A 56,489-nucleotide genomic window follows, 5' to 3' on the forward strand; every position below is an offset into this window, starting at 1 on the left:
GCGCTCGATGCACTGCTGTTGCCCGTCAACAAGGCTGTTATAAAGAAGTTCAAGCTCGCCAAGGGCGAACACGGCGTATTGGTGCTCTCGGTCAAGAAGGGCGGCGTCGCCGACAAGCAGGGAATCAAGCCGGGCGATGTGCTGTCGGAAGTTCACGGGCATAAGGTTCACAAACCTGTCGACGTCGACGTCGCCGTCAGCCGCGATCTGAAAGCGGGCAAATCCGATATCGCCTTGGCCGTCCTTCGGGATGGTGCGCCGGTGGCCGTCGCCGCCGTCATCACAGTTGAGGAGTACAACGAGGCCATCTCGGTCACGGAAGTTTCGAGCTGGGAGAGCGACACATCGGAGACGTCCTTCTCCTATTCCGAATATGTGTCCGAGGAAACGCAGACAATCGAGTCCTCCTATGAAAGCGAAGAGACGACCGTCGAGGAAGCGATGACGCAGGAAGAATCTTCCAGCGATGAGGAAACGAGCGACGACAGTTCCGAGGATGACGGCGACGATGGCGATGACGGTGACGATGACGGCGGTGACGACGGCGATTCCGAAGAATAACGATAGCCTACCGGAGATCTGGGGCGTGTGACCCGTCTGCCGCAACGCATCGGCCACCACTTTGTGGCCGATGCATTGATCAAGCGCGAAATCGTCCGGCTGTCGGTGGATCGACTGCTCCGGCGCCAGCCCTTTCGGTCCTAAAAATTTTAGATGCTCGCGCTGATAGACGTTTGCGACCACGCAAGCGTCCATTGTGCCTTCGAGCGTGCCATGAGATGTTCCCAGGAGATGAGCCCTGAGGGACACGCAGTGAACCATGCGCGACTATGTGAAAAGTAAAGACTTTCATCGCCATATGCGTTCGCTGCTGGCCTCGAGATTTCAGGAACTCGGCTGGGGGTCGCAACCTGCGGGCAAATGTAGCTTTGCCCGGGGCGGACGGGTTTGCTGGCTGCAGGTCTCCCAATATTCGAACGCCATTATGGGCGCCAAATTCACGATCAACATGACCGAGGGCGCCAGCCCCGCCGGCGACACAAGAATACTTTTTCGCCTCAACGAGGCGGATCGAGCGGTTGGAAAAACTCTGGAAGAAAGCATCATTGCGCGCCTACCCAGGCCCGATCCCGACCCGGAGATCGAAGTCGTCGGAGACAACGGTCAAACCATATTGGTCCGGCTGGGCGATCTGGCTCGAGCAAATCCACGACAATGGGACGCTCCCTCCGATGTCTGGCTGCCCTATTTCGGCAAGAACGATCTCGACGACTGGGCTGCGTTTCTCTTGCCTCGCCTTGAGCGGCTGACCGCACCGTCCTCATCGGAAAAGATCGCTCCGCAGCTGTGGGCTCAGCGGTTTCGCCGTCTCACCGGCTTGTTCCGCTCAAAGTGAGAGCTACCCGGCGGCGATCGAGCCGCTTGATCGCGTCCCCGCCGGCCGGCTTTTAACCGCCTACCGGCTCCAGTGACGCGTTCACGATGATTTCAGTACTCCTCTATCGCCAATCCGCTACAACCGCCTTTCATTGAAGGAGTTCGAGGATGCCGCGCGAGAGCGTCAACGACCTGATGGCCTTTCTGGCCGTCGCCCGGGAGAAGAACTTCACCAGAGCGGCTGCCAAGCTCAGGGTGTCGCAATCCGCATTGAGCCATATCATTCGGCACCTCGAGACGCGGCTCGACCTTCGTCTTCTCACGCGGACGACGCGGGCGGTCTCCCTGACGGATGCGGGCGAGAAGTTGTTTCGCGGCGTTGGCCCGCTCTTCGATGAGATCGATGCGCAACTCGAAAACCTGACCGCGCTCCGGGACAAACCGGCGGGAAACATTCGTATCACGGCCTCGGATCATGCCATCAAGTGGAAGATCTGGCCCAGGCTGCAGAGCTTCTTTCCGGAGTATCCGGAGGTGAAGGTGGAGCTTATACGCGAGAACGGGTTAACCGACATCGTGACCGAGCGCTTCGATGCCGGCGTCCGGATGGGCGAGCAGGTCGCCAAGGACATGATTTCGGCACGCATCAGCCCCGATTTCCGCTTTGCCGTCGTCGGCGCTCCTGCCTGTTTCGAGAACATAGGAATTCCTGAGCATCCGCAGGATCTCGTCCGGTACAACTGCATCAACGAGCGCCTCGCCACCCTGGGCGGCTTCTGGCCGTGGGAATTCGAAGACGAGGGTAAGGAAATCAAGATCCGGGTCGAAGGACAGCTCGCCTTCAACAACTCCTACCAGGGCGTGGAAGCCGCCCTGCAAGGGCTGGGACTTGCTTACGTTCCCGAGGACGTTGCCCTGCCCTATATAGTGCAAGGTCGCCTTGTGCGGGTGCTCGAGGCCTTCTCGCCTTACTGGGATGGCTACCACCTCTACTATCCCAGCAGGCGACAGTCCTCTCCTGCTTTCTCCGCGCTCGTGGAGTTTCTACGTCACCGGACGTGACGCCCCCGTCAAGCGCAGCAATCGCGCGTTGCCGGACGTGCTCCTGTTAACCGCCCACCGGCTCCAGATCGACCAGCGCCTTGATCGGCAGATGGTCGGAGGCAATGCGCGCCAGCGGCGTATCATGCGCTTCCACCTCTGAGATGATCCCTTTGCGGTTGGCGATGATGCGGTCGAGCGCCAGCAGCGGCAGCCCGGCGGGAAAGCTCGGCACGGCGGGCGGCAGCTCGCCGAAGGCGGATTGGAAGGTGTTGAGCGAGGAGCGGTCGCCGAGCCGCCATTCGTTGAGATCGCCGAGCAGGATGGTCGGCATTTCTCGTCTGTCGTTGATGAGGTCGACCAGCATGCGGGCCTGCTGGGCTCTGTTGTGGCGCAGCAGGCCGAAATGCGCGGCGATGATGCGCAGCACCCCGCCTTGCTCGAGTTCGATTTCGGCGACGAGGGCGCCGCGCGGCTCCAGACCCGGCAGCTTGACCTGGTGCACATCGTGCACCAGCCCTTTCTTGAACAGCACGACATTGCCATGCCAGCCATGCGCCTTGGCCATGCCGGCGACCGGCACCGGGATCAGTCCCGTCTCCCGTTCCAGCCGACCGAGGTCGAGAAGGCCGGTGCGTTCGCCAAAGCGCGTATCGGCCTCCTGCAGCGCAATCACATCGGCGCCGATTTCATGGATCACCCGGCTGGTGCGCTCCGGATCGAAACGACGGTCGGTGCCGACGCATTTGTGCACGTTATAGGAGGCGATCAGCGTGCCGGCACTGCGCGGCCTTGCCTCCGTATAGGCCGGGTCGAGCCGCTTTTTTCTGCTCCTGATCGAGGCGAGAATGCTGGCGGGAAGATTGTGTTTTCTGGCCTGCATCGGAAGGCGCGCTTGTTCCGTTGATCAAAAAAGGTTTCTTCCGGCAGTATAGGCGGCCAAGCCGAACTTGCCACATCGGAGCGCAAATAATCCCTTCAGAGATAGGGTGACCCCAGCCATAACACCTTCTCCAGCAGCCGCACCGGGAAAGGTCGTGCCTGTAAGCCCTCCAGCGTCACCGGCGTTGCCGATTTCAGGGTTTCCTCGATATGCTCGTCGATTTCGCCGGCGAAGCCCTCGTTGAGCACTTCGAGATCGACCTCGAAATTCAGCCGCAGCGAGCGCGGGTCGAGATTGGATGAGCCGACATAGGCCCAGGTGCCGTCGATCGTCAAAAGCTTCGAATGGCTGAAGCTGCCGGTCGAGCGCCAGATGCGGCAGTAATTCTTGAGGATCTGGTCGAATTGCGCCGTCATCGCCCGGTCGACCAGCACGAGATTGTTAACCGCCGGCACGACGATATCGACTTCGACGCCACGCCGCGCCGCCGTCACCAGGGCGCCGATCAGCTCGCGGTCCGGCAGGAAATAGGGCGACATGATGCGGATCGACTGTCGCGCCACGGAAAAGGCGCCCGTCAGCATCTTGTGGTTTGTCTCCAGGCTGCGATCCGGCCCGGAGGCGACGACGCGCATCAGGATCGGATCGCCGGGGTTGCGTTGCGTCGGCTCGATGCGCCAGGCCTCGCCGTTCAACAGTTCCTGCGTGGAGAAGCGCCAGTCTTCGGCGGCAAGATCGAAGAGGTCGGCGACGACAGGGCCGGTGACGCTGAAATGCGTGTCGTGCGCAAAGCTCTCGCCCGTCGCCTCCTCGCTGAAACCCGCTCTTATGTTCATCCCGCCCGTCAGCGCGATCTTGCCGTCGACGATCAGGATCTTGCGGTGGGTACGCAGATTGGCATAGGGCAGCCGCAAGCCCATGATGACATTGCCGTTGAAGACGGCGACGGTGACGCCGCCATCCCGCAGGTGACCGAGAATGCTCGGCACCGAATAACGCGCGCCGACCGCGTCGATCAGCACCCGCACCTCGACACCGCGCCGGACCGCCGCAATCAGCGCATCGGCGATGCGAAGACCGATGACATCGCGGTCGAAAATATAGGTTTCGAGCAGGATGCTGCGCGCCGCCTCGTCGATCGCTGATTTCATCGCCGCATAGGCCTCGTCGCCGGTCTCCAGCACATCGATCGAATTGCCCGAGGTCAGCGGGTTGCGGGTCACCCGGTCGCCGAGCGTCTGCAGCGCCGCAAAGCGGCGTCCGTATTGGCTGATCACCGTCTCGGCCTCGGCATCGAACGTCTCCAACTCGTCGATTTCGGCCGCCGGCAGCAGCGCGTCGCGGCGAATGCTCAGCGATTTCCGGCGGATGCGGTTGATGCCGGCAATCGCATAGAGCACCGCGCCGATGATCGGAGACAGAATGATGACGCCGACCCAGCCGATCGCGGCGCGCACCTCCTCCTTGGTCATGGCGGCATGGATCGCCGCCGCGGCCCCCATGGCGATCGAAACGACAAAGAGGATATGCGGCCAGTAGGTCGACAGGAGATAGAACATCGCTGGCAAATATAGCCGGGAAACGGCGGCGTTCAATCGCGCCGGCTCTCTCTCATGACGCGAATTTTTTCGCTGTGGTCATTTTGCCGGCTCGCTCCGCCGCAGGAACAATCCCGGCACAGAACGATTGGTCCTGAGGAGATGAGGACCGCCATCATGAACATCGCCGCAAATCTCGGTCCGGCCCTGGCGCTCGACATCGCGGATGCGACAAGTATTGCCGGGCTCCGGCATCAGGCCGAAGGCTGCACCCGCTGCGATCTCTACAGGAATGCCACGCAGATCGTCTTCGGCGAGGGGGCTGGGAAAGCCGAGATCGTCCTTGTCGGCGAGCAGCCGGGCGACCAGGAAGATCTGATCGGCAGGCCCTTTGTCGGTCCGGCAGGCCGGCTGCTCGATCAGTGCCTTGAAGAGGCCGGTCTCGACCGCGAGCGCTGCTACGTCACCAATGCCGTCAAGCACTTCAAGTTCACGCAGCGCGGCAAACGGCGGCTGCATGCAAAACCCAATGCCGGCGAGATCCGGCGTTGCGCCTGGTGGCTCGGCGCGGAACTCGGCATCATCAAACCGAAACTCGTCGTCACCCTCGGCGCAAGCGCGCTTTACGCGCTGCTCGGGCCGAAGGTAAAGCTGACGCCGGAGCGTGGCCATATCCTGCATCCGGCAAACCGTCCGCCTGTCCTGGTCACAATCCACCCCTCCTATCTCCTGCGCATTCGCGACGAGGCCGAGCAGCGAAGGCTGCGCCGGAATTTCGTGTCAGATCTGCACAAGGCGGCGGAGTTTCAGCTCCGCTGATTGCCGATTCTAAACCCTGGCATGCTGCAATGCGAAAATATTTGCGGTTGCAGGGCGATTTCTCTTGAAACAGCCCCGCTCCTCTGGAACCATCCGGGGCAGTATCGCGTTCGAACGACGGCATCATGTGACTGGAGATCAGCGATGACAGAAACTCGGGACGAGTGGATCAAAAAACGTGCCTACGCCCTCTGGGAAGAAGAGGGCTATCCGACAGGGCGAGACTCCATCCATTGGGAACAGGCACGACACGAGCGCGAGGCGCTCGACGGCTCCGCTGCTTCTTCCGCCGGCAAGGAAATCAAGCCCAGGGCGAAGCGAAGCGTCGCCGGCAGCAAGACGAACGGCGTCGTCACACCGGCGCCGAAACGGACGGCGAGCCGCAAGACGGCGTCCTGAATACCGCAATACCGAGCAGATCGATTGAATAAAGGGCGTCGTCGCGGCGCCCTTTGATGCTGTTTGTCATATGCCTGAATTAGTTGTGCTTTATGGAATTTCAAAGGTGGGCTTCCTCGGGGGTGAACAGAGGCCGGATGACGCAGCAAGCTTTGAGGCTTCCCAAAAAACTTGAGCCCTCGCCGGAGAAGCGGGAACGACGGCATTCACTGGCTGTTTGTGGCGAAACCGGGGAAGTTGCCATGAACGACGGCCATACCGATATTCTCTTCGCCCCGCTCGCCACAGCCGGCGGCCGCCCGTCGACCGCGACCGTGTGAGGGATGGAGATGTCGCTCCTCGTCATCGCCGCACTGCTCTATGTTGGTCTCGCGCTCGGCTTCATCCTTGTCGTCGACAATCTCGTCGGGTTGGTTTTCCGCGATCCCCGTCAGCCGGTGCAGCCGCCCTCCTTCGACATCGGCCGCGCCTTCGCTGCATCGCAAAAGCTCCACCGAAAATAACAGCCGCGGTCGCGCCTCAGACAGTTTCACGTCGATCATCCCGTCTCCACCGGAAGCTGGCACTGCCGGCATTGTTCCGCATCCCGCCTTTTCCTGCCGATGCGCTCGCCGGAACTTTTGCGGTCGGCGACGGTTCAACCCCTTTGCAAACCAGAGGAGGCTGATATGCCGAGAGGTGACAAGTCCGACTATACCGATAAACAGAAACGCAAGGCCGAGCACATCGAAGAAGGCTACGAGGATCGCGGCGTCTCCGAGAAGGAGGCCGAACGGCGCGCCTGGGCGACGGTCAACAAGGAAAGCGGCGGCGGCAACAAATCCGGCTCCGGCCGCGGCAAGAAGGATACGCATGAATCCTCCGAAAAGGGTGGCCGCGCCGGCGGCGCTGCATCCGCCGCACGCTCGAAAGCCGAACGCTCCGCCTCGGCGAAGAAGGCAGCCGCGACGCGCAAACGCAACGAACACCACAGCCACCACTAACAAGTAAGCCGAGGTTGGTGGTCTGCCGCCACCGGCATCCGGCAAAGGGATCAGTCATGGCCAAATCGAAGAAGAAATGGTCGCAGGACGTCACCGAACACAGCGACGCGATGGACTTGAAGAAAGGAGCGTTCAAATCGGACGATCCGAAGAAGATTGCCCGCTCCATCAAGCACTCCGCCGAGGAAAGCGATCGGCGCAAGTCGAGCCCCTTCCGCGCGGCCATGTCGATGCTGACCTTCTACATCAACCGCGCCGGCGACCAGCTGACGAAAAAGCGGCGCGGCACCCTTGAAAAAGCCAAGGACGAACTGCGAAAAGACTTCGGTCGTCAACCGAAGGGCTAAGCGAATATGCCATACGAGCTTTATTATTGGGACGGCATCCAGGGTCGTGGCGAATTCGTGCGCTTGGCGCTGGAGGAAGCCGGCGCCGACTATATCGACATCACCCGTGAACCCGGGCGCGGCACCGGCGCCATGTTTAAGATCATGGAAAGCGAAAGCGAACCGCACATTCCCTTCGCGCCGCCCTTCCTCAGGGATGGCGACCTCATCATCGCGCATGTCGCCAATATCCTGTTTTATCTTGGCCCGAAGCTCGGTCTTGCGCCCGAGAATGAAGGGCTTCGCCATGTCGCCAACGGCCTGCAGCTGACCATCACCGATTTCGTCGCCGAGGTGCACGATACGCACCACCCGATCGACATATCGCTCTACTACGAAGACCAGAAGCAGGAGGCGAAAGCCCGCTCGGCCGCCTTCATCCACCAACGCATTCCGAAATTCCTCGGTTATTTCGAGCGTGTGCTGGAGCAGAACCCGAACGGCTCTGGCCACATGATCGGCAATGCGCTCACCTATGTCGACCTGTCGATCTTCCAAGTGGTCGAGGGCCTGCGCTATGCCTTTCCGAAAGCCATGGCCAGCCGCAAGGCGGAATACCCCGCTCTGTTCGCATTGCGCGACGCGGTGGCGAAGCGCCCGAACATTGCCCGCTATCTCGCCTCCCCTCGCCGTCTCGCCTTCAACGAGGACGGAATCTTCCGGCATTATCCCGAACTCGATAGCGCCGGATGAGGTCGGAGCCGCTTATTCCAGCGGTGCGGCCGCATCGAAGAAATCGCTCCAGGGGTCCTTCGGCCGGGTCCGCAGTCGCTGCGGCACATTGGCGAGCGTGAAAGCCGCCGGGCCGGTCACCTCGTTCAACTCCTGCCAATCGAGCGGCATCGAAACCGGAGCACCCGGTCGCGCCCGCGTCGAATAGGCCGCGACCGCCGTATTGCCGCGGCCGTTGCGGAGATAGTCGATATAGATATGCCCGCCGCGTTTGGCCTTCGTCGCGGTCGAGAGATATTTGTCCGGCATATCGGCCGACATGCTCTCGGCGAGCGAGTGGGCGAAATCCTTGACCTCGGCCCAGCCGGCCTTCGGCGCCAGCGGGCTCACCACATGCAGCCCCTTGCCGCCGGAGGTCTTGACGAAGGCGGCAATCCCGCGGGCTTCCAGCCGCGCCTTCACGTCGAGTGCGGCCGCAATCACCGCGCTCCAGGCCACGTCTTCGCCGGGATCGAGATCCATGGTGATCATGTCAGGTCTTTCCCAATGATCGATCGTCGTGCCCCAGGGATGGATCTCGAGCACGGCCGACTGCACCAGTGCCGCGACGCCGTTGAAATCCACGATATCAAGCAGCTTTTCGCCGTCGGCATCCTGCGGGTCGGCGACCTCCTCGATATGGGGATTCATGCCCTTCCAGGCGTGTTTCTGGAAAAACCGCTGATGGCCTTTTATTCCGTCCGGCAGACGCAGCAGCGCCAAAGGCCGGTTGACGACATAGGGCGCCATGAAGCGCCATACCGCGGCGTAATAATCGGCGAGCGCCTGTTTGGTCACGCCCTCGTCCGGCCAGTAGAGCCGGTCGGGATGGCTCAACGATACGTCTGATTTCGGCAAATTACCCGGGCTCATTCCTCGATCTCGCGTGTCAGGAAATCAAGTAGCCTGTTTTCCTCGGCCCGCAAGCCCCGCAGCGGTTCGGTGCCGCTGTCGATCAGCGGATGATCGTTGCCGGCGAGCGCGGTGATCGCCGGATGAATATAGCTCGAGCGGGAGATTGCCGGCGTGTTGTGCAAGGTCTCGGCCGCCGCCTCCGACATTTCCTTCACCGTCGGCCGGCCGCCGCGCATGATCGTCTCGCGCGCCGCCCCGAACGCCGCGAGCGACCCTGCCCAGGTGCGGAAGGTCTTCGCCGAAATCGGAATCTGCGATATCTCGGCCAGATAGGCGTTCAGCCGCCCGGAATCGATCGGTTTCAGCGCCCCGCTTTCATCCTTCCAGACGAAGAGCTGGCGGCCGGGCAGGTCGGCGATTTCCTCCAGGATCTTCTGCAGCCTCGGATGTTTGAGGCTGCGCTGGACGCGCTTGCCGCCCTTGGCGCGGAATTTCAGCTCGATCTGTCCGTCGACGATCTTCAGGTGCCGCTTCAGCAGCGTCGTTGCGCCATAGGTGCCGTTCTCCCGGACATAGGCCTGGTTGCCGACCCGCAAATGCGCCTCGTCGAGCAGGGTCGTCAAAGCCGCCAGCACGCCGTTGACATCCTCCGCGCCGGTGTCGAGATGACGCAGCACCGTGCGGCGTATCCTCGGCAATGCCCGGCCGAATTCGATCAGCTGGTGGAATTTTCCAGCGCTGCGGAAGGATTGCCAGTCCTTGTGGTAGCGGTATTGCTTGCGCCCGCGCGCATCATAACCCGTCGCCTGCAGGTGGCCGTTTTCATAGAGGCAGATCCAGACATTCTCATAGGCCGGCGGCAGGCCGAGCGCGCCGATGCGCGCCCGCTGCAATTCATCGGCCAGCGTCGTGCCATCCGGCATCACATAGCTGAAGCCCTTGCCCTTCCTTCGCCTGCGGATGCCCGGTTCGGTATCGCTGACATAGACAAGGCCGAGTTCGGTGATGGCTTCGGCATTCATGCTCTGATTGACCTGCTATTTGCTGCGGCGGCCGAACTGGAACCAGCGGCGGCGCTGGGCCTTGGTCGCGCCCTCCGGCGGCTGGGTCTGCCCTGTCGGCGCAAAAACGGCCGCGCTCTGGGTATAGACGATGACGGGATTGTCCTGGTCGTGCACCTGGAAAGCGCCGGTCTCCGCCCCTGTGTCGAGAACCCGCGACCATTGCGTCAGCCCGTTCACCTCGGGCAGATGGACTTCGCAATCGCCGCCGGCGTTGAGGACGAGGAAGAGATCGTCCATCGTCTCGGTATCCGGCGCCTGCGCGCTTTTCGAAATATAGACGCCGAGCACCTGCAATCCGTCGTCGTTCCAGGCGCCGTCATCCATGAAGCTGCCGTCCGGCTTGTACCAGGCGATCTCGATACGCCCGTCCTCGCTGGTCTCGCCGGTCAGAAACCGCTCCTGCCTGAGGACCGGATGAGCCTTGCGGAAGGCGACGGCCTGCCGGCAGAAATCGAGGAAGGGATCGTCGAGCCCATCCCAACTCGTCCAGCCGATTTCATTGTCCTGGCAATAGGCATTGTTGTTGCCGCCCTGGCTGTTGCCGAGTTCGTCGCCGGCCAGGATCATCGGCACGCCCTGGGACAGCATCAGAGTCGCCATCATGTTGCGCCGGCGCCGGGCGCGGGCCGCATTGATACCGGCATCGTCGGTGGCGCCCTCAGCGCCCATATTGTCGGAATGATTGTCCGAATGGCCGTCCCTGTTATCCTCGCCGTTCGCCTCGTTGTGCTTGCCGTCGAACGAGACCGTATCCGTCAGCGTGAAACCGTCATGGGCCGACAAAAGATTGATCGAGGACGTCGCGCCCCGGTCTGAATGGTTGAACTGCGGCGCCGAGCCGGTGACACGGGCCGCCACTTCCGACACCATGCCGCCATCGCCCTTCCAGAAACGGCGCACGTCGTCACGGAACTTGTCGTTCCATTCGCGGAAGGGGTACGGGAAACCACCGACCTGATAACCGCCCTCGCCGATATCCCAGGGTTCGGCGATCAGCTTGACGCCGGCCAGGATCGGATCCTGGCGGATCGCCCCGAAGAACAGGCCCTGCCGATCGAACTCCAGATCCTGCCGCCCCAGCGTGCTGGCGAGATCGAAGCGGAAGCCGTCGATATGCATGACGCCCACCCAGTAGCGCAGGCTGTCGAGCACCATGCGCATCACCATCGGGTTGGCGACATTCAGCGTATTGCCGGTGCCTGTCGTATCGAAGGTGTGACGGGGATCGTCGGGCGAGAGAATGTAATAACTCGCATTGTCGAGCCCGCGGAAGGAGAGCGTCGGCCCTTTCTCGCTGCCCTCGGCCGTGTGGTTATAGACCACGTCCATGAAGACCTCGATGCCGGCGGCATGGAACTTCCGCACCATGGTCTTGATCTCGGTGATCTTGTCGCTCGACATGTAGCGCGATTGCGGCGCGAAGAAACCAAGCGTCTGGTAGCCCCAATAGTTCCTCAGGTTCTTTTCCAGAAGATAACGATCGTCGAGGAAATACTGGATCGGCAGGAGCTCGATCGCCGAAATGCCGAGCTTGACCAGATGATCGATGATCGGATCGCTGCACATGCCGAGAAAAGTGCCGCGCAGCCGGTCCGGCACCTTCGGATGCGTCATCGTCAGGCCGCGCACATGCGCCTCATAGATGATCGTATCGGGCCAGGGGCGGCGGATCGCCTCTTCACCCGCCCAATCGAAGTCCGGATCCTGCACCACGCCCTTGACCGTGAAAGGCGCGCTGTCGCGGTCGTCGAAGGAAAGGTCGTCCTCGCCGATCCGATAACCGAACAGCGCGTCGTCCCATTGCAGCTCCCCCGTCACCTGTTTGGCATAGGGATCGAGCAAAAGCTTGTTGGCGTTGAAGCGGTGGCCGGCGTTGGGCTCGTAGGGCCCATGGGCGCGATAACCGTAAACGGTGCCCGGCCCGATGCCGGCGATATAGCCCGACCAGATGTCGCCCTCGCGTTTCGGCAGCGGCAGCCTGGCGACTTCCTCTTTTCCGTCAGGTGAGAAGAGGCAGAGCTCTATCTGTTCCGCATGGGCCGAGAAGACCGCGAAATGCGTCCCGGAACCCGTATACTCCGCCCCCAGCTCCGGCTTGAGGAAGTCGAGTTCCGAAAATGAAAAGCTCATGATGCCCCGCTTGGTGATATGGCCAAGCGGGAAACGTCATGGCGGTTCGAAAGTTCCGTCCTTGACGGGAAAAGCCTAGGATGCGGCTCGCCGAGACCGCTATGGCATCAGCTGGCCGCCATTGACCTCGATGATCTGGCCGGTGATGTAACCCGACAGGGTCGGTGAGGCGAGGAAGAGATAGGCGCCGACGCAATCCTCGGAGGTACCGACGAAGCCCATCGGGATCGACTTGCGCTGCAGCTCCATCTGCTCGTCATTGGTGTAACGCTCGTGGAAGGGCGTGGCGATGACGCCGGGCGCCACCGCATTGACGCGAATCCTGTCGGCGACGAATTCCTTGGCATGGCCGCGGGTGATCGTCGAGACGAAGCCTTTGGAGGCGGCATAGAGGATCGCGCCGTTGCCGCCGCCGTTACGGGCGGCGATCGAGGTGGTGTTGATGATGAAGCCGCCCTGCTTCTTCAGCCAGGGATGGGCCGCCCGCGTGGCCGCCAGCACCGAGCGGGCATTGAGATCCATGACCGCGGCATAATGCGCATCGGTATATTCCGAGGTCGGCTTGCGCCCCAGCATGCCGCCGGCATTGTTGATGAGGCCGTCGAGATGACCGAAGGTCTTCGCCGTCTCCTCGACGACCCGCTCGGTCTCCCCTTCCCTCGAGACGTCGCCCTGGATCAGATGCACAGTGCCGCCGGCCGCCCGGATCTCCTCGCCAAGCGCCTCCGCCGGCTCGCGGCTGGCATTGTAATGCACGCCGACCTTGGCCCCTTGCGCCGCAAAGGCGCGGGCAAGCGCCGCCCCGATCCCGGTCGAGGCGCCGGTGATCAGCACCGCCTTGCCGGCGAGATCCGGCAGTTTGATGGATGCAAGCAATTGCGCAAGTTCTGCCATGGCTACAAAGCCTCCCGAAAACCAAGGACATAGGTGATGAAACAGACGGGGGAAGTCTATCAGCCGAAATCTGAGAAGGGCAATGCACGAAAATGGGAGATTTGCATCTTCGCGGGGATGCCGTGGCTGTCTCGCTCGCGTGAACGACCCCTCCCCAACCCCTCCCCACAAGGGGGAGGGGCTTAACCTGCCGCACCCGTTTTCCATATCTGCGACGTTTCGAGTGGGACGAGGCAGGCGCTCCGGGTTAGTCCCTCCCCCTTGTGGGGAGGGGTTGGGGAGGGGTTTTCCAGTGGCCTGACAGATCTCCTTGATTGGAGAAACTCATCACGAAGACACGCCCAAAACCGCCTCCTGCTCCCGCCGGGCAAGAGGCGGGAATGCCAGCGCAATCGCCGCAGCCCCGAGCCCCACCATCGCCGAGCCGATGAACAGCCAGGAATAATTGGCAAAAGTGTCGAATATCCAGCCGCCGATCAGAGGACCGAAGGCCATGCCGAGGCTGGAGAGCATCGTCGCTGCGCCGAGGACGGTACCGATGATGCGCTGGCCGAAATATTCCCGCGCCAACACCGCATAGAGCGGCATCACGCCGCCATAGGCGCTGCCGAAGACGATGGCGAGCGCGTAGAATTCGGTCAGCTCGCTGACGAAGAGATAGGTCGCGAGTGCGAGCGCCTGTACCAACAGGCCGGCGACCAGGACCGGCTTCACCCCGATCCTGTCGGCGAAGGTGCCATAGAGCAGCCGGCCGCCGAGGCCCGCCAGCCCTTCGACGCTGTAGATGCTGACGGCCGCCATCGGTGCGACGCCGCAGATCGTTGCATAGTTCACCATATGGAAGATCGGCCCGGAATGGGCCGCGCAGCAGGCAAAGAAGGTCAGGCCCAGTACGATGAACTGCGGCGACCGGAAGACCTTCGACAGCTGTGGCCGGCCGCCTTCCGCGGCAAACTCGGTGCCGGCATCGACGCTCTCGGCAGGCGGGCGCCTGACCAGCAGGGCGGCCGGCACCAGCAGCAGCCAGGTCGCAATGCCGATGATCAACATCGCCGGCCGCCATTCATAGGCGGAGATCAGCCAGCGCGCGAAAGGCGAAATCGTCATCGGCGCGACCCCCATGCCGGCGGAGACGAGCGACACGGCAAGACCGCGGTTCACATCGAACCAGGCGGTGGTCGCCGCGATCATCGGCGCGAAGAAGGCGCTGGCGGCCAGTCCGACCAGGATGCCATAGGTGAGCTGGAACTGCAGCAGCGTCTCGGCGCGGCTCGCCAGCACCAGCGCCAGGCCGAGCAGCAGAGCCCCCGTCAAGACGACGATGCGCGGGCCGAAACGGTCGCTTGCCGTACCCCAGAGGAAGCCGCCGACGCCCATGACGAGGAAATTCAGCGTCATCGCACTGGCGATCCCGACATGCGACCAGCCGGTGGCGGTCGCGATCGGTTCCTGGAAAATCGCCAGCGAGAACATCGCGCCGATAGCGACACATGACATTAAGGCGCCCGCGGCGACAATGACCCAACGATAGGAAACACTCATGGCTTCATACCTCCATGCCGACAGAGTGATCGCGACGCGTGCGCCTCGCAATCTCAAGACGTTCGAGCCGCCGCGATTTCGACAGCCGCTCCCATCTTTTTTGCCGGGAGCCCTACAGAGTCCGAAACATCACCAATGCGTCGACATAACCCTCGCTGGGATGGAGGAAGACGGCGGGAAGCCGGCCGACGATCTCGAAGCCGAGGGATTGCCACAGCTCGACGGCGCGCCGGTTGCTGCTGACGACGAAGTTGAACTGCATCGCCCGAAAACCCCGCAGGCGGGCATGCTCCAGCGAATGTTCGTGCATCCGGCGGGCGACGCCGCGGCCGGCCGCGGCGGGATCGGTCATATAACCGCAATTGCAGACGTGCCGGCCGCCGCCGGCCTGATTGGCCTTGATGTAATAGGTGCCGAGGACGACACCGTCCTCTTCGGCGACGAAGGTCTCGCGGTCCGGCCCCATCCAGTAGGCAAGCGCATCGGCCTCCGAGAGATCACGGTCGAGCGCATAGGTCTCACCGGCACGGATCGTCGGGCCGATGATCCTCCAGATCGCGTCTCGATCGTTCTTGTCTGCGGGTCGGATCAGCATGCCCGATTTCTACAGAAGCCGGGCATGCCGTGCAATGGATTGACCGAATTCAAACCCTTTCGAGCGCGATCGCGATCCCCTGCCCGACGCCTATGCACATGGTCGACAGCGAATATTTTCCGCCGGTCTCGGCAAGCTCCAGCGCCGCCGTGCCGGTGATGCGGGCGCCCGACATGCCGAGCGGATGGCCGAGCGCGATTGCGCCGCCATTGCGGTTCACCCGGGTGTCGTCATCGGCAATGCCGAGGGCGCGCAGCACCGCCAGCCCCTGGCTGGCAAAGGCCTCGTTGAGTTCGATGACGTCGAACTGTTGCTGCGTCATGCCGAGCCGGGCCATCAGCTTGCGCGAAGCCGGGATCGGACCGACGCCCATCACCCGCGGCGGAACGGCGGCGGCAGCCCCGCCGAGGATGCGGGCAATCGGCTTCAGGCCATATTTGCGCGCCGCCGCTTCCGAGGCGACGATCAGCGCCGCCGCCCCGTCATTGACGCCGGAGGCATTGCCGGCCGTGACCGTGCCGCCTTCCTTTTTGAAGGGGGTGGCGAGTTTCGCCAGGGTCTCGATCGTGGTCGCGCGCGGATGCTCGTCCTTGTCGACGATGACGGAATCGCCCTTGCGCTGCGGGACGGTCACCGGGGTAATTTCCTTCGCCAGCCGCCCGTTCGCCTGGGCGGCGGCGGCCTTCGCCTGGCTGCGCACAGCAAAGGCGTCCTGGTCTTGGCGGCTGACGTGATAATCCTCGGCAACGTTCTCGCCGGTCTCCGGCATGGAATCGACGCCGTACTGCTTCTTCATCAGCGGATTGACGAAGCGCCAGCCGATCGTCGTGTCGTGAATTTCGGCGGCGCGCGAAAAGGCCGTCTCGGCTTTGGGCATGACGAAGGGCGCGCGCGACATGCTTTCGACGCCGCCTGCGATCATCAGTTCGGCCTCGCCGGCACGGATGGCGCGGGCCGCTGACATCACCGCGTCCATGCCGGAGCCGCAAAGCCGGTTGATCGTCGTGCCCGGCACCGCGATCGGCAGGCCGGCCAAGAGCGCCGACATGCGCGCGACATTGCGGTTGTCCTCGCCCGCCTGGTTGGCGCAGCCGAAGATCACGTCGTCGACGGCTTCCCAGTCGACGGCGCCATTGCGCTCCATCAGCGCCTTCAGCGGAATGGCGCCGAGATCGTCGGCGCGCACCTGCGAGAGCGAGCCGGCAAAGCGGCCGATCGGCGTTCTGATATAGTCGCAGATAAAGGCTTCGGTCATGGCTTTTCCTCAGAGGTTCGGAACGGTGAGTTCGGCCACCGGCCCGTCGATGTGCAGAGGCGCGCCAGTCATGGCCTGTAGCTCCTCCAGCGACATGGCGGCGAGCTTCTCGCGCAGAACGAAGCGCCCATCGACGATGTCGATGACGGCGTGGCTGGTATAGACGCGGGTGATGCAGGCGACGCCGGTCAGCGGGAAGGTGCATTTCTCCACCAGCTTCGGCTCGCCTGTCTTGGTGACGTGCTCGGTGATGACGCAAACCTGCTTGGCGCCATGCACCAGGTCCATGGCGCCGCCGACCGCCGGTACGCCCTTGCTGCCGACCCGCCAGTTGGCGAGGTCGCCGCTCTGGGCCACCTGATAGGCGCCGAGGATCGCGACGTCGAGATGGCCGCCACGCACCATGGCGAAGCTGTCGGCATGGTGGAAGAAGGCCGCACCCGGCTTCAGCGTCACCGCCTTCTTGCCGGCGTTGATCAGGTCCCAGTCCTCTTCGCCTTCGGCCGGCGGCTCGCCGAAATTGAGGATGCCGTTTTCGGTGTGGAAGATCGCCTGACGGCCGGGCGGCTGATAGCGGGCGACCATTTCGGGGAAGCCGATGCCGAGGTTCACATAGGCGCCGTCGGCAATGTCCTGTGCGGCGCGCCAGGCGATCTGCGCATTGGAAAGCTTGATGTCATCCCTGATATCGATGGTCATATGTAGGCCACTCCGGCTCGGATGAGCTCTTCTTCCTGCTGGGGATTGGGAACGGTGACGACGCGGTCGACGAAGATGCCGGGGGTGACGACATGCTCGGGATCGATGCCGCCGGCCGGCACGATCGACGAGACCTGGGCGATGGTCTTTGCCGCCGCCATGCACATCAGCGGATTGAAGTTGCGGCCGGCCTTGTTGTAGGTGAGGTTGCCCTGGACGTCGCCGACCTGCGCTTTGACGATGGCGAAATCGGCCTTCAGCCAGCGCTCCTGCACATAAGGGCGGCCATCGAATTCGGCGATAACCTTGCCCTCGGCCAGCTCGGTGCCGTAGCCGGTCGGCGTGTAAAAGGCCGGGATGCCGGCGCCGCCGGCGCGGATGCGCTCGGCGAGCGTGCCCTGCGGCACCAGTTCGAGTTCGATCTCGCCGGCCAGATATTTATCGGTGAAGGCGCGCGGATCGGAGGAGCGCGGGAAGGAGCAGATCATTTTCCGGACCAAGCCGGCATCAATCATTGCGGCGATGCCGATGCGGCCGTTGCCGGCATTGTTGTTAATTACGGTCAAGTTTTTTGGAGCCTTGTCGATCAAGGCATGGATCAGTTCGATCGGCGCGCCCGAGCCGCCGAAACCACCGATCATGACGGTTGCGCCGTCACCGATCTCGGAGACGGCCTCCGCCGTACTCCCGACTGTCTTGTCCATGTGGGATTTCTCCTTGGCTATGCGGTCGGGACCTGCCGGTCCTCTCCTCCAGCGTCAGAGATAAAACGCAGGCACGGCAGAGGGCAAGATAATTTGTGCGATATTTGATATTTGTTCATATATCGCACAAACTAAGGTCAATCGCGAAGCCGCTGCGGTGCGAGCAATTGCGTCTGCGCATAGGCCAGCGGCGAGCGGTTGCCGGGCAGGTTTTCGTCGAGCACCAGCGTCTTGAGGTCGTCGGCGCGCAGGTCGAGGGCGATCACCCGTTCGAGCTTGTCCAACGACCAGACGGAATAGCCGAGCTCCCGCGAGTAGCCGCAATCGCACCCGCAGCCGTCTGCGGGTATGTCCGTGGCCTCGACGGGGAGACACATGATCTTCGGCCTCGGCAGCTTGTAACAGTGGCCCTCATAGGCGTAGCCATAGATCACGCCGATGCTGATGATCCCGGCATTGCCGGGATCGATCGGAATGTAGCAGTTGCCGACCTTGAGCCTGATTCTGTCGGAACCCGCTTCGGCTTCACCCTCTCGCATCGGTTTTGCGTCCTTGCCGGGCGGACAAAATTCTTTTCGCCCGTAGAGACGGACCTCGCTGGGATTGAATGGCACTTTACCTGTTCCAATGAACGGATTTTCAGAGCAGCAACTCATTTCCCCTCTCCTCTTCAGGCTCACCGCGAGCCGATGATTTCACGCCATACAAAGTTTTCCTCTAATTGCGCCGCAGCCTGTAGATCCGCAGCCGAGATGATTGCCAGCGCGGCGTCCGCAAGCCGCATCGTGTCCGGATCCAGCCTGTGAAGCGCTGCGCCGATCGCCGCTCCGACGGAATCCCTCGCTTTGGTCAAGGCCAGCTTGAAGAAGAGCGGCCGGTCCCGGCAGGCCGCCGCCGTCGATTGCCGGAACCAGTCGAACTCGTCCTGCGTCAGATCGCGAAGATTGATGGAGAGAAGACGGTGATCGGCGCAGCCGCTGGCAACCAGTTCCCGGTGATAAAGCTCGACGATCGTATCGAAGATCGCACCGAGAAAGGGCAGCGAGCGGTCGTGAACCTCGCTGGTGACTTCCGACATGCGCCGGAAGTTGGTCGCAAGACGGATCTGCGTCTCTGGGCTCGTCTCCGCAAAGCGGTTGAGCTCGTTGTAGAGAAGGAGGTTGCCCTTCGTCCTGCGCAGCAGACGGTCGATGGCGGAATCGAAATGCAGGAACGAGATCAGGGATATGCTGTCCGAGATCGCCTCGGAGAAGGGAAAGAAGTCCGCGTCACGGGAAAGAGCGCCGGGAACCCCGGTCTGCGACAGCGTGATGAGGTGACCGATCTCATGCGCGATCGTATCGAAATTCAGCGCATAGGGCGATTGCACACCACCTGCGTCCGAGTAACCGAGTTCGAGGAAACCAAAGCCCGCCTGCGCATTGTCCCACCGAACGAAGGGAACGATTTCGAGCCGCGGGTAGAAATCGGAAAAGAACCAACGCATCGGCCGCGCAAGATAGTTGCGCCAGGCCCCCAGAACGAAATGAATGCAAGCATAGGCATGGACGCCGAGATAGTCGCGCGATCTCGGGTCGAGACTATCGAAACTGCCGTCCGGTCCGGGCCGGACGGAACGCCGCCGGGGGCCGCGATAGGGCGGCAAGTCCCTGAAACCATAAGGCTCCTTGTCGTACAGCGGATCGGCGACATACATCGATCCGTCGCTGGGGCCATCAGCAATCTCGTCAGGCAATATCGACAGCAAAACGCGATCCGGCTGCTCATATCCAAGGATAAAGGGCGGCTGGGGAAATATCCAGAATCGAGTCCCAAGACCCGGCTCGGTCATTTTAAGTGATATGTCAGGAGGTAATTCCATAGCTCAACTACTCAATTAGATGAGTTATATGGCAACAACTTAAATTAGTACTTGCTAATTAAATTGATGTCAATAGATCCGGCCTCCAGATCTCGCAGGAAAGTATTGGTTATCGTATAGGGCAAGCTTGCAGGCCTGCTCTTCGACAAGGCGGGAGCCAGCCGAAGCGCCAGCCGAGCATCGGCCGCCTTCTGCGCGATCAAATGGCTGCGCAGCAAGGCCGATCTTTCCGCCGGCCATTGCGCAGCGGCAAGCACCTTTCGAAGGGAGCGGTCGCGGAAATTAAGCCGCCGGGCGGCGGCGATGCCGGCATCCATTTCCGCTTTGGCAATCAGGCCACGCCGGTAGAGCGCCGTAAAACTGCGCTGCAGATCGACCAGCGCCTCGGTCAAAGCCGTAAAGCCGAGCTCCGCGGGGCCGCATTGGACCGCGACGGCATCTTCCGCCGTCAACGGCCAACGCCTGTACCATCGATAGATGAGGCCGACGCCGATCATGCCGAATGGATGCAGCTCGGCGGCCCGGAGCGCCCCCATGCTTGCAGCGCCGATCATCACGATGCCCTGCGACAGCGCCCAGAGAATCTCCTTGTGGCGCACCGCCGGCCTGTCCTCGAAAAGACCGTCGATCAAGACCATGGCCTTGGGGCGAAATGCGTGGGCGGCAAGGATGATATCGCCTTGCGAAACGGGCTGCAGATAGACGGCGTCGAGAATGCGCTGCGCCTCCGGCAAGCCAAGCGTCGGACCGAGAAAGACGAGTATGGGACTGTCCGCTGTCTGATCCATCCCGCGCCCTCACCGCTCGACTGCAAAAGGGCGCATGCCCGCAAGGACCGTGCGCACGCAATGAATATCCGGATCGCTGTCAGACGCGACCGGAACGGCGAGAACCGGCCCGAGGCCGGCTGAAACGATCCTTGCCAGGAGATCGGCAAGGTCGGTCGCCACAGGCAACACCTCCACCTCGATCGAGGCCGCACCGTCACCGAGAATGAGATCGCGGGCATCGGCAAGCACGGCCCTGCTCGGCCTCGTATAATGTTTGCGCGTCTGGTCGTCGCGCGCGCCGGATATCGCCCCGGCTCGGGCCGCCAATGCTTCGAGCAAGGCGCCAAACGCCGCGTCACGAAGATCGAGATCGGCACAATAACCTTCCGTCGGCAAGGCGAGCACCGGTTCGCCTTCACCGGCTTCAATCGTCTGGCACCAGACGACCGGAATCCGCGTCGGCGAAGGGGCCCGCCAGAAGGCAGCCGATATTCCGAGCGCGGCGAGATGCGAGAGAACGTCCTGAACCGCCGTGCCCAATCCCGACAATGGCAGCCTCATCCGATCCATGAAGCCGTGGGTTTTGAAGGCCCGGGCAATCGCATCCCGCTCTATGCATTCCAGCAGCCCATGCCGCAAGGCGGCGAAGTCCGACCGGTGGCATGCGAGGCCTGTCGTGGTGCGCAGAAAGACGCCGTCATGGGGTGGAGGCGGTTCGGTATAGATCGTGTGCACGAGTTCGAACGGGATGGGCGAGCGAGCACCGGTTGCCATATCGACACCCATGATCCAGCCGATCTCGCGTTCGCGCCAAGTCGTATCGGAAGCAGGAAGGCGGAAGCCGTCGAAGGCCCCGGCGCCGATCCCCAGCCTTTCTGCGCTCGACAGGAAGACACGGGAGGCGGGAATTGCCTCGGCGTAAAAGCGCTCGAGCGATTCCATGATCGCTCCGATCGCGGCAGGAATTCTGGACATTCCACGGCCGAGCGAAGTGACCTCAGACAATGCCGCCGGCCGTATGGCCTGGACGACCGGAAGTCCGATCCGATCGAGACCGGTCAGATCGGCGATGCGGGTGATCCGGGCGCGACGGCAGGACGGCAGCAAGGAGCGGAAATAGGCCTCGGCGCCCTCAGGGTCCGGCTCCGCCGATACGAGGGGCATATTTGCATTGACGATGCCGGCATGAAATGCCGAGAGCATGTCCCTCCCGTCGGCGGAGCAAACGTCAGAGCTCGCCGGCAAGACCGAACTCCTTTGCCGATCGTTGCGATCGATGCAGCAAGGCAACCGCGCCTTGCTCCTCAGCAATGACGAGCGCCGTCCGCAGATCCGCAAGCAGAGCCGGCTCCCCTGCCTTGGCGTTCGACAGCAGCAGCGCGCGACGGCGGTGAAGCTCGGCGAGCCAATAACGATGGCCTGTCGCCATCGCCTCGCCGATGGCATCGGTGACGACCTCGATCGCCGTCTGATATTTCCGCGCCTCACCGAGCATGGTCGCATGCATGTAGAGATAGATCGGCAGATCGGCGACGGTTCCGAGCTCCCTCAGAAGCGCCAGGCCGCGATGGAAAATTTCCTGACCGCGTGGCAGATTTTCGACATGCGCCGTCGACCATCCGCGAAAGACCATCGCCAGTGCCGACAGGGATTGCAGCTCGTGCCGTTTGGCAAAATCGCCCATCCTGGCCGAGATCTCGATCAGGCGTGCGTGATCGTTGCGATAGAAGGCCGATACCGCCTCGGTATCCAGCGAGTGCGACTTGCTCGGCATATGGGCGATGCGGTCGGCAAAAGCGACCATGTCGGCGAGCGCCTTGCTGGATTCCTCGGTCTGCCCCGTCAGCCACAGCGACAGCGCCAGCTGTCCGAGACCACAAACCTTGGCGTCGTGGCCGAAGACATTGCGGCTCGCCTTCGCCGTCTCCTCGTCGTAAAGCGCAAGCCCCGCCTCTATCGCTTTTTGAGCCTCCCGCTGCCTTCCGACATTGAACTCGATCGCCCAGATCGAATGGTTGACCTGCAACTCGATCTCGCGATCGGCGATCCCGGAAAAAATGGCCTGAACTTTCCGCGCACGGCTGTGCATTTCCGTGAAATTCTGCCCGGTCAGCCACCAGCCCCAATAGAGCGGAAACCACTTGGGCTGATCTTCCTTCGGCTGGCGGTGGGCGATCTCGACGGCTTTTTCGTAAAGCGTTCGCGCCGGCGCCGAGTTGGGTCCGACCGTCGCCGTCAGCAGCGGTCCAAGCACCATCAACACCGACAGGCGCAATTCATCCGAAACACCGTCGGGCACGGTCTCGCAAAGAGCCAGGGCATGTTCGAAATGGTGGCGCGCCTCCACCATCGCCGATCGGCTGGCATGCTCCCTTCCGGCCTGCGTGAACAGCGAAACCGCATGCGCCAGAAGCCCTGCGGATTCTGCATGCTCGGCAAGCGCACCCGTATCCAGCCAGCTGGCGATCGCAGGGTTGCTGTTGGCCGCCATGAACAGGCGGCGGTGGAGAAGCTGGCGCTGCGTTTTCAACAGGCCGTTGTAGATCGTCTCCTGGATCAGCGCGTGTCGAAAGCCGTAGGCGATCCCGCCATGGGCCCGCACCCGGGTCAGGAACCCGGTCTCGCACAGCGTTTCGGCGGCATGCAGGAGAGATTTCCGGTTTGTTTCCGGCAGCAATGGGCGAAGCAGGGAGACGGTAAAACGATCGCCGACGACGGCCCCGGCGCGCGCCACGTCCCGCGCGGAACCCAGATGTTCGAGCCGCGAATTCAGAATAGTCTCGAAGACCGAAACATGATTGCGGGACGGATTTTCCGGCACGTCCATCGCATCTTCGGCCGCCGCATCAAACGCCCATTGGCATATTTCCTCGATGAAAAGCGGGACGCCGCCGGAGATGCGTTCGCTCACCTCAAGCAGCTGCGGCAATGCCTCCCGGCGATGGTTCGGCCAGCGTGCAGCGATCGCCAGCCGGGTTTCGTGGCGGTCGAGCGGGCCGAGCGAGATCTGGTCCGGCTCGTCGCCGTCGAACATGCCGGCAGGAAGGCCCCGCCGGCTGGTGACGATCAGCAATGCGGGCAGCGTAGGCACGAGCCGCGCCGCTTCGCGAAGCATGTGCTCGGAGGTTGGGTCGATCCAATGAACGTCCTCGACGATAATGACCAGCGGCGCCTGCTCGCATATGACGCTCAATGCTTTCGACAGCGCCTGCCGCGCGCGTTTCTGTATCGTCTTGGGAGAACTGTCGGAGACCGTTTCATTGCGCCCGTCCGCGCCGAGCAGATGGGAGAATATGCCGATAATTTCGGGATCCCGGATGCCGTGACGCGCGAACTGGGCGGCGACCGCATCGACCGTCAGCGCCCCGCCGCCTGCAGCGTGGGGACGGCGCTGGGGAAAGCTGTTCAGCAGCGGGTGAAGCGTCGAGCGAAATCCTCCCGGCAGGCATTGAAAGAACAGCGATCGTGCCGGCTGCGCATGGATCATGTGGCGGGCCTGCCGAAGCAGGCGGGACTTGCCGATGCCGGCCTCGCCGGTGATGGCAAGCACCCTGCCCTTGCCGCCGACGGCTGAATTCCAGGCCTTTTCTATGCGGCCAAGCTCGGCGACACGGCCAACGAAGGTGCCGTCCAGCCGTCCGAATGCGTGGAACCGATCGAGTTCCCGTTTGCGGCCGATGGCTCTCCAGACCTTTTCGGGCTCGGAAAAGCCCTTCAACACGCGTGCGCCTTCGGGAACGAAGGCATGCGAGCGGCCGGCGAGATGGCGGGTCTCTTCCGAAACCAGCACGCTGTCGGATTCGGCGGCGGCCTCGAGCCGTGTCGCAAGGGCAAGCGCTGCGCCCGTGACCGGCTCATGGATCCAGTTCTGCAGCTGCGCATCCCGGATCAGGGCAACCGAGGTCGCAACGCCGACACGCACATGCAGATCGTCCCGAATGAGATCGGCGGCGAGGCGCTGACATGCTTCCACGATTCCGAGGCCCGCACGGATCGCCGCCGAGGCAGCATCGCGCGGTCCAAGCTCGATCGGGAAAAGGGCCACGCCGCCATCGCCGGCTTCGACGCGCACGACGCCGGAATGCGCCGTGATCGCCTGCCGCGCCGCCTGCTGGAAGGCGGCGATCATATCCTGATAGTCCTCGATATCCATCAGATTGAAGAGATTGGTGGAGCCGATCAGATCATAACACAGCGCGGTCACGACCCGCCGCTCGCCGCCATGTTGGGAAGGACGGCTATCGCCAGAAACGTCGGTAGATTGCCCCTGCTTACCGATTGGCGTGTCGCGACTCATACACGGCTCCTGCCTTCCGAGTATCGATCATCACGCTACTTCGGCGATCATATCACGGCTGATCCGGGTTGTCGGCTGGGAATGCGGATATCATCCAATCGAGATCGTCCAAATCTATTGGCGCGGGATGTCCAAATCAAATAAGGATCGGTTCCAAATGCCGCAGAAAAACTGTCTTCGGAAAACTGCTGAAGCGCCCGACCCAAAGAGCATCGACAACCCGAACCATGCGCGAAACCGATTTCGTCAGCGGCTTTGCCCGCGGCCTGAAAGTCATCGAGGCCTTCGGTGAAACGCGGCAGCGGCTGTCGATTGCCGAAGCCTCGAAGCTGACGGGGCTCGACCGGGCCACGGTGCGCCGCTCGCTGCTGACGCTCGCCGAGCTTGGTTACGCCGATTACGACGGCAAGTTCTTTACCCTGACGCCGAAGATCCTGCGGCTGGGCCATGCCTATCTCCAGGCGACACCGCTGCCGGCGCTGTTGCAGCCGCATCTCGATCACCTCTCGGAACAGGCCGGCCAGAGCGCCTCGGCCTCGGTGCTCGACGGCACCGAGATCGTCTATATCGCCCGCGCCGCGCAACGCCGGGTGATGTCGATCAACCTCACCCCCGGCAGCCGCCTGCCCGCCTATTGCGCCTCGATGGGCCGGGTGCTGCTCGCAGCTCTTTCCGAGAACGAGGCGCGCGCCATCCTTGCCCGCAGCGAGTTGAAGCAGAACACGGCAAAGACCCGCACCGATCCGGAGGAACTGATCGAAGAATTCCGCCGCGTGCGCGCCGAGGGCTACGCCATCATCGATCAGGAACTGGAGATCGGCCTCTGCTCGATCGCCGTGCCTGTTGAAAACGATCGCGGCGAAACGGTCGCGGCGATCAATATCGGCGCGCCGGCCGCCCTCGTCCCGGCCGCCGAGATGAAGGCGCGTTATCTCAAGCTGCTGAAGGAAACGCAGGCCGCCTTGCGGCCGCTGCTGCGCCGGTGAAGAAAGCCTGACGGCGGCGCGGCCCCGCGCCGAAACCGGGGCCGCGCAGCGGGTCAATGCGTCAGGTCGAGCGCGGCGGTGAGGTCGCCCATCGGCGGCTGGCCATTGGCGCGCAGCGCCGTGTCGCGGGCGACGATGCCGGGCAGAACCGGCAGATCGTAGCGGGCGGTGATCAGGCGGATGATCGAGGTCGTGTCGTACTGGGTATGATCGACCGTGCCGGCCTTGGCGAAGGGCGAGATGACGAAGGCCGGAATGCGGTTGCCCGGGCCCCAGCGATCGGCCTTCGGCGGCGCGACGTGATCCCAGAAGCCGCCATTCTCGTCATAGGTGACGATGACGAGCATATGGCCCCATTGCGGGCTCTTTTCGAGATGGGAGACGATATCGGCAAGATGCTGGTCGCCGCTCGAGACATCGGCATAACCGCCATGTTCGTTGAGGTTGCCCTGCGGCTTGTAGAAAGAAACGGCCGGCAGCTTGCCGTCGTCGATGTCTTTGAGGAAGGCCTCGCCGCCCAGGCCGCCATCCTTCAGATGTTCGGAGCGCGCCGGGGTGCCGGGGGCGAAATTGGCGAAATAGTTGAAGGGCTGATGGTGGAACTGGAAGTTCGGCACCGGCGTGGCGTTCTTGCCATCGAGGGCCGCCTGCCAGGCGCCGCTATACCAGGCCCAGCTGACACCCTTCAGCGACAGGAGGTCGCCGATGGTGGTCTCGTGCTGCGGCGGCAGCGTCGTCGCCGCATTGGGATCGGCATAGGCCGGATCGCCGTCCTTGGCCGGCGGATTGGCGCTCGGCTCGTAGGGCGGCTGCATGGTGTTGACGGCGTAGAAATCGGGCGTCAGCGTGCCGTCGGAGACGAATTTCGGCGCCCCTTCCAGGGCCGATTTCGGGGCATTGTCCGCCACAACGAGCGAGGTGCCGTCGGCATCGACCTTGGCGATCACCGGCTTGGCGGGGCTCTTATCGGCATCGGGATAATAGGGCGCGCAGGCGCAGACCAGCGCGAAGTGGTTGAGGAAGGAGCCGCCGAAGGCGCCCTGGAAGAAGTTGTCGGCCAGCACGTATTTCCTGGCGACCTGCCACATCGGCAGGATCGAGCCGTCATAATGGCCCATGACCAGGCTGCCGGAATCGGCCCAGGCGACGAATTTGTCGTTCTTGCCGCCGTCGATCTGCATCTGCTCCTGATAGAAGCGATGCCAGAGATCGCGGGTGATGACCGTCGGCGCCTGGGCAAAACCCTTGGGATCGTCGATCGCGAAGCTGGCATTGGCAAGATGGGCCGATTGCGCCTCGGTGACGGCAGGGGTCACGCCCTTGGCGGTCAGGCCGCCCCAGGCCGGCGGCAGTTCGGCGAGCGGCTTCCCGTCGCGGTCGAGCTGGCGGGCCTGCTCAGGGCTGACATTGGCAAGACCGTTGGCGCCGGGAAAACCGCCATAGAGATTATCGAAGCTGCGGTTTTCGGCATAGATGACGACGATATTGTCGATCTTGTCGTAACCGGCCGGTGCGGCCTCAGCTGATGCCGCGATAGTGAGCGGCACGAAGGCCGATCCGGCGAGACAGATGGAATGCAGGCGTTTCAGTCTTTTCACGGAGCACCTCATGGCTAGGGGGCGATGGCTAGAGGGAGCGGAGCACGCTCGGGGGCGCACCGACGCTATTCCGGCCGTCTATCAACTTTGTGACATCGGGGGTTGCCGTGATGCCGCAGGAACAGCCGTCATCAATTTGTTGCAACCAGGTTCGATCATGGAGGAAATCAGTCTTAAGCACTTGGAATCCTTATCATGGCAATCAAGACCATCTGGCTTGTACGGTCCGGCCTGGCGGTGAGCATGGGTGCGGCGGCGCTCTGTCTGGCCATTCTGCCGCTGCGGCAAAGCAGCGCGGCGGCGGCTTCCGGCCTGCATCCCGGCCCGATGTCACGCGCCGAGGCCTTCGCCCGGGCCGAGACGCTGACTGCGCTCGGCCGCAAACTTTTCTCGGACACCTCGCTGTCGGCCTCGGGGCTGCAGGCCTGCGCCTCCTGCCATGATCCCCTTCATGGTTTCGGCCCGGCATCGGCAGCACCGGTCGAAATGGGCGGCGACCATATGGACCGGCCGGGCCTGCGCGCCGTTCCGACGCTGCGTTACCTGCAGGCGGTGCCCGCCTTTACCGAGCACTATTACGATTCCGAGGACGAGGGCGACGAAAGCGTCGACAATGGCCCGACCGGCGGCCTGACCTGGGACGGCCGGGTCGATCACGGCGCCGATCAGGCGAAGATCCCGCTGCTCTCGCCCTTCGAGATGGGCAACACGGATGCGGCCGAGGTCGCCGCCAAATTGCGCAAGGCGCCCTATGCCGCCGACATCAGGGCGGCCTTCGGGCCAACCGTGTTCGATAATCCCGAGGACACATTCGACGCCGCCGCCGAGGCGCTCGCCACCTTCGAGCAGAGCGGCCCGGATTTCTACCCCTATTCCAGCCGCTACGACGCCTTTCTCGCCGGCAAGGCGACGCTGACGGCTGAGGAGTTGCGCGGCCGGCAGCTGTTCGAGGACCCGGCCAAGGGCAACTGTTCAAGCTGTCACCTCAGCGAACCCGCCAATGACGGCGAGCCGCCGCTCTTTTCCGATTTCGGCTTCCTCGGTCTTGCCGCACCCCGCAACATGGCAATCCCGGCCAATAATGATCCGAGCTATTACGACCTCGGCCTCTGCGGCCCTGAGCGGACCGATCTGACTGCTCACCAGGAATATTGCGGCCTGTTCCGCACGCCGACGCTGCGCAATGTCGCGCTGAAGAAGAGCTTCTTCCACAACGGCTATTTCCACAGGCTGCGCGACGTCGTCGCCTTCTACGCGACCCGCGACAGCGACCCCGGCCGCTGGTATCCGAAAAATTCGGACGGCACGATCCGCCGCTACGACGACCTGCCGCAGGCCTATTGGGACAATCTCAACCAGGACCCGCCCTTCGGAAGAAAGCCCGGCGATGCGCCTGCGCTGACCGATCCCGAGATCGACGATATCGTCGCCTTTCTGGGGACGCTGACGGATGCCGATCTGCAGCCGGAGGCGAGCGGGCATTGACCCAGTCTCTCCTGTCGGGGACCTGATAGGCTGGTGACGGAAATGCGTTTCTTGAGAACATGCAATCAATGATTTATATGCTATCATTGATGTATGGAGGAAATGATGGCCAGCATGACGATCCGCAACCTCGACGAGGGATTGAAGCAGCGGCTGCGCGTTCGCGCCGCCACGCATGGCCGCTCAATGGAAGACGAGGCACGCGATATTCTGCGTACGGCACTGGCAACCACCGAGCCGGCGGCGCGCAATCTCGCCGATACTATTCGGGACCGCTTGCAATCGGTCGGGGGAGTTGAGCTGGAAATTCCACCCCGGCAGCCAATCCGGGAAGCGCCGGACTTTGACGCGTGATCGTTCTCGATACCAACGTCATTTCGGAACTGTTGACGTCGGCGCCGAATGTGGCTGTCATCGACTGGCTCCGGGCACAACATCCCTCATTGGTATTCACGACCGCGATTACCGAAGCGGAAATTCTCTATGGCTTGCGCCTCCTCCCTCATGGTCGGCGCCGGAGTGATCTCGAGGCAGCAGTCCTGCCAATATTCAATGAGGATATCAGGGGCCGTGTCCTGCCATTCGATCGTGACGCGGCAGATGTCTATGCCATCATTGCCACTGACCGTCGCAAGGCTGGAAGGCCGATCAGCCAGTTTGACGCACAGATCGCAGCTATCACCATCTCACGCGGCGCTTCACTCGCAACGCGCAATGTTTCCGACTTCGAGGGAATTGGCTTGCAGATCATCAATCCGTGGAAGAATCGCTAAGCCCCCACGTCACAGAATCTCAAACTATACAAACCGATCCTGGCCGACCAACTGTTCCCACTTGCCGTATCATAATTTCCGATATACATCATTCCATCGGAAATGGTGGGGGAATGATGGAACGTTCGTTTTTGACGATTGCCGCGGGCGAGAATCATGAGGCGATACGGGCGCTTTCGGCGCCGGCGCGGATCGAGATTCTCAAGCTGCTCTGCGCCAAGGGGCCGCTGAATATCAACGATATCGCCCAGGCGCTTTCCCTCCCCCAATCCACCGTCGCAACCGGCATTCAGATCCTCGAAGAGGCGGGGTTGGTCGATTCGCGGCTGGCGAAGGCCCGCAAGGGAAACCAGAAGATCTGCTCGGCGACCTATAGCGAAATCCTCATCAGCTTCGAGGAAAGTGCGGCGCAGCGGGCCAACAATATCATCGAAGTCGAGATGCCGGTCGGGCTTTATACCAGCTGCGACGTGCATGCGCCTTGCGGCCTCTGCTCCAGCGAGAGCGTCATCGGCCCGCTCGACGTGCCCGATTATTTCCTCGATCCGCAGCGCATGCAGGCCGGGCTGGTGTGGTTCGGCAGGGGCTATGTGGAATATAAATTTCCCAACAATGCCAAGGTGTTGAACAAGGACATTCGCGCCATCGAATTTTCGCTGGAGCTGTCCTCCGAAGTGCCCGGCACCAATCCGGACTGGCCCTCCGACATCACGCTCTGGGTCAACGGCATGGCGATCGGCACCTGGACGTCGCCGGGCGACTACGGCGACAAGCGCGGCGCCTTCACGCCGGCCTGGTGGAAACTCGAAGGCTCGCAATACGGGATGATGAAGACCTGGCGGATTTCGACGCGCGGCACCTTCATCGACGGTGTGGCCGCTTCGAATGTGACGCTCAGCGATCTGGCGCTCGGCCAGCATTCCTCCATCCGGCTCAGGGTCGGCATCGCCGAAAATGCCGGCCATACCGGCGGCGTCAATATTTTCGGCCGCGGCTTCGGCAATCACGGCCGCGACATCATCATGCGGCTGCACGTCTGAATTTTTCAGTATCGGATATCCTGATTTAGAAATGCCGTTTATTTTGAGTTTCAGCAATAGCTAAATATTTCCAACTAACTGTATTATAACGGATTTCTATCATTTTTGCATAAGTATGATTAAATCCGCGACTCGGTTGACAGATCGACATTCCTGATATCAAGTGAGGGGCAAGAAAACAAAATTCCTGATACATAAACGGGGAGGATCCGTTGAAGACGAATGTCGTTGCCCACCGCGATTTCCGCATCGCGACCATTGACGCCAGGCTCTACAGCTCGTTTCTCGAGCATCTCGGCAGAGCGATCTACGGCGGCATTTACGAGCCCGGACATCCGACAGCCGACGAGGACGGCTTCCGCCGCGACGTGCTCGATCTCGTCCGCGATCTCGATACGCCCTACTGCCGTTATCCCGGCGGCAATTTCGTCTCGGCCTATAATTGGGAAGACGGCGTCGGCCCGCGTTCGGAGCGCCCGGTGCGCCTCGACCTTGCCTGGCGCACCCGCGAAGCCAACCAGATCGGCGTCAACGAATTCGTCGACTGGTGCAAGAAGGCCAATACCAAGCCGATGCTCGCCGTCAATCTCGGCTCGCGCGGCCTCGACGCCGCCCGCAACTTCCTCGAATATTGCAATCATCCCGGCGGCACCTACTGGTCGGATCTGCGCCGCAAACACGGCTGGTCCAATCCGCACGACGTCAAATTGTGGTGCCTCGGCAACGAGATGGACGGTCCCTGGCAGGTCGGCCACAAGTCTGCCTATGAATATGGCCGGCTGGCCGACGAGACGGCGAAGGCGATGCGCGGCTTCGACAAGTCGCTCGAACTCGTGGTCTGCGGCTCGTCCAATTCCGATATGAAGACCTATCCCGATTGGGAGGCTCAAGTCCTGGAGCAGTGCTATGACAGCGCCGACTATATCTCGCTGCATATGTATTTCGCCAACCGCGAGAAGAATACGCTGAACTACCTCTCTCGCGCGACGAAGCTCGACCGCTACATCACCACGATCGGCGGAGTGATCGACTACATCAAGGCGAAGAAGCGCTCGAAGAAGACGATCGGCATTTCCTTCGACGAATGGAACGTCTGGTATCATTCCAACCAGCAGGACAAGGATATCCTGGCGCGCGACGAGTGGCCGGATGCGCCGCATCTCCTCGAAGACGTCTATAATTTCGAGGACGTGCTGCAGGTCGGCGGTATCCTCAACACCTTCATCCGCCGCTCCGACCGGGTGCGCATCGCCTGCATCGCCCAGCTCGTCAACGTCATCGCCCCGATCATGACCGAGGACGGCGGTGCCGCCTGGCGCCAGACGATCTATTACCCCTTCTACTACGCTTCGCGATATGGCCGCGGCACGGCGCTGCAGCTCGTCGTCGACGGCCCGACCTATGACAGCGACGAGGAGAACGAGGTTCCCTATCTCGACGTCTCTGCGGTGCATTCCGAAGACGGCCGGACGCTGACCTTCTTTGCCGTCAACCGCCATCCGGATACCACGCTCGATCTCGACGTGCGGCTGGAAGGTTTCGGCGGCGCCCGCCTGATCGAACAGGTGGAGATGACCCATGGCGACCTCGAAGCCGTCAATACGGCGCAGCGGCCGCAAACGGTGGCGCCCGTGCAGGTCGAGAGCGCCAAGATCGAAGACGGACGGGTGCGGGCGGCGCTGAAGCCGCTGTCCTACAACGTCATCCGGCTGTCGGTGTGACAGCCGCCGCCGGGCAAACTCGATATAGGGCCCGGCGCAAACAATTCGGCCCGACTGCGAGGAGGCAGGCGGGCCGGAGGGATGGTTCACCAGGGTCTCGAGCTGCCAAGCTCCGGCTTCCGCGAACCGACAACCGCGACATGCCCATGCGCGCCCCAGCGGCCGCCGTATCGTCGCTTTCTAGGGAGGAGTTCATGCAACAGTGGAAGAGGTTTGCATTCGGCTTCGTGCTGGCCACGCTTGGTCTGGCCGCGACGGCGAGGGCCGATGACTACACCTCCTTGCCGCGCAAGGAGACGCTTATCGTCGAAAATCCGGAAGGGACGATCAAGAATCCCGGCTGGTTCAATATCTGGGTCAATGGCGGCGGCGGGGTTTCCACCGGCCTGCAGCAGCTGACCATGGATACGCTCTGGTATATCGACCCCGAACAGGGGCTTGGCGGCGCGAGCTGGGACAATTCGCTCGCCGCCGACAAGCCGCAATATAATGCCGACTTCACCGAGATGACCGTGAAACTGCGCAAAGGGCTCTTCTGGAGCGACGGCGTGGAATTCACCGCCGACGACGTGGTCTATACCGTCAAGACGCAGATGGATCACCCCGGCATGGTCTGGAGCGCGGCGTTTTCGGTGCAGGTGGCAAGCGTCGAGGCGACCGATCCCCAGACCGTGGTGTTCAAGCTGAAGAAGCCGAATTCGCGCTTCCACGCCCTCTTCACCGTGCGCTGGAACGGCGCGTGGATCATGCCCAAGCACGTCTTCGAGAAAGTCGAAGATCCGCTTCGCTATGATTTCGCCAATCCCGTCTCGCTCGGGGCCTACAAGCTGAAGTCCTACGATCCGCAGGGCAAGTGGTATACCTGGGAGAAGCGCGACGACTGGCAGCGCACCTCGCTTGCCCGCTTCGGCGAGCCGGCCCCGAAATATGTGACCTACACCGATCCCGGCCCGCCGGATAAACGCACCATCGCCCAGCTCGAGCACAATCTCGATATCATCCACGACAACACGCCGGAGGGCATGTTCACCCTCAAGGAGAAGTCGAAGACCATCGACACCTGGTTCCCGGGCTTCCCCTTCGCCCATCCGGATCCGACGCTGCCGGCGGTGATCTTCAATACCCAGAATCCGCCCTTCGACAATGCCGATGTACGCTGGGCGCTGGCCCTGTTGATCGACATCAAGGCCGTCGACATGGCGAGCTACCGCGGGGCGGCGACGCTTTCGGCGCTCGGCGTGCCGCCGACGGCGGCGACGATGAAAGACTATCAGGCGCCGATGCAGGACTGGCTGAAGGATTTCGAAATCGATACCGGCAAGAGCAAGATCAAGCCCTACGATCCCACGATCGGACAGCAGATCGCCGATATCCTGCGCAAGCAGCCGAAGTTCAAGGACCAGATCCCGACCGATCCGGCGGCAATCAGCGGTGCCTTCGGCTATGGCTGGTGGAAACCGGATCCGAAAGCGGCCGGCGAACTGCTCGAGAAGGCCGGCTTCAAGAAATCCGGCGGCAAATGGCTGACCCCTGATGGGCAGCCCTTCAAGATCCGCATGACGGTGGAAGGCGACACGCGCTCGGTCTTCACCCGCGCCGGCACGCTGATCGCGCAGCAATGGGCGGCCTTCGGCATCGACGCCAAGGCGGTGCCGGCCGCGAAACTGTGGCAGACGGCGCTGCAGCCCGGCGATTTCCAGGTGGCGATCGCCTGGAGCGTCGAAACCTGGGGCGGCGATCCCGACCTCTCCTTCTTCCTCGACAGCTGGCATTCGCAGTTCGTCGCCAAGAAGGGCGAGGTTCAGCCGCCGCGCAACTGGCAGCGCTGGTCCAATCCGGAGCTCGACAAGATCATCGAGAGCATCCGCGGCATCAGCGCCGACGACCCCAAGGGCATGGAGCTCGGCAAGGATTATCTGAAGCTGGTCGCCCGCGAAATGCCGACCATCCCGCTGATGTCCTACAACGTCTTCACCTCGATGGATACGACCTACTGGACCGGCTATCCGACGATCGCGGACCCCTATACCGATCCGGTGCCGAACTGGGCGAATTCGAGGCTGATGATGGTCAAGCTGAAGCCGGCGCAACCGAAATAATCCTCCCAACGCCGGCGCGGCAGCCATCGCGCCGGCCCCCTATCGACGGGCATGGGGCCCAACCACCCATGCTCGTCGATCCTTTCCAGAAGGGAACCAGAGAGGAACCACTGCCCTATGACGTCCTATCTGATCTTTGTGCTGAAGCGGTTCGGTCAGTTTCTGCTTGTCGTCTTTCTCGGTGTGACGATCACCTTCTTCGTCACCCACCTGACCCCGATCGATCCGGTCGAAGAAAGCATAGGCGCCATCACCCAGATGGGGCAATCCGACCCCAACGCCATCGAGCTGATGCGCCAGTCGCTGCGCGAGCTCTACGGAATGCAAGGTTCGATCTGGCAGCAATATCTGCATTTCTGGCTGCGGCTGGCGACCGGCGATCTCGGCCCCTCGCTCTCGGCCTTTCCGACCCCCGTCTCCACCATCATCCTGCGGTCGCTCCCCTGGACGATCGGGCTGATGACGGTGTCGACGCTGATCACCTTCGTGCTCGGCAATGCGATCGGTGCGCTGGCCGGCTATTACCGCAAGGACATGGTGCTGAAGGCCGTCAGCCTGGTCTTCATCGCCCTGCTGCCCATTCCCTATTACATCCTCGCCTTCGTGCTGCTGATCGTCTTCGGCTTCATCTGGCCGGTGCTGCCGATCAATGGCGGCTATGAGATGAACGCCAATCTGGACCTCTCCTTTGCCCTCGTCCTCGATATCCTCAAACACTCGATCCTGCCGGCCCTCTCGCTGATCCTGGTCGGCGCCGGCAGCTGGCTGATCGGCATGCGGGCGCTGGTGTCCAACATCATCACCGACGATTACGTCGTCTTCGCAGAGCTTGGCGGCGTGCCGAAGCGGAAGATCCTGCGCTCCTACATCGCCCGCAATGCCATGGTGCCGCAATTTACCGGGCTTGCCATGTCGCTCGGCGCGATCTTCAACGGCACCGTCATCACCGAAATCGTCTTCGGCTATCCGGGCATCGGCAACCTTTTGATCGAAGCGGTGCATGCCGGCGACTACAGCCTGGTGCTCGGCCTCAGCGCCCTGTCGATCGTCGGCGTCGCCGCCGCCGTCTTCATCATCGACATTCTGAGCCCGCTGATCGATCCGCGCATCAAGGTGGAATAGGCCATGTTTACCATCATCCGCGACCTCGCCCGCCAGAACATGGAATTCCTCTGTGGCCTGCTGCTCTTTGCCGTCATCGTCGGCTTCGTCATCCTGTCGTATTTCTCGCCCTACGGCGCGACCGACATCTACCTGCTGCCGCCCGACATGCCGCCGGACGGCGACTATTGGCTGGGCACCACTTCGCGCGGCCAGGACGTTTTCTGGCAGCTGACGACGGCGCTGCGCAACACGCTGTTCTTCGGCATCGGCGTCGCCTTTCTCTCGCGCATCATCTCGCTTGTCGTCGGCCTGGTCGCCGGTTACGCCGGCGGCGCCGTCGACCGGGTGCTGATGGCGATCAACGACAGCGTCATGGTCATCCCGCAATTTCCACTGCTGATCCTGTTCTATTTCGTGCTGAAGGACAGCATGACCTGGACGGCGCTGATCGTCATCATGGCCTCCCTCGGCTGGTCCTATGATGCCCGCCTGATCCGCTCGGTGGCGATCGGCCTGAAGACCAGGCCGTTTACCACCCAGAGCGTCTATTCCGGCATGACGATGCGTAAGATCCTGGTCGAGGAGCACCTGCCCTATGTGCTGCCGATCGTCTTCGCCACGACGATGAACAACATGATCTGGTCGATCGGCATGGAGATCACCCTTTCGGTGCTGGGCTTCACCGATATCGAGACGCCGACCATGGGCATGATGATCTACTGGGCCAATGCGCATTCGGCGCTGATCTCGGGCATCTGGTGGTGGGTGGCCGCCCCCGTCGCCGTCATCGTCATTCTCTTCCTGGCGCTCTTCCTGCTGTCGATGTCGATGAACGAATACAATGATCCGCGCAGCCGGCTGAACCGGATGGGAAGTTAGCATGGAGAATCTGGTCGAAATACAGAACCTGAAAGCCTATTACCGCGCCTTCCTCTATGGCGTCGATCGCGAGGTGCGGGCCGTCGACGATATCAGCCTGACCATCGGCCGCGGCGAGGTCTATGGCGTTGCCGGCGAATCGAGTAGCGGCAAGACGACGCTGATCAAGACCATTGCCGGCGCCATCCGGCCGCCGCTCAGGGTCGTCTCCGGCAGCGTCAAATTCCATTTCGGCGGCGGCACACAGGATATCTACGCGATGACGCCGGAGGAGCGCATGGCGCTGCGCTGGAAGCATCTCTCCTATATCATGCAGGGCTCGATGAACGTGCTCAATCCGGTGCGCCGGATCCGCCACTCCTTCACCGATTTCGCCTTTCGCCACATGAAGGTGAGCAAATCGATCTTCTTCGAAAAGGTTGCCGCCCATTTGCAGCGCCTGAAGCTCGATCCGCAGCTGCTCGACGCCTATCCGCATGAACTCTCCGGCGGCATGCGCCAGCGCATGACCATTGCGCTCGCCACCATCCTGACGCCGGAATTCATCATCGCCGACGAGCCGACGACGGCGCTCGACGTGATCGTGCAGCGCGACGTCTTGTCGATGATCCGCGACATCCAGCGCGAGATGGGCTCGTCCTTCCTGTTCGTCACCCATGATATGGGCGTGCATGCGACGGTCTCCGACCGCATCGGCATCGTCTATGCCGGGCGTCTCGTCGAGGAGGCGCCGACTGCCAAACTCTTCAGCATGCCGCTGCACCCCTATACCCAGCACCTCGTCGGCAGCCTGCCGAAGATCGGCGACCCCACCACGCGGCCCTCGCTGGAGGGGCGGCCGCCGAACCTCGCCATGCCGCCGGAAGGCTGCCGCTTTCACCCGCGCTGTCCGAAGCGCATGGAGATTTGCTCACAGAAGGTTCCGCCCATGGTCACCGTCGCGCCGGAGCGGCGGGTGGCGTGTTTTGCGGTGACGGGGGATCAGGTGTGACTCTGCTTAGCCTCTCGCATGTGACGAAAATCTACCGCCAGGGCGGCATGCTCGGCCGGCGGCTGATCACCGCCGTCAACGATGTCAGCTTCGAACTAGGCGACGAGCCGGAGATCCTGTCGATCGTCGGCGAATCCGGCTCGGGCAAATCGACCGTCGCGGCGATGATCCTCGGCCAGACCGAACCGACGGACGGCGAGCTGCAATTTGCCGGCAAGACCGTCGCCATCCACAGCCGGGCCGAACGCAAGGCCTTCATGAAGGAGGTCCAGCCGGTGCTGCAGAACCCCTTCGAAGCCTTCAATCCGCTGAAGCGGGTCGACCGCTACCTCTTCGAAACCGCCCGCAATTTCTCCGCGGGAAAACGGCCGGACCGGCAGCAGGCGGAAAAGATGGCCGACGCCGCCCTCCACCACGTCGGCCTGACGCTGGAAGAGGTGAAAGGCCGCTTCCCCCACGAACTCTCCGGCGGCCAGCTGCAGCGCGTCGCCATCGCCCGCGCGCTGATCCCGCAACCCCGCCTGCTGGTCGCCGACGAACCGGTCTCGATGGTCGACGCGTCGCTCCGCATGGCGATCGTCAACCTCTTCGGCCGGCTGAAAAACGAACTCGGCCTGTCGATCATCTACATCACCCATGATCTGGCGACGGCTTATTACGTCAGCGACAATATTATCATCATGCGCAAGGGCGAGATTGTCGAACGCGGGCGGGCGCGGGCGGTGTTGGACGATCCGCAGCATGAGTATTCGCGGGCGTTGAAGGATGCGGTGCTGGCGGCGGAGTTTGGTGAGGTGGGGTGAGGGTTGCATTCGCGCAAGTCAGCTAACAAGAGCTCGACAAATCGGCAGCGCGCGTACGCACGGTCGCCTTGAAGGGAGGCCACAGGCAACACTCTTCAAGGAGGCATTGATTAGCGGTGCCCCCATCTTGTGGCAGCCTAGATAATGCCGCGAGAATAAATTCTTTGAGCATGATTGATCGAACCGTGATCTCGAATCGGTTTCACGCTTCGACGCGGGAATCGCGAACGCCAGTAGCGAAATCATTGGCAAAGGCTGTGCTGGGTCCGAACCCAATAGGCGTTGCATCCATCAGCGCGGACAATCAAACCTATTAGAAAATCGCGTTTGACCGCGTGGAACGGCTGAACAATTGATAAATTTGGCCAAAATTGTTTCTGAAGGCGACAAAAGAGGGTGCTGTGAAAAGATGAACGACCCGATACACCCTGCACGCCGAATCCCGTTTCCCGACCTTATCGCTGGCTTGAAGCGAGCCCAAGGGCTTGGCCATGTCCATCGCCGTCCGAACGCAACCAGTACCTTGCAGCTCTACATCTATACGCCCCGGTGCGTATATGAGGATGGTTGGGATCAATTTTCGCTGATCGCTCGCGGTCTCATTGTGGACGAGGGCGCTGGTCGGGTCGTTGCCACACCATTTCCGAAGTTTTTCAATGTCGGCGAGCGGTATGGCGAAGTACCCGATCTGCCGTTTGAGGCGTTCGAAAAGCTCGATGGTAGTCTGATAATCGTGTTCAATGATGCTGGCCGTTGGCACGCAGCCACCAAAGGCGCGTTCGACTCCGAACAGGCCCTATGGGCTCAAGCACGCTTGGATGCCCACGATCTCTCCGGCCTGTCGCCGGATACGACATATCTGTTCGAGGCGGTATATCCGGAAAACAGAATTGTCGTGCGATATGCAGAGCCCGCCATGGTGATGTTGGCGGCCTACCACGCTTCAGGTCTTGAACTAACCTACGACGAGGTTCGAAGGACGAGCCAAGCGTTGGGATGGCGTGCGGCCGAACGCCATGAGTTCGGGAATATGGCGGACATGATGCTCCATACTGCAACGCTCCCACGCGACAACGAGGGATTTGTCGTTAGATTCACAAATGGCGTGCGCCTCAAACTCAAAGGCTCCGAGTACCGTCGTATCCATGCGTTGATCTCACGCTGCACGCCATTGGCACTGTGGGAAGCAATGGCCGCTGGGGACGACATGGCCGCGATTCGTCGTGATTTGCCGGAAGAGTTTTGGAGCGATTTTGACGACATCGTACTCCTCCTGACGAAGGAATACGCGGCGATGGAAAGGAAGGTCGTTGAACTGGCAGCATCTGTCGCCCATCTTTCCGATAAAGAGTTGGGATTGTCGCTCAATTCACTGCCTGCTGACGTGGGTCCTTACGTTTTTGGCTTGCGAAAAGCAGGTGCAATCGTAGGCAAGTCCCGAGACGCGTTGATGCGTTCCATCAGACCCACTGGCAATGTGTTGCCGGGTTACCAGCCGTCATATGCCATGGGGCGTGTGATTGATGAGGCAACATCGTAGATTTGCAGCGTACAGTAGCTCTGGCGTGAATGCGGGATTGGAGAAGGCCTCGGCTGAGAGGTTGCGTCCGCCGCCAGTCAATTGTCGGGATCGTTGGAATTGGGTCCGGACGCCGCAATTTGCGGGCGGCTGAGGATCGTTCTTCGTAGAGACTCCAGCCATTCATTCGGTGTTCCGTTGAAATGATCCTTCAGGCGGTCGATAAGATGGCTCCCACTCCACACCGCCGCGGGTTCCATAGACGCGGCCTCCGTGACGGTGACAGACGTTTCAACGCCGTGCCGATAGGCCGTTACCGCTCCCGAAAGAACGTCCCTTTTTACGAATTCCATATCTTCCCAATCGGGATCTGGCTTGAGGAGCCCTAAACGACGCCAGCCAGCGCCGCCAAACGCGCTGTCCATGACCCAGCATCGGAATGTAACCGGCATCCCGCCCATTGGCTGAGGCATGATCTCCGTCTCGAATACCACATCAAAAAAGATGGCGAGCGGATGTTTGAGAGCCATGGCAGCGGCATAGCGACCGTCACCGAGATCAATCTCAAACAGCTCGCCGCGTCTCGGCGCCTTCCGCCCCATTTTATTCTCCAAATTGCCACGTCGCTTCGGCTTTTACACCAAATCGAGGTCAGCCACACAGGCCGGCTGTCGCTTTGGGACAGAGCGCGGAAGAACCGGAACACCACCCTATGGCGCGATATCACAATTCCACGCCAGAGAGCCGCTCTATCGCCGACCAGATGCGCTTGGCATAACGAGGATCGAACAGGGCGTGGTAACCGCCCGTGTGCCAGAAGACGACCGGGCCTTTCAGCTCGTTCCTGGCGGCGAGGTCGATGATGGCGGCGGCCGCCTTGCCGCTGTAGACGGGATCGACCAGCAGGCCCTCTTTGGTGGCCAGCAGATCGATCGCCTCGTAGATGCCGGCGGCGGGCAGCCCATAACCCTCGCCGAGATAGGCTTCGCTGATATTGATGTGATCGCGTGTCAGCTCGACCTCGGCATCGATCAGGCGGGCGCCGCCGCGGGCGAACGAAAGATAGGTGCCGGCCACGTCGGGATAGACGTCTTCGGCGACGACGATGCCGCGGATTTGACTTTCGAAGCCATGCAAGGCGTTGCCGAGGACGAGGCCGGCATGGGTTCCGCCCGAAGAGCTGGCATGGACGATGGTGCCGACGCTCCGGCCGTGGGCGCGCATCTGGTAGCGGAGTTCACCGTAGGCCAGGGCAAAGCCCAGGCAGCTGCGTTCGGACGCGCAGCCGATCGGCAGCCGATAGACGCGCTCGCCGGATCGTTCGAGCTCGCGGACGACGATCTCCGCGTGCTCGGCGAGTTCAAGCCAGTTGACGTTGCCGACGAAGCGCAGGTCGGCGCCGAAAAGGCCGTCGAGCATCAGGTTGCCGACCGGCTCGTGCGGCTCGTCATGACAGAGGAGCAGCGTGCATTTCAGGCCGAGAGCAGCAGCAGCGGCGGCGACCGCGCGGGTGGCATTGGAAAGGCGCGAGCCTTCGGCGACCAGGTGCGTTGCGCCGCAGGCCAGGGCGTGGGCCAATTCGACCTCGAGCTTGCGGACCTTGTTGCCGGCGAGACCGACGGAGCCGATGTCGTCGCGCTTGCACCAGACCTCGACACCGATCGTCTCGCTGAAGCGTTCGAGACGCTGGACCGGCGAAACGAAGCCGCGCAGATCGAGGCGCGGCAATCCTTCAAGCATTTCCAGAGCAGTCATCCGATAATCCTCTACCCTTCTGAGATGAGAAGCATATACACAGGGAGGGATAGCGAAATCCGGACAGTGGATACGTGGCTTCTGACAAAATGACCGGCGGGGACGGCACCGGGGGCGATCGAGAGTTGCCGCCGGAAACGATCGCCATGAAGATCGTGCAGCTCGCCGAAGTCACCTCCTTCCCGATGGATCGGCACAGCTGGGGTCAATTCGTCTATTCCGTCGCCGGCGTCATCGAGCTGACGGTGAAAAGCAGCCGCTATGCGGCGCCGCCGGATTTCGGCGTGTGGCTGCCGCCGGAGACCGAACATCTGGCCTGGGCCGGCGACGAGACCTCCTATCTGCTGCTCGATATCGAACGGAGGCTCTGCGACCGGCTGCCGCGTCAGGCCAGCATTCTCTCGGTCGGGCCGATCGCCAAGGCGATCCTTCTCGATCTGAAGAAGCGCGGGATCGGCGCGCCGCAAACCGCGGATGATGCCCGGCTGATGCGCGTGCTGATCGATCAGCTGAGTATCGGATCGCCGCTGGAGAGCTTCCTGCCGCTATCGGATGATCGCACCTTGAAGCCGGTGCTGGACGCGCTCTGCAAGAACCCCGGCGACGGCCGCTCGCTGGAGGAATGGGCAAGGCATGTTCACAGCACCGAACGCACCTTGGCCCGGCGCTGCAAACGCGATCTCGGCATGAGCTTCGTGAAATGGCGGCAGCGGCTTCGCCTCTCCCGGGCGCTCGCCATGCTTGCGGATGGGCTGTCGGTGCAAACTGTCGCCCACAGGCTGGGCTACAGCACGACCTCCGCCTTCATTGCGATGTTTCAGGCGGCGATCGGCGCGACGCCGAACACCTTTCGCGGGCGGTTGCGGGAGGAAGAGGAAGGCCCGCGGTAAGCGTGTCACAGCTTTCAGATCGAAACCAATCTCCGGCGCGAAGAAATCATCATCGCTACTGGCGAAAACGGCATCGCCGTCCTGGAGCAGCGCGTTCACCGAGGCCGATCTCTTCGGCCGGGCGGCAAGCAGCCCGCCGAAACCCTTCAGGCCGTCTACCATTACTTGTCTATTTCGTTTATTTGCGTTAGCTTATGCAAGATTTAGTTGTATCCATGGTACTAGATCGAGAGGTCGATGGATGACGCGATACCTTCGGATGACGCCATGATCTGGAACCATCGCATCACACGCATCACTGTCGGCCTGCTGCTGCTGGTGATCATCGCTGTCGTCTCATTGCCGGCGATCACCGGCTATACGAGCCTTGACGGCACGGTCAATGCGCGTTTCGCCGTCGTCAATGCACCGATCGACGGCACGATTGCAGAAGAGCCCGCCAAGGTGGGCAGCCCGGCCAAAGAGGGACAGTCTCTCGCAGAGATCAGAAATCCGCGCGTCAACCGCGCGATCCTTGCGTCGCTCGAAGCAGATCGCAACACGGCGCTCGACCGCGTCGCGGCGCTGAAAAAGGAACGGGCGGAGCTCTCCGAGCTTCGCGAGGAACTGTCCGCCAGATTGGAAGTCTACCGGCAGACCACCATTGCCAATCTCGAACGCGAAGTCGAAATCCTGCGGAAGAAGGTCGAGGTGTCACAGGCTCAGGATCTGGTCGCGCAGGTCGACCTGAGCCGCCGGATGGCGCTCGAGTCGAAAGGCATTCTGACCCAGAAGCTGGTCGAGGCCGCGCGCGCCGCCGGGGCTGCGACCGGCGGCGAGGTCGAAATCAGCAATTTGACGGTCGATCAATTGCAGCAAAGGCTCGAGGCCGTCCGCCAAGGCATCTTCGTGTTCGGCGACGGACAGAACGATGTGCCCTATTCGCGGCAGCGCGAGGACGAGGTCATCGTCCACATCAACGACCTGAACTCGCGCATCGCGGAAAACGAGACGCGCGCCAGCGAAGCGCAAAAGCAGCTCACCGAAGAGAAAAACCGCGTCAGCAACCTTGAATCCGCGACCGCTATCGCACCGTTCGACGGCGTCGTCTGGAGCAGGAGCATCGTCAACGGCTCGAACGTCGTGCTCAACAACGAGCTGATGCGCCTGCTCGACTGCCGAGAGCTGTTCGTCGATATCCTGGTTCCCGAGGTCGATTATGACGAGATCTATCCGGGACTTGCCGCGCAAGTGCGCTTGTTCGGCCGCAACGATGTCTTCAAGGGAACGGTCGTTTCCGTAAAAGGCAGCTCGGCGGCTGTCGAGACCGATGCCTTTGCCGCCAGCCTGCCGCCATCGACACAGCGGAACGCCCGCATTCGGGTCCGCCTCGATCCTTCCTTCATGAACGGCGACTTCGCCAACTTCTGCCAGGTGGGGCGCAGCGTGCAGGTCCGGTTTTCCAAACACCGCATGGACGTGTCAAATTGGGTCAAGAAACTGTGGTTCAGTATCTTCTAGCACTGGTTCCCACCTTTCTGGTTTTGGCCTTCTTTTTCCTGGGGCCCTTCAATTGGTCGCGCCATCACAGCTGGACGCGGACGGTGACCTGCGCCTTCGTGGCGGCAACCGTCTTGCGATACATGGTCTGGCGCCTGACCGAGACCGTGCTTCCCTACCCCAATGACGGCCTGAATTTCTATTGGGTCTGGATCCTCTTCGTGGTCGAGATTCTGGCGTGCCTCGAAGTGGTGCTGTTTCTGATATTGATGAGCCGCTACGTCGATCGGAGTGCGGAAGCCGACAGGCTGGCCGGGGTTTTCTTCGCGCGCGACACGCGCGAGCTGCCGACCGTCGATGTTTTCATTCCGACCTATAACGAGCCGCTCGACGTGCTTGAGCGAACCATCATCGGCGCCCGTGCGCTGGATTATCCTGCCGACAAGCTGAACGTCTATGTGCTCGACGACCAACGCCGGGACTGGCTCAAGGCCTATTGCGAGGAGAAGAACGCCATCCATGTCACGCGCGGCGACAACAGCCACGCCAAAGCCGGCAATATGAACAACGGGCTCAAGGTCAGCTCGGGCGAGTTTATCGCGGTCTTCGACGCGGATTTCGTTCCCTATCGACATTTCCTGCGCCGGACGCTGCCCTTCTTCAGTGACGACAGCATCGGCATCGTCCAGACACCGCAACATTTCTTCAATACCGATCCCGTGCAATCCAATCTCGGCCTGGAGAATATCTGGCCGGACGAGCAGCGGCTGTTCTTCGACGAGATCGCGCCCAGCCGCGACAGCTGGGACGTCAGTTTCTGCTGCGGCTCATGCTCGGTTTCGCGCCGCGCGGCGATCGACGCCATCGGCGGATTTCCGACGGAGTCGATCACCGAAGACCTGCTGACGACGCTTTCCATGCTCAACAAAGGCTACAAGACGCGCTATCTGAATGAGCGGCTGTCGATGGGATTGGCCGCCGAAAACCTGACCGGTTATTTCGTGCAGCGCGAACGCTGGTGCCAGGGCGGTATTCAGACCCTCTACTTGTACAATGGCCCGCTGCGCGGCCCGGGATTGACGCTGTTTCAGCGAATCATGTTCCTGCCGATCTCATGGCTGGTGCAATATCTGGTCCGCCTGACGATCTTGCTCGTCCCGATCGTCTATCTCTGGCTCGGCCTGCTGCCGCTGCATTTCACCTCGATCGCCGATTACGTGTCGCATCAGGTGCCGGTGCTGGCGGCGTATTTTCTGCTGATGCTGTGGATCACGCCGACGCGTTATCTGCCGGTGATCTCAAGCGCGGTCGGGACGTTTGCGGCATTCCGCATGCTGCCGACCGTCATCTCCAGCCTGGTGAGACCGTTCGGCAAACCGTTCAGGGTGACGCCGAAGGGCAGCGGCAACGAAGCGAACCTGTTCGACCGCTACAGTTTTGCCTGGATCGCAGGCCTGATCACGGTCACCGTCCTTGGTCTGCTCGTCAATATCGTGCCAGAAACGTCGCACACACAAGGTCAGTTTTCGCCGGTCGCCGCCTTTTGGTCGGGGATCAATATCATCGTCCTGCTCATCGCGTCGCTGATCTGCTTCGAGAAACCTCGGCGCCTGTTTCATGCGTTCAAACTCGATGAAGCCGCCACCGTCGACGATGTCCCCGGCCAGGTCGTCAGTCTGGCGCTGGATAAGGCGGTCGTTGCGGTTCCCACCATGGCCCGATTTCAATCCAAATCGGTCATGCTGAAACTCCCCGGTTTCGCCCCCTTCCAGGCAGAACTCAGACATGTCACGCAGCGACGAAGGAGCATAAGTCGCGGCGGCGACAAGCAAGCCTATTACCTGCACCTTTATTTCGAACTCGACGGCTCTGCGCGCGACAGCATGATCGTCAAACTCTACACCGGCCAATATTCGCAGGATATTCGCGACATCGACAAGGTCGCCGTCTCTCTCAATCTTTTGCTGCGCTCGTTCGGGCGAACGCGCACCTTGTAGCCAATGGTGAGAACGCCGATCGGGCGGCGCTTCGGCCTTTTTTATCGCGCCGATCGGATGCGCCTGATGATGCTGAAATGGCAGCAGATGCAAGCCGGAAGCACGGATAAAAAAAGCACGGTCCCAAGCGGTGAGGAAGAGAGCGGCAGGAACGACCAGTCGCCGCGCTGAAATTGCGGCAGAGCACTGCCGAAAAGGCCGGCTTGCGCCACGGCGGCCCGCCCCATCGCCATGCCGGTGGCAATCAGCGCGATATGGGCATGGATGAAGCCTGACCGCTGATGTCTTTGCGGCTGCAAGGCCAAGCGAACCCCGAAAGCCGATGCAAGCATCAACACCACCATGGCGCTCCAGATGCCGACGCCGGGGACCGCCAAAAGCAGATAGATGGGCTCGCGCATGACCGGGAGGATGGTCATGTAAAGCCACCAGGCAAAGGGACTCGCGGGGTGGCTTTCGAGAAGCGGCATGCTGAGAACGAAGATCGATGCGATCGCATAGGCCAGTGCCGGTCCCAGTCGCATCAGCATGAGAATCGCGTTTCGCATAGAGCGTTCCATCCTTTGACCTGACGGGGAAGGTAGGCGACGTCGATGAATTTTCCACTCGATGAATCGCCGGACAGAGGATGCCTGCGATCACAACTTGGCGTTTATCAGCCCTGCGACTTCCGGCGAAAACCGCACCTGTCGCTTTTTTGCGACTATTGGTTCAAATTCTTGAGTTGTTAGCTTTTTTTTACGATGATCTCCGGTGAACGTATCCGAAATTCAGGTAAGAATGTCTGACGGGGAGATCAAATTGCCAATGCTGCAGATCAAAGCTGGAACGACATGCATCGCGTTTTTGTTAGCGACCGGGACGATTTTGGCCGGTTGCCAGTCAGCCACGGATGGCCTGGCCGCCTATGGCGACAGTGCAAAAACCCTTGAGGATGACTCGGCCGTCGCCTTCTATAAAAACGACGAGCTGATCACCACCGGAAAGCTGCAGTTTCAGGAAAAGAACTACGGAAAATCCTACGCCATTTACAAGCGTGCGGTTGACGTTTTTCCGGAAGATCCGGCTGCCTGGCTGGGCTTTGCAGCCTCCGCCGACATGGTTGCCCGCTTCGACACATCCGACCGCGCCTACCAGCAGCTCTCGCGCATGATCGGCAACACCCCGGTTTACTATAATAATATTGGATATTCTCACCTTTTACGCGGCGACTTACGTACTGCCAGACGGTATTTCTTGAAAGCCTATGAGCTTGATCCCGGAAACGAAGTCACAGCCCGCAATCTCGAATTGATGAAGAATAGCGTAAATTACGCTCAGCGCTGATAAGCTTTTCAGCGATCCGCGTCGGGATGGGCGTGCCGTTGCCGCGTTGCGAGCATCGGCGCGGGCGCCCCCCTGGCAGCGTCCAGCGATGGCTTTGAAGCATGTGTCGCGCAAACCTGTGCAGCGGTTTTGCGGCGGGGACATCGCGTAAAAATAAAGACCCAAAGTCCGTCCCATGAAGCACGTCCGATGCGACGTGCTTTGCAGATAAAGCCTTTATCTACCGTGCTTTCCGAAGGATGAGCTGGCCTTCCGGCGAGAGGGTGCGTTCGTAACGCGGCAGGTCGTTGACGGCAATGCCGCCGGCTGTGATCGACGCAAGACTGCTGTCCGGCATTAGAGTTTCCGCCGGCGCGGCACGCGGTGCGAAAAATTGCGCCGGTTCCTTGCCGGGCGCGCTCAGGACCAGAGCCGAACCCATGCGAAGATTGCTTGTGTCGTTCTGCCGTTCGTTCACCACGGTCTTTTGCAGCTCATCCATCTGCTGGCGAATCACGGCGACGTCGTCGGCCTTGGCATTGTCGTCGATCTTGCCCGACTGTTTTTCCATCTGTCCTCTCAGGCCATCGATCGACCTTTTCAGCGCGGCGATGGTCTCCCGACTCTCGCGGACATCCGCCGAGTTTTTGGCGGTATAGATGAGAACGCCGGCATTGACCGGCAGGAGCATCAGGAGCAAACCGACGAGCACCGGGCTTTTTGAGCCTTTCTGTTCTACGGTTCGCACATTGCCTGGTTTTGGGCGTTCTGCTTCGACCTCGATGCTTGGAATGCTGGTCATTCGTTTACTCCCCGTAAGTCGTTCAATCGGCCTTGGCCGCGATCGGCGCCAGGCCCGCAAATCATTCCGATGTAAACACACCTTCCCATGCCCGTTCGAGCATGTCGAGCGATGCGTTTCTAGCTAGTCCGTTGAAATCGCAGTAAGAACCGACGAAATCCAGAAGATATTTCGGATGATAGCAAGAGGCCGGCATATCGCCGGCGTACTTGCGATCGTAAAACAGGTTCAGGTCGGGATCGGAGACGACCAATCCGTTGCCGCCGGCATAGGATTTGAAGATCCTGATATATTCGTCGCGCGACGGCGTGTTCACGAAGATCTTGTATTTCAGGCGCCGCAAGCCCGCCTCGTCGGAAAGGTCCTTCGGGGCGATATTGGTCGAAAACACGACCAGCTCGTCAAAGGGAACCTTGAACTTCTTGCCGGTGTGCAGCGTCAGGAAATCATATCCGCGCTCGAGCGGCACGATCCAGCGATTGATCAGCGCCTGCGGCGCCACTTGCTGGCGCCCGAAATCGTCGATGATGAAAACGCCGCCGGATGCCTTCAGGTGGATGGGCGCTTCATAGACATTCGGTCCGCCGTTGAAGGTGAGATCGAGCTGATCGAGGGTCAATTCCCCGCCGGTCTTGATCACCGGACGGCGGCATTCGACCCATCGCTGATCGGCTTTCGGATGGGAATCCGCGCCGGCCTCCGATGCCGGCTGATGCACGGCTTCGTCATAGAAGCTGATGACATGGCCGCCGACCTCGATGGCGTAGGGCACCCAGATCGTTTGGCAAAATAGGTGCGAGGTCCGCTCGGCGATGCTGGTCTTGCCGTTTCCGGGCGGTCCGTAAAGCAGGATGGAACGACCGGAGTTGATGGCGGGGCCGAGCTTTTCGACCAGGGTGTGCGAGAGCACCAGCCCGGCAAGGCTGTCGGTCAGCCGCTCCGGGGTCACGCGCTCGTCGTGGATGGACTGCAGACCGACTTGCCGGCAGAAGGCGTCCAGCGACACCGGCGCCGGCCCGACATATTGGCATTGACGCGACGCCGCATGGGCATATTCGAGCCCCTTCATCGAAAGCGCATATCGAATATCGGATCTCACATCCTCGCCGGCCAGGCCGCGCGCCTCGATATAGGCGAGTTTCACCAGTTCCTTGATCAGGATATTGACGATCACTTTCGGCAGTTTCATGCGCTCAGCCAGATGAGAGGCCGTGGTCGTATCCTGCTCGGCCGCGCATTTCGCCGCCAGCCGAAGCAGGAAGGACGGATCCAGTCCGGCTTGTTCCATGCTTGCCGGCGCCATCGGCATGCGCGGATCGAGCGAAATGATGGCGTCGTTTCGGTTCTGTTCGAGCGGATACTGCATACGACCTCGCTTGGCTCAACCGCCGGGTTTCATGCTGATAAGGAGACTGACGACGCGCATAACGACGGGAACGAGAACGATGATGAGGCTGACCGGAAAAAGGAAGGCGCCGAGCGGCAGCAGCATTTTGACCGGCAGGGCGTTTGCCTTTTCCTCCGCGCGAACAATACGGATGTCGCGCATTTCCTTGCAGTAGACCCGCAGCGTCTGCGTTACGCTGGTCCCGAGTTCCTCCGATTGGCGGAACAGAACGGAAAGGGCCCGGGCTTCGTCAATCCTCAGCCGGATGGCAAGGTTGGCGAGCGCCTCGCGCAATCGCCGGCCGCCCCGCACTTCCAGCATCATGATCGACAGATGCAGGCCGAAATCCTGGCGCTTGTCGACGAATTCCCGGGCAACACGGTTCGCCGCCGCCTCGATGCTCATGCCCGCATCGAGGCAGACGATCAGCATATCCATGAAATCGGGAAAGAGGCGGCGGTACTCCCTCTCCTTGGCGGCGCCACGCCGGTCGATATAGATGTTGACCAGAATAAAGGTGGAGCCCGCGGCAAACATCGCAGCGACCAGCGTCGCCACCCCCGACATATCAGGCACGACCCGATTGAGAGCCCAGACCGTCGCGACCATCACGCCGATGCAGACCGCGGCGCGAACCACCTGAAAGGTGGTCACGGCGCCGGCAGCGAAATAGCCCGCCCGGATCAGCCGGTTCTGGGTGGAGTTCACATTGGTGTCACGTCGGGTGATCTCGAAATAGCGACGGATCAGGCGGTTTTCCGCCTCGCCGAGATCGGCAATCGTCGTATCGCCAAGATGGAACTCCTCGCCTGATGTCGCCGAGCTTTTCGACACCCGGACCGAGACCTCGCGCTGGCGAAAAAACAATTCCGAGGCGGCCGCAGTAAAGATCAGCACTGCGAAGAAGACGATGAGATAAATTCCATACTCACTCGACATGAACGCCTCAGTACTCGAAGTTGACCATCTTGTAGAGAATGACATTCCCGATCGCCATGACGGCCAGCAGGACGGTCACCACGACGGCTCCGTGGCCGCTCGCCCAGACGGGATCGAAATAGGTCGGCGACAACGCCTTGATCATCGCGTAGAGCAGAAACGGATACATCGACATGAAGATCGCCGTGATGCGCCCTTCCGAGGAAATCGCCTTGACCTTTGCCTTCAGCATCGACCGGTCTCGCAGCGTCTTCGACAGGTTCTGCAGGATCTCCACGAGGTTTCCGCCGGTTCCCGCCTGGACGCTCAGCGATATCGCAAGCAGGTTCAGATCCTCGACGCCGACCCGGTCCGCCAGGTTGACGAGCGCATCGTCAAGCGTCACGCCGTAGGTGAGTTCATCCGAGAGCAGGCCGAACTCGGTGCCGATCGGATCGGGCATCTCGCGCGCCACCAAGGAAATCGCCGCCGGCAACGGATGGCCGGCGGCCAGGCTGCGATTGGCGACATCGAGCGCTTCGGGAAGCTTCAGTTCGAATTTCCTCATGCGGCGTGCCCGGGCACGCCAGACGACGAGCGCCGGGATGAGGAGGCAGATCAGGAGAAAAACGGGGATCCTGAACAGCGTGCTCGGCACGAAGAACCCCACGGCCAGCCATGTCAAAAGGGCGCCCGCGATCGCGAAGAGCGCAAATCGCCTGGCATCGAACTTGATCCCCGACTGGGCGTAGAACCGCAGCAGCCGCTGCATCACCGGGGTTTGCCGCCAACTGGTTGCGGCGCCGCGTTCCTTCAGCATATCGCTATAGGTCTTGCGATGATCATCGCTGACCTCGAGCAAGCTCAGCCGATGGTTCACGGCGCGATGGCGTTCGGATGTCTTGAAGTAGCCGCGCAGGATCGCTTCGACGGCAACCAGGGCGGCGGTGAAAACGGCCGCGTAAAGGAGAAGCAGGGTCATTGAACAGGTCCCGTCTGCAGCGGTTTGCCGGGATCGAAAATCGTCACGGGGATCTCGATCCCGAGTTCGGCAAATTCCTCGACGAAGCGCGGCCGGATGCCGGTGGCGCGGAATTCTCCATGGATCCGCCCGCCTTCATCGGTGCCGATTTTCTTGAATTTCATAATCTCCTGCATCTGCACGACTTCACCTTCCATGCCGGTGATCTCGGAAATCGAGACAACTTTGCGGCTGCCGTCGCTCAGGCGCTGGACCTGGACGATCATCGTGATGGCCGACGAGATCTGCGAGCGAATGCTCAACTGCGACATCGGCATCCCGGCCATGCCGACCATCTGCTCAAGCCGGCCGACGGCGTCGCGCGGCGTATTGGCGTGAATTGTTGTCATCGACCCCTCGTGACCGGTATTCATTGCCTGCAGCATGTCGAAGGCCTCGTCGCCGCGGACTTCGCCGACGATGATGCGGTCGGGACGCATGCGCAGGGCGTTTTTCAAAAGTTCGCGTTGCCGGATCTCGTTGCGTCCGTCGAGCGTCGGCGGCCGGGTTTCCAAACGCCCGACATGCGGCTGCTGCAGCTGAAGCTCGGCCGCGTCCTCGATGGTGATCAGGCGCTCCTTCGGAGAAATCTGCGACGAGAGCGCGTTGAGAAGAGTGGTTTTGCCGGAACCGGTGCCGCCGGAAATGACCATCGACACCTTGCCCTTGACCGCGGCGCTGAGAAGGATGCGCATCGCATCGGCCATGGCGCCATATTGCACGAGGCGCTCCATCGTCAGCGGCTTGCGCGTGAATTTGCGGATGGAAACGAGCGGTCCGTCGACCGAAATCGGCCGGATGGCGACGTTGACACGCGAGCCATCCTTGAGGCGGGCGTCGACCATCGGCGTCGACTCGTCGACGCGGCGGCCGACCGCCGAGACGATCTTGTTGATCACCCGAAGCAGATGGTCCTCGTCTTTGAACCGCACGGCGGTGCTCTCGAGCTTGCCGCTCCGCTCGACATAAACGCTGTTGTAGCCGTTGATGAGAATATCCGCGATCGTATCGTCGGCCAGCAGCGGCTCGATCGGTCCGAGCCCGAGCATCTCGTCGGTGATATCGCGGATCAGATCATTGATTTCCTTGGCATTCAGCGGAAAATTGTTGGTCCGGATATAGTCCTTGACCAATGGCCGGATCTCGGTGGCGATCTCCTCGTTGTCGAGCGTGTCGAGGATCCCGAGATTGATGCGATCGAGCAGATAGCGGTGCAGATTGACCCGCTCGGAAACCATGTCCGGCCCGAGCGAAGCCTCTTCGTCACTCGCCGCGGCGCCCTCGGAGGCCGGCTGGGCGGGCATGGCCTGCGCCGCGCCGATCAAAGACAGTTCGGCCGCCTCCGGATGTTCCCGCTTTTCCGGCTCCTGCCTGTAGAAACGCCCCATGATACCGCTCGCCATGCGTCCCACCCCCCCAACTATTTTACAATGACCGTGGAACCGACCTTCACCCGCTCATAGAGATCGATGACGTCGGCATTGCTCATCCGAAAACAGCCCGATGACGCAAAACCGCCGACCGTCGACTGCTCGTTCGTTCCATGAATGCGGTAGAGCGTGTCGGCCCCGCCCTTGTAGAGATAGATCCCGCGGGCCCCCAAAGGATTGAGCGGCCCGGCAGGCACCAGGTCCGGAAGTCCGGCTGCGCGCGCCTTCATCTCGGCAGGCGGGCGCCAGTCGGGCCACTCTGCCTTGCGTCCCACCTTGACGGTGCCGCTCCAGCGAAATCCGTCCCGTCCGACGCCGATCTTGTAACGGATCGCGCGCCCTTCGGAGATGACGAGATCCAGCGTGCGGTTGCCGCTGACGATGACGATCGTCCCGGCCGCATAGCTTTTTTCGATCGTCACCACGGCGCTTGTCGTCGGCCCGAGGCTGCGCGGCACAAGCCCGGCGGCCGCAGCACTCCCGGCAGCGGCCAGAATCGCCAAAACGACAAGGCCGGCAGCGGCGCGAGATCGCATGCGCTCTCTGTCGATCGCCTTCATCGCACCAGCGCTCCAAGTTTGCCGACCGCACCGCAGAAGCGCGCCCGGGAATTCACTTGAAATGGCAGCACGCCGCGATTGACCGCCTCGCTCAAAGTCTCCCAGTCATCCCCGATGACATGCGTCGGGATCTCCTTGAATATCTTTTCCGTTTGTTGCCGGCGCAGGCCGAGGCCGAAAAGTTTGGAGCGGTATTTGTTGATGACGATGAATATCTGATCCGCACTGCCCCGCAGCCGCACCAGATTGGCAAACAGATCCTTGGCTTGAGAAAGCGCAGGCACCGTCATTTCGGTGACGATGCAGACGCTGTTGACCGACGTGAGCACCTCGTACTTCCACGGCGTGTCATAATAGGGAACGTCGACGATCGTGTGGTCGCTCTCGAAGGCGGCGACGTCGAGCATGCGCAGCACCAGTTCACGGCCCTTCGGCGCCAGAAGCACTGACGGCTGCTTGAAGGACAGCAGCGAAAAGCCGCCCGAATGCCGCTTTCGGACGAGATCGATGAATTCCAGATCGACCCGGGACGGATTGGCGATAACCGGTTTCAAGTCGTAGTCGTTGACGAGGTTGAGATAATAGCCAAGCGTCCCGGAGCAGAAATCCGTGTCGAACAAGTCGATCCGCGGCGTGTAATTCTTGGTCGGCTGGGCCAGCACATGCGCAAGCGATGAGGCGATCACGCTGGCGCCCGCGCCGCCGACGGCCGAGACCACGGCATGCACCCGGCTGTCGCTCGCCCCGGTGCCGGGCGCATGGGTCGAGATCATGTCGATCAGGGCGCGGCGCTCGAGCGGCTTCTTCAGCCAGTCTTTGCCGTTGAGGCGAAAGAGCAGCCGCATCATGTCATCAGGCAGATCTTCGGAAACGACGACCAGCGGAATGTCCCGATAGCTGGTGCGAAACGTGAAAAGCTCCGGCTGCTGCAGCAATTTCCCATTGTCGACGTCGAGAACGATGAGATCGAACTGCGCCGGATCGAACCGGCCCTTCTCCGCGAGCGCCTTCAGCGCGAGATGGCGGACATCGTACCGCGAAAGCGACCCGAACGTATCGAGCATGAAGCTCGCTGCAGCCGCATCGTCGGAGAGGACCAGGATCTTGGTGGATGCGGCAATGTTCATGTGCGCTGTCATTTTCGCTTTCCTACGCGTGATTTAAGGAGTCAGCAGGTGGAGCACGTCTTCAGATCTTCCGTCGTAATCGTCACCGGATGGGCCGGAATGGTGACGTCGTTCAGTCCCAACAAGCCGCCGAGGACCGGCAGATCGAAGGTGATGTTGCGCACCTCCAGCCGCATCGTCAGCACCGGCCCGTCCGGCCGGCCCCAATAGCCGAGCCCCGATCGCTGATAGGTGACCATCAGCTTATCCGGGGTGATGCGCCAGTTGAGGTCGCAAATGCCGGGGTGTGGATCGGTTCCCGCGTTGCAGACGCCGTCGCTTCCGAGCACAATCCGGTTCAATGCCGCCGTGCAGTTTGCAAGAGCCGGTCCGCAGGTCGAGGATATCGTCGCATCGTTCGGCGCCGCTTTGCCGTTGTTGAGGGGATCGGCAGCGTCGGTGGGGAAAACGGCATTGAAATTCGTCGTCAACGGATCGGATACGGCCGCCAGACGGGCACCAAATTGCAGCGCCTTGACCGTCTGGTTCCACTGCGACATGGCATAGCCGAACTCGATAAAGGCGGCGAACACCAGCATGACGATCGGAAAGGTCAGCAATGCTTCGACGAGGCTGACACCGCTGCTATCCTGCCAGAATGCCTTGATTGCCCTAGAGATCACCATCCGATGTACCTCTCTTCATGGAAGGAACTGATGGTGATGGCGCTGATTCCGAGAAAGCCGAACACCGGCGAGCTCTGGTAGAGATGAGCCGTTGATATGGTGATGTTCCCATCCGCATCGGGTGCGGTGATGGTGATGTCGGCAGGGTTGTTCCAGCCGGGAACGCGGGGTGTGGCGCCTGCCGCAGGCGTTTGCGTTCCGTAAAAGGCGATCGTCTTCGCAGTCGCCTGACTGCAGGTCGGCACATAGGTTCCCGACAGCGGCCGGCATCGCGAGAGGTAACGCCCCGCATCGCGCAAGCCCGCGTCGATCTGCATACGCTCCCAGAAGATGCTGCCGAACTCCAGTATTCCAGCCGCAAAGAGCGTCACGAAGGGGATGGCGAGCAGCGCTTCGGCAAGCACCGCACCTTCCTCCCGCTGCCAGAAGCGCAGGGAAAGCCGATGCCGGATAAGATTACGGAGCGCCATCATCTGACCAGCTCCGCTTCTTCCCGCAGGAATTCGTCCAGCGTCCCGCGACCACCCTTGCCGGTGATGTCGATCATCTCGAGCGAAAGATAGCGCTCGCTACCGGCCTTGATCGCCGGTTTGGTCATGAACATGCGCGCAAAGGCAACCGCCTGCGTCTGCTTGTGACCATTCAGATGGCCGATCGAGGCTTCATAGCCGCAATTGACGATTGCAGCGAAAATCTCTCGGCGATCGCCGTACTCGCTCCCCGTGTAGCTCGAGAGAGCAGGTCCCGAATAGCACTGACCGCCGCCCGTCGTCGGCGTACCGACCTCGCCGTTCGCAGAGGCATGGTTGAGCAGCGCCGCGGTATTGAGCTCGTAACGATAGACATCATAGGCAGAGGGCCGGCTCGGCGTTCCGGTGGCCCCCGGGGGATAGCTGGAATAGTTGCCGAGAATCGCGCTGACCGAGGGCGCCGTGCCTCCCTGGGCGACACTCCAGTAGTTTGCGTAGTTCCAATTGTTGCCGGTGCTGATCTTGCCGCCGCCGAGGGGGCTCATGGTTGCGCCGTAACCCAAAGGCACCGCCTTGGTGACATCGCCGACCGTGCTGCCGACCATTGCCGGGTCGTAGCCTTTGCAGCCGTTCTGCCCTGTTTGCTTTTGCGCGGAGCGGACGTTCTGGGCCGGGCGATAGCGGCTGTCCCCGCGCGAGCCCTTGAACGACCCCTCATAAATACCGAAGCGCGTATTGACGCCAGCTTCAACGGGTCCGGCCATGGCACCCGTCTCGGTATCGAGGCTGTCCTGGGTATAACAGGCCCCCGGATTGCCGGTGGCCAGAGCCTCTGCCATCACGTTCGCGCCATTGCCCAGCGGTGTCCGCAGGAATCCGAAA

54 protein-coding genes and 1 pseudogene (2 of these 55 only partly in view) are annotated in these 56,489 nt (G+C 61.6%); 24 read left to right on the forward strand and 31 right to left on the reverse strand.

The window, feature by feature from the left end; genetic code table 11:
• The 3 genes from CO666_RS07855 to CO666_RS07865 all read left to right on the forward strand — a co-directional run.
• Window positions 1–561: the 3' portion of a PDZ domain-containing protein gene (locus CO666_RS07855; RefSeq protein ID WP_097611511.1), read on the forward strand. Its footprint begins 132 nt before the window's first position; 561 of the gene's 693 nt are visible here — the last part of the coding sequence; its start codon lies off the left edge, out of view; its stop codon occupies window positions 559–561.
• A gap of 259 nt (window positions 562–820) precedes the next feature.
• The gene (locus CO666_RS07860; protein ID WP_097611512.1) at window positions 821–1,396 is read left to right on the forward strand and encodes a hypothetical protein; all 576 of its coding nucleotides are present in this window, start codon (window positions 821–823) and stop codon (window positions 1,394–1,396) included.
• Between the two features lie 149 nt (window positions 1,397–1,545).
• Window positions 1,546–2,439 (forward strand): LysR family transcriptional regulator, encoded by an 894-nt coding sequence (locus CO666_RS07865; RefSeq protein WP_097611513.1) that lies wholly within the window; start codon window positions 1,546–1,548, stop codon window positions 2,437–2,439.
• A gap of 46 nt (window positions 2,440–2,485) precedes the next feature.
• On the opposite strand, the gene CO666_RS07870 is transcribed toward CO666_RS07865, so the two are convergent.
• Together CO666_RS07870 and CO666_RS07875 are read right to left on the reverse strand one after the other, a co-directional pair.
• Entirely contained in the window at window positions 2,486–3,301 is an 816-nt protein-coding gene (locus CO666_RS07870) for an endonuclease/exonuclease/phosphatase family protein (protein ID WP_097611514.1), read from the reverse strand.
• 95 nt (window positions 3,302–3,396) lie between these two features.
• A complete protein-coding gene (locus CO666_RS07875; RefSeq protein WP_097611807.1) occupies window positions 3,397–4,860 on the reverse strand; it encodes a phospholipase D-like domain-containing protein in 1,464 nt (487 codons plus the stop codon).
• Between the two features lie 156 nt (window positions 4,861–5,016).
• Between CO666_RS07875 and CO666_RS07880 the strand changes: the two genes are divergently transcribed.
• The gene (locus tag CO666_RS07880; protein ID WP_143540264.1) at window positions 5,017–5,658 is read left to right on the forward strand and encodes a UdgX family uracil-DNA binding protein; all 642 of its coding nucleotides are present in this window, start codon (window positions 5,017–5,019) and stop codon (window positions 5,656–5,658) included.
• A 144-nt stretch (window positions 5,659–5,802) separates the two neighbouring features.
• Window positions 5,803–6,057 carry a DUF2934 domain-containing protein gene (locus tag CO666_RS07885; protein WP_097611515.1) on the forward strand — a complete coding sequence of 85 codons (255 nt, stop codon included), beginning with the start codon at window positions 5,803–5,805 and terminating at the stop codon, window positions 6,055–6,057.
• A 206-nt stretch (window positions 6,058–6,263) separates the two neighbouring features.
• Here CO666_RS07885 and CO666_RS35135 read toward each other — a convergent pair whose 3' ends face one another.
• Entirely contained in the window at window positions 6,264–6,599 is a 336-nt protein-coding gene (locus tag CO666_RS35135) for a hypothetical protein (protein WP_179869634.1), read from the reverse strand.
• Between the two features lie 126 nt (window positions 6,600–6,725).
• On the opposite strand from CO666_RS35135, the gene CO666_RS07895 reads away from it, so the two are divergent.
• From CO666_RS07895 to CO666_RS07905, 3 genes are read left to right on the forward strand one after another with little or no spacing between them, the layout of a single operon-like run.
• Window positions 6,726–7,040, forward strand: a complete 315-nt coding sequence (locus tag CO666_RS07895) for a hypothetical protein (protein ID WP_003564065.1) — start codon at window positions 6,726–6,728, stop codon at window positions 7,038–7,040.
• 56 nt (window positions 7,041–7,096) lie between these two features.
• Window positions 7,097–7,387, forward strand: a complete 291-nt coding sequence (locus CO666_RS07900; protein ID WP_097611517.1) for a DUF3175 domain-containing protein — start codon at window positions 7,097–7,099, stop codon at window positions 7,385–7,387.
• A 6-nt stretch (window positions 7,388–7,393) separates the two neighbouring features.
• Window positions 7,394–8,119, forward strand: coding sequence for a glutathione S-transferase (locus CO666_RS07905; protein ID WP_097611518.1), 726 nt, complete (start codon window positions 7,394–7,396; stop codon window positions 8,117–8,119).
• Between the two features lie 12 nt (window positions 8,120–8,131).
• Here the strand turns inward: CO666_RS07905 and ligD are convergent, their stop codons facing one another.
• The 14 genes and pseudogenes from ligD to CO666_RS07975 all read right to left on the reverse strand — a co-directional run bounded on the left by ligD (window position 8,132) and on the right by CO666_RS07975 (window position 24,803).
• On the reverse strand, window positions 8,132–9,010 hold the full coding sequence (gene ligD, locus CO666_RS07910; RefSeq protein WP_097611519.1) for a non-homologous end-joining DNA ligase: 879 nt from the start codon (window positions 9,008–9,010) through the stop codon (window positions 8,132–8,134).
• On the reverse strand, window positions 9,007–10,014 hold the full coding sequence (locus CO666_RS07915) for a DNA topoisomerase IB (RefSeq protein WP_097611520.1): 1,008 nt from the start codon (window positions 10,012–10,014) through the stop codon (window positions 9,007–9,009). Before CO666_RS07915 ends, ligD begins: the two co-directional genes overlap by 4 nt.
• A gap of 15 nt (window positions 10,015–10,029) precedes the next feature.
• Window positions 10,030–12,186 carry a glycogen debranching protein GlgX gene (gene glgX, locus CO666_RS07920; protein WP_097611521.1) on the reverse strand — a complete coding sequence of 719 codons (2,157 nt, stop codon included), beginning with the start codon at window positions 12,184–12,186 and terminating at the stop codon, window positions 10,030–10,032.
• Between the two features lie 99 nt (window positions 12,187–12,285).
• Window positions 12,286–13,080, reverse strand: coding sequence for an SDR family NAD(P)-dependent oxidoreductase (locus tag CO666_RS07925; protein WP_097611522.1), 795 nt, complete (start codon window positions 13,078–13,080; stop codon window positions 12,286–12,288).
• Window positions 13,081–13,407: 327 nt separating this feature from the next.
• Complete coding sequence (locus CO666_RS07930; RefSeq protein WP_097611523.1) at window positions 13,408–14,622, reverse strand: MFS transporter; 1,215 nt, start codon at window positions 14,620–14,622, stop codon at window positions 13,408–13,410.
• A 112-nt stretch (window positions 14,623–14,734) separates the two neighbouring features.
• Window positions 14,735–15,217: a GNAT family N-acetyltransferase gene (locus CO666_RS07935; RefSeq protein WP_097611524.1), complete on the reverse strand. Its 483-nt coding sequence runs from the start codon at window positions 15,215–15,217 to the stop codon at window positions 14,735–14,737.
• Window positions 15,218–15,266: 49 nt separating this feature from the next.
• Window positions 15,267–16,472, reverse strand: coding sequence for a 3-oxoadipyl-CoA thiolase (gene pcaF / locus CO666_RS07940; RefSeq protein ID WP_097611525.1), 1,206 nt, complete (start codon window positions 16,470–16,472; stop codon window positions 15,267–15,269).
• Window positions 16,473–16,481: 9 nt separating this feature from the next.
• Window positions 16,482–17,171, reverse strand: a complete 690-nt coding sequence (locus CO666_RS07945) for a CoA transferase subunit B (RefSeq protein WP_097611526.1) — start codon at window positions 17,169–17,171, stop codon at window positions 16,482–16,484.
• Window positions 17,168–17,875: a 3-oxoacid CoA-transferase subunit A gene (locus CO666_RS07950; protein WP_097611527.1), complete on the reverse strand. Its 708-nt coding sequence runs from the start codon at window positions 17,873–17,875 to the stop codon at window positions 17,168–17,170. Before CO666_RS07950 ends, CO666_RS07945 begins: the two co-directional genes overlap by 4 nt.
• A 137-nt stretch (window positions 17,876–18,012) precedes the next feature.
• Window positions 18,013–18,336, reverse strand: a pseudogene (locus tag CO666_RS07955) (hypothetical protein); the annotation flags it as partial.
• A 215-nt stretch (window positions 18,337–18,551) separates the two neighbouring features.
• Complete coding sequence (locus CO666_RS07960) at window positions 18,552–19,736, reverse strand: gluzincin family metallopeptidase (protein WP_097611529.1); 1,185 nt, start codon at window positions 19,734–19,736, stop codon at window positions 18,552–18,554.
• A gap of 44 nt (window positions 19,737–19,780) precedes the next feature.
• Complete coding sequence (locus CO666_RS07965; RefSeq protein WP_097611530.1) at window positions 19,781–20,524, reverse strand: TfuA-like protein; 744 nt, start codon at window positions 20,522–20,524, stop codon at window positions 19,781–19,783.
• Between the two features lie 9 nt (window positions 20,525–20,533).
• Window positions 20,534–21,709 carry a YcaO-like family protein gene (locus tag CO666_RS07970; protein WP_097611531.1) on the reverse strand — a complete coding sequence of 392 codons (1,176 nt, stop codon included), beginning with the start codon at window positions 21,707–21,709 and terminating at the stop codon, window positions 20,534–20,536.
• A gap of 25 nt (window positions 21,710–21,734) precedes the next feature.
• Entirely contained in the window at window positions 21,735–24,803 is a 3,069-nt protein-coding gene (locus tag CO666_RS07975; RefSeq protein WP_097611532.1) for an ATP-binding protein, read from the reverse strand.
• 227 nt (window positions 24,804–25,030) lie between these two features.
• On the opposite strand from CO666_RS07975, the gene CO666_RS07980 reads away from it, so the two are divergent.
• Window positions 25,031–25,789 (forward strand): IclR family transcriptional regulator domain-containing protein, encoded by a 759-nt coding sequence (locus tag CO666_RS07980; RefSeq protein ID WP_097611533.1) that lies wholly within the window; start codon window positions 25,031–25,033, stop codon window positions 25,787–25,789.
• 53 nt (window positions 25,790–25,842) lie between these two features.
• Here CO666_RS07980 and CO666_RS07985 read toward each other — a convergent pair whose 3' ends face one another.
• On the reverse strand, window positions 25,843–27,387 hold the full coding sequence (locus CO666_RS07985; RefSeq protein ID WP_097611534.1) for an acid phosphatase: 1,545 nt from the start codon (window positions 27,385–27,387) through the stop codon (window positions 25,843–25,845).
• A 195-nt stretch (window positions 27,388–27,582) separates the two neighbouring features.
• On the opposite strand from CO666_RS07985, the gene CO666_RS07990 reads away from it, so the two are divergent.
• The 11 genes from CO666_RS07990 (at window position 27,583) to CO666_RS08040 (ending at window position 39,822) form a co-directional block, all read left to right on the forward strand.
• Window positions 27,583–28,872 (forward strand): cytochrome-c peroxidase, encoded by a 1,290-nt coding sequence (locus CO666_RS07990; RefSeq protein WP_097611535.1) that lies wholly within the window; start codon window positions 27,583–27,585, stop codon window positions 28,870–28,872.
• Window positions 28,873–28,977: 105 nt separating this feature from the next.
• Complete coding sequence (locus CO666_RS07995) at window positions 28,978–29,226, forward strand: FitA-like ribbon-helix-helix domain-containing protein (RefSeq protein ID WP_097611536.1); 249 nt, start codon at window positions 28,978–28,980, stop codon at window positions 29,224–29,226.
• On the forward strand, window positions 29,223–29,645 hold the full coding sequence (locus CO666_RS08000) for a type II toxin-antitoxin system VapC family toxin (RefSeq protein WP_097611537.1): 423 nt from the start codon (window positions 29,223–29,225) through the stop codon (window positions 29,643–29,645). Before CO666_RS07995 ends, CO666_RS08000 begins: the two co-directional genes overlap by 4 nt.
• Before the next feature lie 113 nt (window positions 29,646–29,758).
• Window positions 29,759–30,685: an ArsR/SmtB family transcription factor gene (locus CO666_RS08005; RefSeq protein ID WP_179869635.1), complete on the forward strand. Its 927-nt coding sequence runs from the start codon at window positions 29,759–29,761 to the stop codon at window positions 30,683–30,685.
• A 212-nt stretch (window positions 30,686–30,897) separates the two neighbouring features.
• Window positions 30,898–32,406: an arabinosylfuranosidase ArfA gene (gene arfA / locus CO666_RS08010; RefSeq protein WP_097611538.1), complete on the forward strand. Its 1,509-nt coding sequence runs from the start codon at window positions 30,898–30,900 to the stop codon at window positions 32,404–32,406.
• A gap of 194 nt (window positions 32,407–32,600) precedes the next feature.
• Complete coding sequence (locus CO666_RS08015) at window positions 32,601–34,505, forward strand: ABC transporter substrate-binding protein (RefSeq protein ID WP_097611539.1); 1,905 nt, start codon at window positions 32,601–32,603, stop codon at window positions 34,503–34,505.
• 117 nt (window positions 34,506–34,622) lie between these two features.
• Entirely contained in the window at window positions 34,623–35,627 is a 1,005-nt protein-coding gene (locus CO666_RS08020; protein ID WP_097611540.1) for an ABC transporter permease, read from the forward strand.
• 3 nt (window positions 35,628–35,630) lie between these two features.
• Complete coding sequence (locus CO666_RS08025) at window positions 35,631–36,488, forward strand: ABC transporter permease (protein ID WP_097611541.1); 858 nt, start codon at window positions 35,631–35,633, stop codon at window positions 36,486–36,488.
• A gap of 1 nt (window position 36,489) precedes the next feature.
• The gene (locus tag CO666_RS08030; RefSeq protein ID WP_097611542.1) at window positions 36,490–37,479 is read left to right on the forward strand and encodes an ABC transporter ATP-binding protein; all 990 of its coding nucleotides are present in this window, start codon (window positions 36,490–36,492) and stop codon (window positions 37,477–37,479) included.
• A gap of 47 nt (window positions 37,480–37,526) precedes the next feature.
• Entirely contained in the window at window positions 37,527–38,282 is a 756-nt protein-coding gene (locus CO666_RS08035) for an ABC transporter ATP-binding protein (RefSeq protein ID WP_097611543.1), read from the forward strand.
• A 361-nt stretch (window positions 38,283–38,643) separates the two neighbouring features.
• Window positions 38,644–39,822 (forward strand): T4 RnlA family RNA ligase, encoded by a 1,179-nt coding sequence (locus CO666_RS08040; protein ID WP_245436753.1) that lies wholly within the window; start codon window positions 38,644–38,646, stop codon window positions 39,820–39,822.
• Between the two features lie 77 nt (window positions 39,823–39,899).
• On the opposite strand, the gene CO666_RS08045 is transcribed toward CO666_RS08040, so the two are convergent.
• Window positions 39,900–40,403, reverse strand: coding sequence for a hypothetical protein (locus CO666_RS08045; protein ID WP_097611545.1), 504 nt, complete (start codon window positions 40,401–40,403; stop codon window positions 39,900–39,902).
• 121 nt (window positions 40,404–40,524) lie between these two features.
• Window positions 40,525–41,556 carry a 1-aminocyclopropane-1-carboxylate deaminase/D-cysteine desulfhydrase gene (locus CO666_RS08050; protein ID WP_097611546.1) on the reverse strand — a complete coding sequence of 344 codons (1,032 nt, stop codon included), beginning with the start codon at window positions 41,554–41,556 and terminating at the stop codon, window positions 40,525–40,527.
• Between the two features lie 74 nt (window positions 41,557–41,630).
• Here CO666_RS08050 and CO666_RS08055 point away from each other — a divergent pair, with 74 nt between their 5' ends.
• From CO666_RS08055 to CO666_RS08065, 3 genes are all read left to right on the forward strand, one after another.
• On the forward strand, window positions 41,631–42,446 hold the full coding sequence (locus CO666_RS08055; RefSeq protein ID WP_245436754.1) for an AraC family transcriptional regulator: 816 nt from the start codon (window positions 41,631–41,633) through the stop codon (window positions 42,444–42,446).
• A 267-nt stretch (window positions 42,447–42,713) separates the two neighbouring features.
• Window positions 42,714–43,946, forward strand: a complete 1,233-nt coding sequence (locus CO666_RS08060; protein ID WP_097611809.1) for an HlyD family secretion protein — start codon at window positions 42,714–42,716, stop codon at window positions 43,944–43,946.
• Window positions 43,928–45,922, forward strand: coding sequence for a glycosyltransferase (locus CO666_RS08065; RefSeq protein ID WP_097611548.1), 1,995 nt, complete (start codon window positions 43,928–43,930; stop codon window positions 45,920–45,922). The genes CO666_RS08060 and CO666_RS08065 overlap by 19 nt, the downstream gene beginning before the upstream one ends.
• Window positions 45,923–45,963: 41 nt before the next feature.
• On the opposite strand, the gene CO666_RS08070 is transcribed toward CO666_RS08065, so the two are convergent.
• Window positions 45,964–46,470, reverse strand: a complete 507-nt coding sequence (locus CO666_RS08070) for a hypothetical protein (protein ID WP_097611549.1) — start codon at window positions 46,468–46,470, stop codon at window positions 45,964–45,966.
• Window positions 46,471–46,729: 259 nt separating this feature from the next.
• On the opposite strand from CO666_RS08070, the gene CO666_RS08075 reads away from it, so the two are divergent.
• On the forward strand, window positions 46,730–47,248 hold the full coding sequence (locus CO666_RS08075; RefSeq protein WP_097611550.1) for a tetratricopeptide repeat protein: 519 nt from the start codon (window positions 46,730–46,732) through the stop codon (window positions 47,246–47,248).
• 220 nt (window positions 47,249–47,468) lie between these two features.
• Here the strand turns inward: CO666_RS08075 and CO666_RS08080 are convergent, their stop codons facing one another.
• From CO666_RS08080 to CO666_RS08125, 10 genes are all read right to left on the reverse strand, one after another.
• Complete coding sequence (locus tag CO666_RS08080; protein WP_097611551.1) at window positions 47,469–48,029, reverse strand: hypothetical protein; 561 nt, start codon at window positions 48,027–48,029, stop codon at window positions 47,469–47,471.
• Window positions 48,030–48,090: 61 nt separating this feature from the next.
• Window positions 48,091–49,395, reverse strand: a complete 1,305-nt coding sequence (locus CO666_RS08085; protein ID WP_097611552.1) for an ATP-binding protein — start codon at window positions 49,393–49,395, stop codon at window positions 48,091–48,093.
• 15 nt (window positions 49,396–49,410) lie between these two features.
• A complete protein-coding gene (locus tag CO666_RS08090) occupies window positions 49,411–50,355 on the reverse strand; it encodes a type II secretion system F family protein (RefSeq protein WP_097611553.1) in 945 nt (314 codons plus the stop codon).
• Between the two features lie 7 nt (window positions 50,356–50,362).
• Window positions 50,363–51,316: a type II secretion system F family protein gene (locus CO666_RS08095; protein ID WP_097611554.1), complete on the reverse strand. Its 954-nt coding sequence runs from the start codon at window positions 51,314–51,316 to the stop codon at window positions 50,363–50,365.
• A complete protein-coding gene (locus CO666_RS08100; protein ID WP_097611555.1) occupies window positions 51,313–52,758 on the reverse strand; it encodes a TadA family conjugal transfer-associated ATPase in 1,446 nt (481 codons plus the stop codon). The genes CO666_RS08095 and CO666_RS08100 overlap by 4 nt, the downstream gene beginning before the upstream one ends.
• A 17-nt stretch (window positions 52,759–52,775) precedes the next feature.
• Entirely contained in the window at window positions 52,776–53,345 is a 570-nt protein-coding gene (locus CO666_RS08105) for a L,D-transpeptidase (RefSeq protein WP_097611556.1), read from the reverse strand.
• A complete protein-coding gene (locus tag CO666_RS08110; protein WP_097611557.1) occupies window positions 53,342–54,484 on the reverse strand; it encodes a response regulator/pilus assembly protein in 1,143 nt (380 codons plus the stop codon). The genes CO666_RS08105 and CO666_RS08110 overlap by 4 nt, the downstream gene beginning before the upstream one ends.
• Before the next feature lie 29 nt (window positions 54,485–54,513).
• A complete protein-coding gene (locus CO666_RS08115) occupies window positions 54,514–55,137 on the reverse strand; it encodes a TadE/TadG family type IV pilus assembly protein (RefSeq protein WP_097611558.1) in 624 nt (207 codons plus the stop codon).
• Complete coding sequence (locus CO666_RS08120) at window positions 55,131–55,610, reverse strand: TadE/TadG family type IV pilus assembly protein (protein ID WP_097611559.1); 480 nt, start codon at window positions 55,608–55,610, stop codon at window positions 55,131–55,133. The genes CO666_RS08115 and CO666_RS08120 overlap by 7 nt, the downstream gene beginning before the upstream one ends.
• A protein-coding gene (locus CO666_RS08125; RefSeq protein ID WP_097611560.1) for a TadE/TadG family type IV pilus assembly protein crosses the window boundary here: on the reverse strand, window positions 55,607–56,489 show its 3' portion. The gene runs 719 nt beyond the window's last position; 883 of the gene's 1,602 nt are visible here — the last part of the coding sequence; its start codon lies off the right edge, out of view; it ends in the stop codon at window positions 55,607–55,609. The genes CO666_RS08120 and CO666_RS08125 overlap by 4 nt, the downstream gene beginning before the upstream one ends.

Origin of the sequence: Rhizobium chutanense, assembly GCF_002531935.1 — a bacterium.
GTDB lineage: Bacteria > Pseudomonadota > Alphaproteobacteria > Rhizobiales > Rhizobiaceae > Rhizobium > Rhizobium chutanense.

Excerpts from the sequence above, each read along its gene's own strand:
- CO666_RS07860 (WP_097611512.1), top strand. The coding sequence starts at position 821 with ATGCGCGACTATGTGAAAAGTAAAGACTTTCATCGCCATATGCGTTCG.
- CO666_RS07865 (WP_097611513.1), top strand. The coding sequence starts at position 1,546 with ATGCCGCGCGAGAGCGTCAACGACCTGATGGCCTTTCTGGCCGTCGCC.
- CO666_RS07870 (WP_097611514.1), bottom strand. The coding sequence starts at position 3,301 with ATGCAGGCCAGAAAACACAATCTTCCCGCCAGCATTCTCGCCTCGATC.
- CO666_RS07875 (WP_097611807.1), bottom strand. The coding sequence starts at position 4,860 with ATGTTCTATCTCCTGTCGACCTACTGGCCGCATATCCTCTTTGTCGTT.
- CO666_RS07880 (WP_143540264.1), top strand. The coding sequence starts at position 5,017 with ATGAACATCGCCGCAAATCTCGGTCCGGCCCTGGCGCTCGACATCGCG.
- CO666_RS07885 (WP_097611515.1), top strand. The coding sequence starts at position 5,803 with ATGACAGAAACTCGGGACGAGTGGATCAAAAAACGTGCCTACGCCCTC.
- CO666_RS35135 (WP_179869634.1), bottom strand. The coding sequence starts at position 6,599 with ATGATCGACGTGAAACTGTCTGAGGCGCGACCGCGGCTGTTATTTTCG.
- CO666_RS07895 (WP_003564065.1), top strand. The coding sequence starts at position 6,726 with ATGCCGAGAGGTGACAAGTCCGACTATACCGATAAACAGAAACGCAAG.
- CO666_RS07900 (WP_097611517.1), top strand. The coding sequence starts at position 7,097 with ATGGCCAAATCGAAGAAGAAATGGTCGCAGGACGTCACCGAACACAGC.
- CO666_RS07905 (WP_097611518.1), top strand. The coding sequence starts at position 7,394 with ATGCCATACGAGCTTTATTATTGGGACGGCATCCAGGGTCGTGGCGAA.
- ligD (WP_097611519.1), bottom strand. The coding sequence starts at position 9,010 with ATGAGCCCGGGTAATTTGCCGAAATCAGACGTATCGTTGAGCCATCCC.
- CO666_RS07915 (WP_097611520.1), bottom strand. The coding sequence starts at position 10,014 with ATGAATGCCGAAGCCATCACCGAACTCGGCCTTGTCTATGTCAGCGAT.
- glgX (WP_097611521.1), bottom strand. The coding sequence starts at position 12,186 with ATGAGCTTTTCATTTTCGGAACTCGACTTCCTCAAGCCGGAGCTGGGG.
- CO666_RS07925 (WP_097611522.1), bottom strand. The coding sequence starts at position 13,080 with ATGGCAGAACTTGCGCAATTGCTTGCATCCATCAAACTGCCGGATCTC.
- CO666_RS07930 (WP_097611523.1), bottom strand. The coding sequence starts at position 14,622 with ATGAGTGTTTCCTATCGTTGGGTCATTGTCGCCGCGGGCGCCTTAATG.
- CO666_RS07935 (WP_097611524.1), bottom strand. The coding sequence starts at position 15,217 with ATGCTGATCCGACCCGCAGACAAGAACGATCGAGACGCGATCTGGAGG.
- pcaF (WP_097611525.1), bottom strand. The coding sequence starts at position 16,472 with ATGACCGAAGCCTTTATCTGCGACTATATCAGAACGCCGATCGGCCGC.
- CO666_RS07945 (WP_097611526.1), bottom strand. The coding sequence starts at position 17,171 with ATGACCATCGATATCAGGGATGACATCAAGCTTTCCAATGCGCAGATC.
- CO666_RS07950 (WP_097611527.1), bottom strand. The coding sequence starts at position 17,875 with ATGGACAAGACAGTCGGGAGTACGGCGGAGGCCGTCTCCGAGATCGGT.
- CO666_RS07960 (WP_097611529.1), bottom strand. The coding sequence starts at position 19,736 with ATGGAATTACCTCCTGACATATCACTTAAAATGACCGAGCCGGGTCTT.
- CO666_RS07965 (WP_097611530.1), bottom strand. The coding sequence starts at position 20,524 with ATGGATCAGACAGCGGACAGTCCCATACTCGTCTTTCTCGGTCCGACG.
- CO666_RS07970 (WP_097611531.1), bottom strand. The coding sequence starts at position 21,709 with ATGCTCTCGGCATTTCATGCCGGCATCGTCAATGCAAATATGCCCCTC.
- CO666_RS07975 (WP_097611532.1), bottom strand. The coding sequence starts at position 24,803 with ATGAGTCGCGACACGCCAATCGGTAAGCAGGGGCAATCTACCGACGTT.
- CO666_RS07980 (WP_097611533.1), top strand. The coding sequence starts at position 25,031 with ATGCGCGAAACCGATTTCGTCAGCGGCTTTGCCCGCGGCCTGAAAGTC.
- CO666_RS07990 (WP_097611535.1), top strand. The coding sequence starts at position 27,583 with ATGGCAATCAAGACCATCTGGCTTGTACGGTCCGGCCTGGCGGTGAGC.
- CO666_RS07995 (WP_097611536.1), top strand. The coding sequence starts at position 28,978 with ATGGCCAGCATGACGATCCGCAACCTCGACGAGGGATTGAAGCAGCGG.
- CO666_RS08005 (WP_179869635.1), top strand. The coding sequence starts at position 29,759 with ATGATGGAACGTTCGTTTTTGACGATTGCCGCGGGCGAGAATCATGAG.
- CO666_RS08015 (WP_097611539.1), top strand. The coding sequence starts at position 32,601 with ATGCAACAGTGGAAGAGGTTTGCATTCGGCTTCGTGCTGGCCACGCTT.
- CO666_RS08020 (WP_097611540.1), top strand. The coding sequence starts at position 34,623 with ATGACGTCCTATCTGATCTTTGTGCTGAAGCGGTTCGGTCAGTTTCTG.
- CO666_RS08025 (WP_097611541.1), top strand. The coding sequence starts at position 35,631 with ATGTTTACCATCATCCGCGACCTCGCCCGCCAGAACATGGAATTCCTC.
- CO666_RS08030 (WP_097611542.1), top strand. The coding sequence starts at position 36,490 with ATGGAGAATCTGGTCGAAATACAGAACCTGAAAGCCTATTACCGCGCC.
- CO666_RS08035 (WP_097611543.1), top strand. The coding sequence starts at position 37,527 with ATGCTCGGCCGGCGGCTGATCACCGCCGTCAACGATGTCAGCTTCGAA.
- CO666_RS08045 (WP_097611545.1), bottom strand. The coding sequence starts at position 40,403 with ATGGGGCGGAAGGCGCCGAGACGCGGCGAGCTGTTTGAGATTGATCTC.
- CO666_RS08050 (WP_097611546.1), bottom strand. The coding sequence starts at position 41,556 with ATGACTGCTCTGGAAATGCTTGAAGGATTGCCGCGCCTCGATCTGCGC.
- CO666_RS08060 (WP_097611809.1), top strand. The coding sequence starts at position 42,714 with ATGATCTGGAACCATCGCATCACACGCATCACTGTCGGCCTGCTGCTG.
- CO666_RS08070 (WP_097611549.1), bottom strand. The coding sequence starts at position 46,470 with ATGCGAAACGCGATTCTCATGCTGATGCGACTGGGACCGGCACTGGCC.
- CO666_RS08075 (WP_097611550.1), top strand. The coding sequence starts at position 46,730 with ATGCTGCAGATCAAAGCTGGAACGACATGCATCGCGTTTTTGTTAGCG.
- CO666_RS08080 (WP_097611551.1), bottom strand. The coding sequence starts at position 48,029 with ATGACCAGCATTCCAAGCATCGAGGTCGAAGCAGAACGCCCAAAACCA.
- CO666_RS08085 (WP_097611552.1), bottom strand. The coding sequence starts at position 49,395 with ATGCAGTATCCGCTCGAACAGAACCGAAACGACGCCATCATTTCGCTC.
- CO666_RS08090 (WP_097611553.1), bottom strand. The coding sequence starts at position 50,355 with ATGTCGAGTGAGTATGGAATTTATCTCATCGTCTTCTTCGCAGTGCTG.
- CO666_RS08095 (WP_097611554.1), bottom strand. The coding sequence starts at position 51,316 with ATGACCCTGCTTCTCCTTTACGCGGCCGTTTTCACCGCCGCCCTGGTT.
- CO666_RS08100 (WP_097611555.1), bottom strand. The coding sequence starts at position 52,758 with ATGGCGAGCGGTATCATGGGGCGTTTCTACAGGCAGGAGCCGGAAAAG.
- CO666_RS08105 (WP_097611556.1), bottom strand. The coding sequence starts at position 53,345 with ATGAAGGCGATCGACAGAGAGCGCATGCGATCTCGCGCCGCTGCCGGC.
- CO666_RS08110 (WP_097611557.1), bottom strand. The coding sequence starts at position 54,484 with ATGACAGCGCACATGAACATTGCCGCATCCACCAAGATCCTGGTCCTC.
- CO666_RS08115 (WP_097611558.1), bottom strand. The coding sequence starts at position 55,137 with ATGGTGATCTCTAGGGCAATCAAGGCATTCTGGCAGGATAGCAGCGGT.
- CO666_RS08120 (WP_097611559.1), bottom strand. The coding sequence starts at position 55,610 with ATGATGGCGCTCCGTAATCTTATCCGGCATCGGCTTTCCCTGCGCTTC.